At 63.4% G+C, this 51,900-nt stretch carries 45 protein-coding genes and 1 tRNA gene (1 of these 46 cut by a window edge); 10 read left to right on the top strand and 36 right to left on the bottom strand.

Going from position 1 to position 51,900, the window contains the following annotated elements:
- On the top strand, positions 1-488 hold a 488-nt coding region (locus tag AC4CS3_RS17055; RefSeq protein WP_490784424.1), incomplete at its 5' end, for an LGFP repeat-containing protein.
- A 7-nt stretch (positions 489-495) separates the two neighbouring features.
- Here the strand turns inward: AC4CS3_RS17055 and AC4CS3_RS17050 are convergent.
- On the bottom strand, positions 496-1,623 hold the full coding sequence (locus AC4CS3_RS17050; protein ID WP_490784423.1) for an App1 family protein phosphatidate phosphatase: 1,128 nt from the start codon (positions 1,621-1,623) through the stop codon (positions 496-498).
- A 43-nt stretch (positions 1,624-1,666) separates the two neighbouring features.
- Positions 1,667-2,566: an aminoglycoside phosphotransferase family protein gene (locus AC4CS3_RS17045; RefSeq protein ID WP_490784431.1), complete on the bottom strand. Its 900-nt coding sequence runs from the start codon at positions 2,564-2,566 to the stop codon at positions 1,667-1,669.
- Positions 2,567-2,734: 168 nt separating this feature from the next.
- On the opposite strand from AC4CS3_RS17045, the gene AC4CS3_RS17040 reads away from it, so the two are divergent.
- Positions 2,735-3,175: a VOC family protein gene (locus AC4CS3_RS17040; protein WP_345449223.1), complete on the top strand. Its 441-nt coding sequence runs from the start codon at positions 2,735-2,737 to the stop codon at positions 3,173-3,175.
- Positions 3,176-3,361: 186 nt separating this feature from the next.
- Here the strand turns inward: AC4CS3_RS17040 and AC4CS3_RS17035 are convergent.
- The 5 genes from AC4CS3_RS17035 to galU form a co-directional block, all read right to left on the bottom strand.
- Positions 3,362-3,434, bottom strand: a tRNA-Ala gene (locus AC4CS3_RS17035).
- Between the two features lie 31 nt (positions 3,435-3,465).
- On the bottom strand, positions 3,466-4,263 hold the full coding sequence (locus AC4CS3_RS17030) for an SDR family oxidoreductase (protein ID WP_490784422.1): 798 nt from the start codon (positions 4,261-4,263) through the stop codon (positions 3,466-3,468).
- 6 nt (positions 4,264-4,269) lie between these two features.
- On the bottom strand, positions 4,270-4,995 hold the full coding sequence (locus AC4CS3_RS17025; protein WP_490784421.1) for a hypothetical protein: 726 nt from the start codon (positions 4,993-4,995) through the stop codon (positions 4,270-4,272).
- Between the two features lie 309 nt (positions 4,996-5,304).
- Positions 5,305-5,877, bottom strand: coding sequence for a GNAT family N-acetyltransferase (locus AC4CS3_RS17020; RefSeq protein ID WP_490784430.1), 573 nt, complete (start codon positions 5,875-5,877; stop codon positions 5,305-5,307).
- A gap of 54 nt (positions 5,878-5,931) precedes the next feature.
- Positions 5,932-6,837 (bottom strand): UTP--glucose-1-phosphate uridylyltransferase GalU, encoded by a 906-nt coding sequence (gene galU / locus AC4CS3_RS17015; RefSeq protein WP_490784420.1) that lies wholly within the window; start codon positions 6,835-6,837, stop codon positions 5,932-5,934.
- A 117-nt stretch (positions 6,838-6,954) separates the two neighbouring features.
- Between galU and AC4CS3_RS17010 the strand changes: the two genes are divergently transcribed.
- From AC4CS3_RS17010 to cpaB, 3 genes are all read left to right on the top strand, one after another.
- A complete protein-coding gene (locus AC4CS3_RS17010; RefSeq protein WP_490784419.1) occupies positions 6,955-7,560 on the top strand; it encodes a 5-formyltetrahydrofolate cyclo-ligase in 606 nt (201 codons plus the stop codon).
- A gap of 155 nt (positions 7,561-7,715) precedes the next feature.
- Positions 7,716-7,979 (top strand): FmdB family zinc ribbon protein, encoded by a 264-nt coding sequence (locus AC4CS3_RS17005; protein WP_437771001.1) that lies wholly within the window; start codon positions 7,716-7,718, stop codon positions 7,977-7,979.
- 100 nt (positions 7,980-8,079) lie between these two features.
- Positions 8,080-8,898, top strand: a complete 819-nt coding sequence (gene cpaB / locus AC4CS3_RS17000; protein WP_490784418.1) for a Flp pilus assembly protein CpaB — start codon at positions 8,080-8,082, stop codon at positions 8,896-8,898.
- Positions 8,899-8,903: 5 nt separating this feature from the next.
- Here cpaB and AC4CS3_RS16995 read toward each other — a convergent pair whose 3' ends face one another.
- From AC4CS3_RS16995 to AC4CS3_RS16935, 13 genes are all read right to left on the bottom strand, one after another.
- Positions 8,904-9,149: a hypothetical protein gene (locus AC4CS3_RS16995; protein ID WP_490784432.1), complete on the bottom strand. Its 246-nt coding sequence runs from the start codon at positions 9,147-9,149 to the stop codon at positions 8,904-8,906.
- 9 nt (positions 9,150-9,158) lie between these two features.
- Positions 9,159-13,055, bottom strand: a complete 3,897-nt coding sequence (locus AC4CS3_RS16990; RefSeq protein ID WP_490784417.1) for an AAA family ATPase — start codon at positions 13,053-13,055, stop codon at positions 9,159-9,161.
- A 128-nt stretch (positions 13,056-13,183) separates the two neighbouring features.
- The gene (gene guaA, locus AC4CS3_RS16985; protein ID WP_437771005.1) at positions 13,184-14,788 is read right to left on the bottom strand and encodes a glutamine-hydrolyzing GMP synthase; all 1,605 of its coding nucleotides are present in this window, start codon (positions 14,786-14,788) and stop codon (positions 13,184-13,186) included.
- A 119-nt stretch (positions 14,789-14,907) separates the two neighbouring features.
- On the bottom strand, positions 14,908-15,426 hold the full coding sequence (locus AC4CS3_RS16980) for a DUF3817 domain-containing protein (protein ID WP_441411939.1): 519 nt from the start codon (positions 15,424-15,426) through the stop codon (positions 14,908-14,910).
- A complete protein-coding gene (locus tag AC4CS3_RS16975; RefSeq protein WP_490784416.1) occupies positions 15,423-16,265 on the bottom strand; it encodes an SURF1 family protein in 843 nt (280 codons plus the stop codon). The genes AC4CS3_RS16980 and AC4CS3_RS16975 overlap by 4 nt, the downstream gene beginning before the upstream one ends.
- A 246-nt stretch (positions 16,266-16,511) precedes the next feature.
- The gene (locus tag AC4CS3_RS16970; RefSeq protein ID WP_236812181.1) at positions 16,512-17,000 is read right to left on the bottom strand and encodes a PTS sugar transporter subunit IIA; all 489 of its coding nucleotides are present in this window, start codon (positions 16,998-17,000) and stop codon (positions 16,512-16,514) included.
- A gap of 38 nt (positions 17,001-17,038) precedes the next feature.
- Positions 17,039-18,799: a glycerol-3-phosphate dehydrogenase/oxidase gene (locus tag AC4CS3_RS16965; RefSeq protein WP_490784415.1), complete on the bottom strand. Its 1,761-nt coding sequence runs from the start codon at positions 18,797-18,799 to the stop codon at positions 17,039-17,041.
- A gap of 101 nt (positions 18,800-18,900) precedes the next feature.
- Entirely contained in the window at positions 18,901-20,037 is a 1,137-nt protein-coding gene (locus AC4CS3_RS16960) for a GuaB3 family IMP dehydrogenase-related protein (RefSeq protein ID WP_490784414.1), read from the bottom strand.
- A 147-nt stretch (positions 20,038-20,184) separates the two neighbouring features.
- Positions 20,185-21,696 carry an IMP dehydrogenase gene (gene guaB / locus AC4CS3_RS16955; protein ID WP_236812187.1) on the bottom strand — a complete coding sequence of 504 codons (1,512 nt, stop codon included), beginning with the start codon at positions 21,694-21,696 and terminating at the stop codon, positions 20,185-20,187.
- 207 nt (positions 21,697-21,903) lie between these two features.
- Positions 21,904-23,997 (bottom strand): acyltransferase family protein, encoded by a 2,094-nt coding sequence (locus AC4CS3_RS16950; RefSeq protein ID WP_490784429.1) that lies wholly within the window; start codon positions 23,995-23,997, stop codon positions 21,904-21,906.
- A 203-nt stretch (positions 23,998-24,200) separates the two neighbouring features.
- Complete coding sequence (gene groL, locus AC4CS3_RS16945) at positions 24,201-25,811, bottom strand: chaperonin GroEL (RefSeq protein WP_284756252.1); 1,611 nt, start codon at positions 25,809-25,811, stop codon at positions 24,201-24,203.
- An 86-nt stretch (positions 25,812-25,897) separates the two neighbouring features.
- Positions 25,898-26,194 (bottom strand): co-chaperone GroES, encoded by a 297-nt coding sequence (groES, locus tag AC4CS3_RS16940; protein WP_028265041.1) that lies wholly within the window; start codon positions 26,192-26,194, stop codon positions 25,898-25,900.
- A gap of 222 nt (positions 26,195-26,416) precedes the next feature.
- Entirely contained in the window at positions 26,417-26,827 is a 411-nt protein-coding gene (locus AC4CS3_RS16935) for a hypothetical protein (RefSeq protein ID WP_441411935.1), read from the bottom strand.
- Between the two features lie 77 nt (positions 26,828-26,904).
- Between AC4CS3_RS16935 and AC4CS3_RS16930 the strand changes: the two genes are divergently transcribed.
- Positions 26,905-28,143, top strand: coding sequence for a THUMP-like domain-containing protein (locus AC4CS3_RS16930; protein WP_490784413.1), 1,239 nt, complete (start codon positions 26,905-26,907; stop codon positions 28,141-28,143).
- A 16-nt stretch (positions 28,144-28,159) separates the two neighbouring features.
- Here the strand turns inward: AC4CS3_RS16930 and AC4CS3_RS16925 are convergent, their stop codons facing one another.
- The 3 genes from AC4CS3_RS16925 to AC4CS3_RS16915 all read right to left on the bottom strand — a co-directional run bounded on the left by AC4CS3_RS16925 (position 28,160) and on the right by AC4CS3_RS16915 (position 30,384).
- Complete coding sequence (locus AC4CS3_RS16925) at positions 28,160-28,978, bottom strand: shikimate 5-dehydrogenase (protein WP_490784412.1); 819 nt, start codon at positions 28,976-28,978, stop codon at positions 28,160-28,162.
- Between the two features lie 50 nt (positions 28,979-29,028).
- Positions 29,029-29,151, bottom strand: a complete 123-nt coding sequence (ykgO, locus tag AC4CS3_RS16920; RefSeq protein ID WP_184740519.1) for a type B 50S ribosomal protein L36 — start codon at positions 29,149-29,151, stop codon at positions 29,029-29,031.
- A 66-nt stretch (positions 29,152-29,217) separates the two neighbouring features.
- Entirely contained in the window at positions 29,218-30,384 is a 1,167-nt protein-coding gene (locus tag AC4CS3_RS16915; RefSeq protein ID WP_490784411.1) for a GTP-binding protein, read from the bottom strand.
- Positions 30,385-30,558: 174 nt separating this feature from the next.
- Here AC4CS3_RS16915 and AC4CS3_RS16910 point away from each other — a divergent pair, with 174 nt between their 5' ends.
- Complete coding sequence (locus tag AC4CS3_RS16910; RefSeq protein ID WP_441411931.1) at positions 30,559-31,710, top strand: glutamate--cysteine ligase; 1,152 nt, start codon at positions 30,559-30,561, stop codon at positions 31,708-31,710.
- 36 nt (positions 31,711-31,746) lie between these two features.
- Here the strand turns inward: AC4CS3_RS16910 and tsaD are convergent, their stop codons facing one another.
- From tsaD to AC4CS3_RS16875, 7 genes are all read right to left on the bottom strand, one after another.
- Complete coding sequence (gene tsaD, locus AC4CS3_RS16905) at positions 31,747-32,856, bottom strand: tRNA (adenosine(37)-N6)-threonylcarbamoyltransferase complex transferase subunit TsaD (RefSeq protein ID WP_490784410.1); 1,110 nt, start codon at positions 32,854-32,856, stop codon at positions 31,747-31,749.
- Positions 32,853-33,293, bottom strand: coding sequence for a ribosomal protein S18-alanine N-acetyltransferase (rimI, locus tag AC4CS3_RS16900; RefSeq protein ID WP_490784428.1), 441 nt, complete (start codon positions 33,291-33,293; stop codon positions 32,853-32,855). The genes tsaD and rimI overlap by 4 nt, the downstream gene beginning before the upstream one ends.
- Positions 33,294-33,337: 44 nt before the next feature.
- A complete protein-coding gene (gene tsaB / locus AC4CS3_RS16895) occupies positions 33,338-34,009 on the bottom strand; it encodes a tRNA (adenosine(37)-N6)-threonylcarbamoyltransferase complex dimerization subunit type 1 TsaB (protein WP_490784409.1) in 672 nt (223 codons plus the stop codon).
- Positions 34,009-34,584 (bottom strand): tRNA (adenosine(37)-N6)-threonylcarbamoyltransferase complex ATPase subunit type 1 TsaE, encoded by a 576-nt coding sequence (tsaE, locus tag AC4CS3_RS16890; RefSeq protein ID WP_490784427.1) that lies wholly within the window; start codon positions 34,582-34,584, stop codon positions 34,009-34,011. Before tsaE ends, tsaB begins: the two co-directional genes overlap by 1 nt.
- A 26-nt stretch (positions 34,585-34,610) precedes the next feature.
- Positions 34,611-35,816 carry an alanine racemase gene (gene alr, locus AC4CS3_RS16885; RefSeq protein WP_490784408.1) on the bottom strand — a complete coding sequence of 402 codons (1,206 nt, stop codon included), beginning with the start codon at positions 35,814-35,816 and terminating at the stop codon, positions 34,611-34,613.
- A 72-nt stretch (positions 35,817-35,888) separates the two neighbouring features.
- On the bottom strand, positions 35,889-36,995 hold the full coding sequence (locus AC4CS3_RS16880) for a carbohydrate kinase family protein (protein ID WP_490784407.1): 1,107 nt from the start codon (positions 36,993-36,995) through the stop codon (positions 35,889-35,891).
- Between the two features lie 40 nt (positions 36,996-37,035).
- On the bottom strand, positions 37,036-37,566 hold the full coding sequence (locus AC4CS3_RS16875) for a GNAT family N-acetyltransferase (RefSeq protein ID WP_490784406.1): 531 nt from the start codon (positions 37,564-37,566) through the stop codon (positions 37,036-37,038).
- Between the two features lie 149 nt (positions 37,567-37,715).
- Here AC4CS3_RS16875 and mshA point away from each other — a divergent pair, with 149 nt between their 5' ends.
- The 3 genes from mshA to AC4CS3_RS16860 all read left to right on the top strand — a co-directional run bounded on the left by mshA (position 37,716) and on the right by AC4CS3_RS16860 (position 42,019).
- Positions 37,716-38,960: a D-inositol-3-phosphate glycosyltransferase gene (gene mshA / locus AC4CS3_RS16870; RefSeq protein WP_490784405.1), complete on the top strand. Its 1,245-nt coding sequence runs from the start codon at positions 37,716-37,718 to the stop codon at positions 38,958-38,960.
- A 234-nt stretch (positions 38,961-39,194) separates the two neighbouring features.
- Entirely contained in the window at positions 39,195-40,889 is a 1,695-nt protein-coding gene (locus tag AC4CS3_RS16865) for a formate--tetrahydrofolate ligase (protein ID WP_490784404.1), read from the top strand.
- A 170-nt stretch (positions 40,890-41,059) separates the two neighbouring features.
- A complete protein-coding gene (locus tag AC4CS3_RS16860; protein WP_490784403.1) occupies positions 41,060-42,019 on the top strand; it encodes a DUF559 domain-containing protein in 960 nt (319 codons plus the stop codon).
- 114 nt (positions 42,020-42,133) lie between these two features.
- Here the strand turns inward: AC4CS3_RS16860 and AC4CS3_RS16855 are convergent, their stop codons facing one another.
- From AC4CS3_RS16855 to glgX, 6 genes are all read right to left on the bottom strand, one after another.
- Positions 42,134-43,219: an inositol-3-phosphate synthase gene (locus AC4CS3_RS16855; protein ID WP_078108128.1), complete on the bottom strand. Its 1,086-nt coding sequence runs from the start codon at positions 43,217-43,219 to the stop codon at positions 42,134-42,136.
- A 164-nt stretch (positions 43,220-43,383) separates the two neighbouring features.
- The gene (gene mgrA / locus AC4CS3_RS16850; protein WP_490784402.1) at positions 43,384-44,421 is read right to left on the bottom strand and encodes an L-glyceraldehyde 3-phosphate reductase; all 1,038 of its coding nucleotides are present in this window, start codon (positions 44,419-44,421) and stop codon (positions 43,384-43,386) included.
- 60 nt (positions 44,422-44,481) lie between these two features.
- Entirely contained in the window at positions 44,482-45,837 is a 1,356-nt protein-coding gene (locus tag AC4CS3_RS16845) for a glycosyltransferase family 87 protein (RefSeq protein ID WP_490784401.1), read from the bottom strand.
- Positions 45,838-45,938: 101 nt separating this feature from the next.
- On the bottom strand, positions 45,939-47,696 hold the full coding sequence (treZ, locus tag AC4CS3_RS16840) for a malto-oligosyltrehalose trehalohydrolase (RefSeq protein ID WP_490784400.1): 1,758 nt from the start codon (positions 47,694-47,696) through the stop codon (positions 45,939-45,941).
- A gap of 58 nt (positions 47,697-47,754) precedes the next feature.
- Positions 47,755-50,088: a malto-oligosyltrehalose synthase gene (treY, locus tag AC4CS3_RS16835; RefSeq protein WP_490784399.1), complete on the bottom strand. Its 2,334-nt coding sequence runs from the start codon at positions 50,086-50,088 to the stop codon at positions 47,755-47,757.
- On the bottom strand, positions 50,085-51,900 hold the 3' portion of the coding sequence (gene glgX / locus AC4CS3_RS16830) for a glycogen debranching protein GlgX (RefSeq protein ID WP_490784398.1). The gene runs 545 nt beyond the window's last position; 1,816 of the gene's 2,361 nt are visible here — the last part of the coding sequence; its start codon lies off the right edge, out of view; the stop codon is at positions 50,085-50,087. Before glgX ends, treY begins: the two co-directional genes overlap by 4 nt.

Genomic DNA, 51,900 nt, shown 5'->3' with positions numbered 1-51,900 from the left:
AGGGCGCCATCGACGCCGCTTGGGCCGCTCAAAACTGGGAGAACGGCGCCCTCGGATACCCCACCAGCAATGAAATCGGCGGCCTCACCAACGGAGGCGCCTACCAGACCTTCCAGCACGGTGTCATCCACTGGTCACCGGCCACCGGCGCCCACATCACCAAGGGCGCCATCGACGCCGCCTGGGCCGGACTTAATTGGGAGAACGGCATCCTCGGATACCCCACCAGCGATGAAATCACCGGGCTCAAGAGCGGTGGCGTCTACCAGAACTTCCAGTTCGGTGTCATCTACTGGTCTGCCGGTTCAGGGGCCCATTCCAACGCCGGCGCTATCCGCGCAGCCTACGCATCCCAGGGCTGGGAGAACGGCCGCCTGGGCTACCCGACGACCAATGAGTTCGCCTTCGGCGCCGGTGTGGCGCAGGACTACCAAGGCGGACGAATCACCTGGTCAGGCGCGGCTGGCACAGCTATCAGCTACCAGTAGGGCCGACTCAGCCGACCGTGGCGGACCGGACGCTGCGCCGGATGATGCCCAACTGCTCTAGCTGGACCGACATCCCTGCACCGTCCGGAGAATAGATCCAAGGGATCCCCGGAGTGGGTTGAGCCGCAGACTTCGACCGCCCGCCAGCGAGTACCGCTTCACTGGCGGAGAGTTGGCGGATCGCGATAGCCCTGACGTTCTGCGGATGGCGTTGGGCGAACTCTGCGTAGATGGCCTCGTCGTGCTGTCCGTCGTCGCCAACCAGCAGCCATTTGATGCCCGGGAACTCCGCCGCGAGACGTTCCAGAGAGGTCCGCTTGTGCTCCTGGCCGCTGCGGAACCAGCGGTCTGGGGTAGGACCCCAGTCGGTCAGGAGCTTGGGACCGGCGGGATACAAATTTCGGGACAGGAAGCGCGACAGCGTCGGAGCGACGTTCCAAGCGCCCGTCGACAGGTACACCACCGGGGCCGAGGGCACCGTCCTTACGATCCGCTCGTACAGCACAGCCATGCCCGGCGTCGGGGTCCTCGCGTGTTCGTCGAGTACGAACGTGTTCCAGGCAGCTAGGAATGGACGAGGCAGCGCCGTGACCATCACGGTGTCGTCGATGTCGGAGACGACGCCGAAGTCTGTGTCGTCCGCGATGATTTGCACCGGGGCTTCCACGATCCTGGACCCGCCGGATTCAATGGTGATTGTATGCCAGCCGGCGTCGAGGGCTACGGGGATACGCGCGTCGACGACGCCTCCGCGGTCGGCTTCGACATCATGGACAGTGCCTGCGATGGTCACGCGCACGGCAGCGTGTGCCACGGGCGCACTCGTGAAATTGCGCCAGCCGCGCATGCCATCCTTCAGCGGTTTGAGCGCACCTGCCCGAGGACCGCTCCCCGTGTCCCGCGGTTCACTGCGGACAATGCGCGCCAACACCCGGACCCAGAAAGTGGTGCCGTAACCGGTGTAAGGGATGACCGTCTCCACCCGACCGCGCCGGATCGCGAGACGCGTCTGGAACCTGAGCCAACCGTCGTCGAGCCTAAGGGCGAGGTGGCGGCGCGCGGCGCTCGGCGGCGTCGGGCTCCCGCCGTCAACGCTGTCGGACAGAGCGCGCGGCTTCATAGGGAGGGGACACATGCGTCCAGTCTGACATGGCAGAAGATGACCGGCGGCATCCGTTCTACAACCTCAAGAGCGGATCCGTGAGCAGCCGATCAAGTGTGCTCCGTCCGAGTGCGCTCATTGTGGGATTCGACTCGGCGTAGTACCAGACGAGCCCGATCGCTTGTCCGTAGGCCCAGGCGGCACCCCGCCTCCACTCCAGGTCCCCGATCCCGAGATTGGTGCGGAGGGTATCCCGTCTCCCGAAGTCGAGCATGTGCCACGCGGCAACGAGGTCGAGCGCGGGATCGGCAGGACCGAAGCCACCGGTGTCGAGGATGCCCGCGAGGCGACCGTCCCTGAGGATCACATTTCCGGGAATGAGATCCTTGTGGGACATCACATCGTCGCCCTGACGAGGCAGCGATCTCAGCGACGCCCAGACCCGGCGGAGCCGATCCACCGGCAAGAGTCCATCGCTCTGTTGCAGGCACTGCGCGATCCACCCATCGTGCGCGGTCAACTCCCCGCCGCGGCCTTCGCCGGAGAATGAGCGACCCATTCTGTCCGCCCGCCGAAGGCTCGCGATGAGCGCCGCAAGGTCCACCGCGAAGGATGTCGACGACGCGACCGAGGCCGGGGTCGCAATCTCGCCGTCTATCCACGTTTGGACAGACCAAGGTAACGGGTACTCTCCGCTTGGCTCACCAATCGCAACAGGCAAAGGGGACGGCACGGTGCTCACTGCGGCGAACTCGCGCATTGCAGAGCGTTCCGCGAGAAGGACTTCGCGGACTTCGCGAGCGTCACCGCCTTGTATTGGGAACCTGGCGGCGCACCCTGTTCCCACCCGGTACAGGAAATTGACCGTTCCGGCACTCTCGACTGCGGTTACTTCCGGTTCTGAGACGGAAGGAAACAGGCCCCGCACCAGGCGCACGGCTTCAGTCCGGCCTAGGCTGAGCTGGTTCTCATGCATGGTCACTCCCCAAGCCTACGCACGGGCCGTACCAGCCAGCCGGCAGGCTTGCTGGGCACGCCGCCGGTCTGCCGTCCGGACGATGTCTTTCTCCCGACGTGAATCCGCCGTAAAGTCCCCGGTAGGCTCCGTCTTGGGCCGTGAAACGAACACTTGGAGGCTTTTCCCATGTCCCGAATCATGCGGTTCGACCACGTCGGTGTCACCGTTCAGGACCTCGACCAGGTAACGGCGTTCTTCGTTGGACTCGGGCTCGAGGTCGAGGGCCGGACCTTCGTGGAGGGCGAATTCATCGACACGGTCATAGCGATCCCTGATTCCCGCACGGAGATCGTCATGTTGCGGACACCTGACGGAGGAACAGGGGTTGAGCTATCCAGCTTCGTCAGGCCGGACCCCGAGCCGGGATCGCCTGCCGCCATGGCCAACGAACTAGGGCTGCGCAGCCTGTCCTTCGAAGTCGACGATCTTCAGGCCCACGTCGACCGGCTTGCCGCCGAGGGATACGGGTTGGTCGGCGGTATCGGCCAGTACGAAGGAGCCTGGCGCATGGCGTACGTGCGAGGTCCAGAGGGAATCATCGTGTCCCTCGCTGAGCGGATGACCTAAGGCTCGACAGGGGCTGCATCACGCCGAGCAGGTTTTCGGTGCCCTCAACGGACTGCGAGCCCGGGATTCCGGGGTTTCGGAGGAGTCCGGGCGCCAAAAAGGTGCGTGGCGTGACGCAGTTCCAAGAATGAGGAACGAGAAAGACCCTCCAACCCAGCGTTTCCGCAGGTCAAAGGGCCTTCACTGTGGAGCTAAGGAGATTCGAACTCCTGACCTCTTCGATGCGAACGAAGCGCTCTACCAACTGAGCTATAGCCCCTAGTCAACCGTGCGTTGCCAGTGTCCCTAGGCTACAAACTATCTTCGCGCTTTGCCAACCAAGACTCGAACGTGTCTGTTCCCGTCCGCTGGCTTGGCACCAAATTCAGTCCGCTCCGAAGATATTTGCCCATCGCTCCTGGCAATGGCACCTCCACGATCCGCCCATGTCCGGTAGTTTTTCGCCAGATCTCAGCGAGTTCACGCATGGTCCGGATGTCCGGTCCGCCGATGGTTCGTGTCCGGTGCCGCTCTGTTGAAGGCTCCCCCACGGCTTCGGCAAGCAACTCGAACGCCACATCCGCCGGCGAAATCGTTTGAAAGCGTGCGCCTTTGAAGACCGGGATGAGGCGGACTTTCGCCCCGGCCTGGAAAACCGCCGTCACGAGGCTGTGGAACTGGGTGGCCCGCACAACAACCGTCTCAAGCGCCGAATTGGCGTAGACCCGTTCTTTGTCTGCTTTGGAGACGTAAAACGCCGCGTTGCTTTGGTCGCAGTTAATGATGGAGAGGAGAACCGCTTTACGGACACCGGCACCGGCGGCCGCGGCGAGCAGGTGCGCGCCGCCGTCGGCGAAATTCTTGCGGGCCTTCCCGATCTGCCCTTCCAAGCAATCGATCACGACGTCGGCCCCATGCAGGGCTTCCGGCAGCCCGGCGCCTGTGGTGACGTCAGCCTGAAAGTAGCGGGCGCCGTCGTGATGGACCGATGACGTGCCCGACGGCGGGCGGCGGCTCAGCACCGTCACGCCTAGTCCGGAGTCGAGCGCCAAACGGACGACTTCACGCCCCACCTGTCCGGTGCCACCTGCGACGCAGACAGTAGTCAAGGGAGGCTATGCCCGGCGGCGCTGCAAAACGTCGTCGAGGTTGCTGAGCGCGCTCTGAGGCTTGCCGTGCTGCGCCTGGACCGACGGGGCCGCGGACGGCGCGCTGGCCGGCTTCAACGTCGGCTTACCGAGGGGCTTGGGAGCTTCAGGCAAGTCGAGGGGTTCTGGTGCCGGCCGGGGTGCCTTGGCTGCGTCGACGTATGTTGGTTTGGGAACGTCCACCGGCTGCCATTCGGATTCCTTGGATTCCGCCGTAAACCGGACTGTGTTGTCGCCGGCGGCGACGGCAACGTTGAGGGCGGCCTGACGAAGTTCGACGGCGGTCAGGCGGGTCGCTTCTCGGGCATGGGCTTCGGCGTCGAAGATCTTGGTAGCCGGGCGGTCGGAGGTCGGACGACCGACGCGGGGACTCTCAACCGTGGGACCCATTGCATTGCGGAATGCCCTGTTCATCTTCGCCCTGCGGTCCCTGATGGCCAGCCGGCGAAGCAGGAAGACGGTACCGACCACGCCGACGATGGATACCAATGGCACCCAGCCCGAAACGAGGCCAAGAATGCGCAGCACGCCGGAAACGGCCGCCGTGAGTAACAGGAGGAGCCCGGCGAGAGCAAGGGCGCAGCGCCCGTATCTGACTTTGAAGACCGCCGCGTCCGATGCAGCATCACGCCGTTCGCCGACGCCAGCCGGTACCTCGGGCAATGCGGTTGCGGTGCTCTGCATGGTTTCCATTGCTTTCTCCTGCCGAGGGGTGATTGACAGAACCACCCCGGCTTGCAGTTCATGAGCGTCTTCGTCGATCACATCTGCTGGGATGTCACCGGCCACTTGGACGTGGTTGTGACGATTCCGCAGTATGTATGGCGCAACCCAAACAATCCACAGCGCGACAGCAATGACCAATATCACCGAGCTGCTGAGAGGGAAGTCCACAATCAAAACCGTAGAAGCAAATACGCGGAGGCTACCGCATTGCCCACGGTGTGTCGCCGGAGAGTCGGCAAATCAACGGATTTACCGACTCTCATACACCCCAGCGGACTAGTTGGCCCCGCGTCTCAGCCAAGCAGCCAGCAAACCCCCAGGGACCTCCTCCGAGGTCAATGCAAAGCTTCGATGGTCAGCCCATTCGCCGTTTATGTGAAGAAAGCGCTCACGGCGGCCTTCGTCACGGAATCCCAGCTTCTCAACGACCCGCAGGCTCGGCCCGTTCTCGGGCCTGATGTTGATCTCCATCCGGTGAAGGCCAAGGGACTCAAAGCAATGATCGGTCGCCATGGCAACCGCAGTGGGCGCTATTCCGCGACCGGCCCGGGCCTGGTCGACCCAATAGCCAAGGGTGGCAGTCATCGCCGATCCCCACATAATCGAGGAGACCGTCAGCTGCCCGACGATCCTGGGCTCCGGGAACCCGGGAATCCGCTCCGTGATCACAAACGGAAGGGCACTGGCTTGCCGAGCCTGCGCGTTAAGGGAAGCCACCATCTGCCGGTAGTTCGGCAGGCGACCGCCAAGGGCCGGGTTGGATGCTTCCCAAGGCGCCAGCCACTCACTATTGCGTGAGCGGACCTCGGTCCACTCCTTCTTGTCCCGGAAATGAATGGGACGCAACATGAGGTCGCCGCTCTCCAGCGTCACCGGCCAAATGGCCGACCCCCACACGGGCAGCTACTTGCTGAGGCCGGCGGTAAAGCCCGGCAGCCACTCACGCAAGCCAGGCCCGAGGTCTTCACTGTCGCACGCAAGCTGGACGCAAGCTTTGAGGTAGCTGAGCTTGTCCCCGGTATCGTACCGACGGCCGCGGAAGACGACTCCGTAGACGCCGCTACCTTCGCCGTCGCCCGCAGCGAGTACTTGAAGCGCGTCCGTCAGCTGGATCTCTCCCCCACGGCCCGGTTCGGTTTTCTCGAGAACGTCGAAAACCGAGGGGTGAAGCACGTAGCGGCCGATCACGGCCAAGTTGGACGGAGCTTCATCGACAGCAGGCTTTTCCACAAGTTGCTTGATGCGGACGTAGCCGTCCTCGCCGATATCTTCGATGTCCGCGCAACCGTAGGCGCTGATCTGGGAGGGCTCCACTTCGATGAGGGCCACAACGGAGCCACCGGTTTTGTGCTGGACCTCGATCATGTCGCTCAGGAGTGTGTCCCGGGCGTCGATAAGGTCGTCACCGAGAAGAACGGCAAAAGGTTCGTACCCGACGTGCTGCTTTGCACGCAACACCGCGTGTCCCAGCCCCTTGGGGTCACCCTGACGGACGTAGTGAATGTCGCCGAGGTTACTGGTAGCCTGCACCGCGTCCAGCTTGGTGGTGTCACCCTTGGCCTCGAGGGTCGCTTCCAAAGCCGGTACCCGGTCGAAGTGGTCCTCCAACGCACGTTTGTTGCGGCCTGTGATCATGAGGACGTCGTTGAGTCCCACGCTCACGGCTTCTTCGACGACATATTGGATGGCCGGCTTGTCGACTACCGGGAGCATCTCTTTGGGCATGGCTTTTGTAGCAGGCAGGAACCTGGTGCCGAGTCCGGCAACGGGGATAACGGCCTTGCGGACGGTGCAGTTGTTGGAAGTCACCGGACTAATCTAACGGAAGGAGCTGGACATTGGGCAAAAGGAACCTGTGCGGATAGAAGGGACTCCACTGTTTCTTCCCCGTCCTCAAGCCGCAAAGCAGCGTGAACTGGAGCAAAAATGACCTTGAAAGACGATATCCGCCGGGACCACCGCAAGCGCCGGCTGACATTGACCAGGCAACAGCGCGCTGACGCTGGAACGGGGATTGCCCTCGGTGGCCTCTCATGGGCGGATTCCGTTGCCCGGGGGAAACCGTCGACTTTTGCGGCCTATGTCGGAGTGGCCGCCGAGCCGCCGACAATGCCCTTGCTTGCGGCGCTCCACGCCGCCGGCCACAGGATCCTTCTTCCCGTCTGTGAACCGGAACGGCTTCTGAGCTGGGTCTATTGGACACCGGATACGGCCTTTGTCCGCTCAAAGTACGCACCGATTGACGAGCCGGTGGGCGAACGATTCGACAGCGACGTCATCGGGGATGCCACTGGAATCTTCCTCCCGGCCACCGCCGTCGATGAAGACGGAAACCGTATCGGCCAAGGGGGCGGTTACTACGATCGGCTCCTCGACAAGCTCGACGCCGACGGGCGGCGTCCGCCGACTGTCGCCGTCGTATATGACCACGAAGTGCTGGCCGCGGGGACGATCCCGGCCGAACCGTTCGACAAGCCCGTGGCGGAGGCACTTACCCCCTACCGGATCGTCCGGCTGGTTCCGGCCGGTTGATCGGGGCTTCCGACCTGTCTTCTCCGCCACATTTTGTGGTAGCGGCCCCCACTCCGGATGATAGAATTGGCACTCAGGCCCTAGGACTGCTAATGGACGGAACAACCCGCCTTGGCAGCACAGGACCTGTAGTTCGTCCCGGAGGAGGATCACCAGTGCCCACATATGCCTATGCCTGCAAAGACTGCGGACATGCCTTTGACATCGTTCAGTCGTTCACGGACAGCTCCCTGTCCGACTGCCCTGAATGCCAAGGGTCGTTGCGTAAGAAGTTCAACAGCGTGGGCGTCGTCTTCAAGGGATCGGGCTTCTACCGCACCGACTCCCGGGACTCCAAGGGAAGCACCGTTTCGGCCGCTCCCGCCGCACCAGCTGCGCCTCCGGCTCCAGCGTCGGTTCCGGCGGCTGCCGCGAGCTGATTGCGGTTTCCAGCTGCTCCCGGTTTTCCACATAGCTCAACGTTCCACATAGCTCAATAAAGCCCTGCCGCGGGCCTGCGTGCCCGGTTAGCGTGGCACCATGCCCGCAATCCCGAACGTACCCCCGGACCCCATGTCCGCCGGATCATTGTCGCTTCCGCGCGATAGACTCCTCGCACCGATCAACAAGGCCCGCACCCGCCGTCTTCAGGCTCTTCCCTTCAGGGCTGGCGGGCGCCGGGGCGCTACCGCGGGACCATCCAAACACCGCAGCTTCGGTAGCTGGTTAAACCGCAACCGCCGCCTCGTCGTGGCCCTCTTGCTATGCGTGGCCGCCGGGATCGCAGTCCATCAGCTGACTCCCGCTTCGGAGCGACGAGCCACGGTCCTGGCGGCCGCACGGGATCTTCCCGCTGGGTCCACTTTGACGGATACCGACCTCAAACCCCTCGATGTCCTTCCTGATGGAATTCCAGCCGGGGCACTCACCCCGAGAACCGGATACGGCGGAAAGCAGCTTGCCTCGCCGCTGCAGAAGGGGCAGATCCCCACGGACGCCCAACTCCTGGGACCGGGCCTGCTGACCGGGACCGCACCCGCGACGGCGGCCGTTCCACTTCGCATGGCCGATCCCGCTTCAATTCAGCTCATCTCGCCCGGCCAGTTGGTCAACGTTGTGCTCACCGCAGCAGATGGACTTGAAGAGCCTGGCAAGAAATCCGAACTCTTGGCATCGGCGGTCCCGGTTTTGTGGACATCCGCGCAAGGAGGCAAAGCGAACCACTGGTTGGGCACGAACGAGGCGGACGGCCTTGTGGTTGTCGCCGCCAGTCCACAACAGGCCGAAATCCTCGCCGGAGCTTCCACTCGCGGGAAACTGTTCTTTGTCCTCGTCAATCCCTCTGACAACCGGCCATGAAATATTCAGCCCCAGTGCGGGGGCCTTTGTTCCTTCAGCCAGGCGTCGTGGTCGTAGCCAGGCTCATCACCCCAGCGGCGCGGATCGTCCTCGGAGGCTTTCTTGGGCAGAATGCTTTCTCCCGCATGCTTCCGCTCGGGCGCGGGCTTCACTTTTGTTTTCTCCTGATCGTCCAACTCGATATCAGCGCCTACCGCATCGGCACTGGCGTCCGCAGGGTGCTTGGATTGAGTGCTTTTGCTTTCCGCCATTGCGCTTCCTTAGGGGATCGCCGGTCCCGAGCCAGGGCCTTCCGTACTGCCAGGTCCGGCCGCGGCCGACTCCGCCTGACTGTTCAGTTCCAATTGTTCAACATCAATGTCCAGGAATCCATCCTGGACGGCACCGTACGAGGGTGCTACCGGCTTCTCCAGTCCCAAGTAGGACCCGATGCGGTCAGCGCAGGACGAAGGATCAGTGAATACTTCAATGGTCCACAAGGACATGTAACGCCAGCCAAGTCGTTCCAGCAATTGGGGCCGCAGCCGGCTGCGCTCCCTGACGCTCATGCGGCGGTATCGTTCCGTGCCATCCGATTCAATGGCCACCGGGGTGGGCATTTCGGTGTCATCACGGCCTATGGTGTGCACGGGGTCGGCTGCCGCGGCAATGTCCAAGGCTCCGTCATAGTGGTGCCACACCCGGGCTCCACGGGCACGGAGTCGCTCACCCAGATCCGCCACCAACGGATCCTCACCGAGCGCTTGCTCGCTGGCAGCAGCCCTGGTGGCAGGTGTCCCCAGTTCCGAATTCCCGGACAGTTCACGGTCAAGGAGTTCATGGAAATCAACGGCGCCGTGAGCCAGCCGGTCCAGATCGAGGTCCTCCGGACGGAAGCAGCTCAGGACGTGCATCGATCTCCGGGAACGGGTCATTGCCAAGGCAAATTTGTTTCGCCCGCCTTCGACGGACAGGGGCCCGAAACTGTGCAGCGCCCGGCCGTGCGGAGTGCGCCCGAAGCCCAAGGAGAAGATGATGTGGTCGCGGACCAGTCCCTGTGCGCGCTCCAAATCCACCACGCGGAAAGACTCCGCACCGGCGTTGAAGAAACCCGACAAAAGCGGATAGTTAGGAAGCTGGAGCCTGATGGCTTCGCCGATCCTTGCCGCATGGCGAAGGCTTGCGGTGACCACGGCGAGCGAGGTCCGCGGCCGAAGGCTGGCATGTTGAAACACCAGGTCAACAACGCGGTTCACTTCGGCGGCGACCGATTCAACACCTTCGTGATCCGCCCCCGGCAAGCCGGTGCCATCCGGGATGTATTCAACTACTACCGAGCGGTCCAGCCCCGTCACGGATTGCCCGTCCGGCAGCCGACGCAGACCGCCGTTGTAGTAGTTCTTGCTCAACTGGAGTACCAGATCTTCGTCAACCGCCCGATACACCCAGTTCAACTGCCACGTGGGCAGGACCCGGGCCAAAGCACTGAATGCACTGTCCACTGTGTCCTGGCTTGCGGCACCGGCCATGGGTGGCTCCACCGCAACGCTGAAAGTGCGGGCATTGGCGATCTTCGCGTCGCCAAAGGCAACCACTTGCTGGGCTCGGGCGATGGCCGGCAGCACGGCCTGCAAGGATGTGCTCTCGGCGTCGAGAATCACCACCGCATCGAATTTCTGCTCTGCGGGCAAGAGGCTGGTCAGCAGGTACGGACTGATGGACCACACGGGAACCAAGCGGGAGACAAGGGCAGGCGCCTGGGCGCTGAGCGCCGAGAGGGTAACGCGGCCATCCTTGATCAGGTTCCGGAGGAGTTCCGATTGGCGGGGATGTTCAGCAATTCCAGCCCGCCACATTTCGGCGAGTTTCCACCGGAGACGGGCAGCTCCGCTGGCGATGTGCGCGTGGTCAGCCAGACGGTACTCCGCTTCGAGGCGGCGGAGGGAATCGCCGTCGGACATCGCGAGATAGTCGTCACCGCTGATCATCGCTTCCAGGGCAGACTGCCACCAGGCGAGGTCAAGTTCCGCGGCAACGGATTCGGCAGGCACTTCGCGTTCAGCCAGGTCAGCAAGAAGCTCGGCGAGTCCGTGCTCGCGCATATTCTCGACCAAAAGCGTGCGCTCCGGGAGCGTCTCAAGGGTTCCCGTGTCCGCCACAAGGCGCTCAAGACGGTCCATGAGATCTTCGTAACGGGTCGCGTGGAGGTCGCCGCCACCGGCCGTGTGTTTGAGGCAATCGCCCAGACGGCGCAGATCCCGGTCCAGTTCACGGTAGCTGGCGCCGAGGTCCGCAAGTCCGGACGGCACTGCCGGATGGCGCTGGCTGGTCGCGTACTGGGCCCACAGTGCCCGCTGTTCCTGAACGAGCGCCAAGGAGCTGTGCAGATCCGCAATGTGGACACCGGGGCGGACATATTCCTTCGCCACGCGACGCAAGCGGGAGCGCTGCATCGAGGGCATCTCGACTCCCCGCTCTCGGCGCCAAGCGGAGGTAGCGGTAGCCGAAATCAGATCGTGGACTGGCCGGTCAAAAATATCAGGGGTGAATTTGTCCAGGCTTTCCCGCACCGCCATCAGGAGCTCAAGCTGCGCGCCCCATTCGGCGAAGTTCGCCCCAAGCCGGATTTCGGAGTGCTCCGCAACCTGGTTCATCCGATCCCGCAGCCGGGGAAGTTGTTCGGCGGCACTACTGGCCAGTTGCTGGGCTTCCTCGGTCTCCTTGCGCGTGACCAGACGCGCGCCGTACCAGGGGCTAGACGTCGATGCACGGCTGAAGCTGCCAAGCTCGGCAGCGCGTCGCAATCGTTCAGCCAGCTCAGCCCGGTCTTTGATATTGTCCAGCACGCTGCGCTTCAAGCGGACCGTCGTGGCGGGGGCCGGGTGGATGGAGGTCAGTTCCGCGAGGGACTGCATTGCCTGGTAGGGAGAGCATCCCCAGCGCTGGCGCACGTTGTGCAAAGACGCGACATGGTCCATGAGCGCATGGCGGTGCTCGGTCAGGGTCTTGTGGAGATTCGCAAGTTGCGGTTCCAGCGACTTTTCGTTGCGGATGATCGCGCTGACCAGCTGGCCTTTGAGCTGCTGGGGCGTGGCACCGTTGCCCGGCCTGAACAGCATCGATTCAAGGCCCAGGGCTTCAAAATGAGCCGCCAGGCCGTTGAGGCTCGCCCGCCGGTCACCCACCACAAGCACCGATTTCCCCTCGTTGACGAGGGCACCGATCGCGTTGATGGCCGTCTGTGTCTGGCCACTGCCTGGCGGGGTGCTCACGACCAGCGAATCCCCTGCCCGGACGGCATCCACGACGTATTGCTGATCCGAGTCCGCATCCAGGAGGAGCGATTCTTCGGCGGGGTCGCGCTCGTCGAGGTTCGGGAACCGTCCGGATTTGATGGGTTCGGGTTCCACTTCGCCGCCGTTGGCGGCTTCAAACAGGGAGGCAACGACGCTGCTGTTCTCGTTGATCCAGGGGTCGTCCAAGTTCCCGGACAGATCCGCCAACGTCGTGATGAGGAGATTGGGGGTTACTTCCGCACCGTGGATCGGTTGCACCAGTGTGGCAAGACGGTCGAGGACCGGCAGGGGGTCAAGGCGCGCGGTGTTGTAGGCCATGCGGCTCACGGCGTTGACGTCAAAGACGATTCCATGGACGTTCTTCAAGTGCCGGACCAACGCCGGGTTGATGCCCGCTTGTTCGGTCAGTTGCAGCTCGTAGTCATCTTCGCCCGGCCGCGCCGTGAGTGAGATTGCGGCCAACATGACAGGGGCGGAGACTCGCTGGGGCTTTCCGCCGACAGCCGAGGTCCACACGACCGTGCCGCAGGACAGATAACCGGCGTCGATCCCCCGGTCGTTTCCCAATTCGAAGATCTTCGAGCGAAGGTTCCTGGCGGCACGCGCGGCAACAAGATACTGCTGGCGATCGCGGATCAGGGTGGAAAGCCGGGTCCGACGCCCGGCAAGGAGCTGTGCCAGGCCTGAAGGGTGGCCATTGCTGAGGTCTATCGACCCTTCCGGCGTCTTGACGAAGCGCAGCATGGTGTCCGCGCCAGTCACGGGCTTGAGCCCTGACAGCCATTTCCGGAGCTCTACAGAACCCTCTTCGTGGCTTTGACCTACTGACACCGCTGCCTTCTTTTCTGTTATAGCTCGAGACGACTTGGACCAAATCGGCATACTTTCGAGGGTAGCGGGAATCGACCGGCAGTCCGCACCGCAACACTGACGCAAAGGCAAATTAGCCCTGATTTCAGGGGAAATACAAAGTGACCGGCCCCTGAAACAGGGGCCGGTCACTCAGAATGCTATTCCCACTCGATGGTTCCCGGCGGCTTGCTGGTGACATCAAGTACGACGCGGTTGACCCCGTCAACCTCGTTGGTGATCCTGTTGGAGATCCTGGCGAGGAGGTCATACGGAAGCCTCGACCAGTCGGCAGTCATGGCGTCCTCGGAGGAAACAGGACGCAGCACGATCGGGTGTCCGTAGGTGCGGCCATCGCCCTGCACGCCAACGCTGCGGACGTCGGCCAGCAGTACGACAGGCATTTGCCAGACGTCGTTGTCGAGTCCAGCCGCTGTGAGTTCGGCCCGCGCGATGGCGTCCGCCTTGCGAAGGAGGTCGAGCCGTTCCTTGGTCACGTCGCCCACAATGCGGATGCCCAAGCCGGGTCCGGGGAACGGCTGGCGTCCGACGATTTCCTGCGGCAAGCCGAGCTGCGCGCCCACGGCGCGAACCTCGTCCTTGAACAGGGCGCGGAGCGGTTCAACGAGTTCGAACTGCAGGTCCTCGGGAAGGCCGCCCACGTTGTGGTGGCTCTTGATATTCGCGGCACCTTCGCCGCCGCCGGATTCGACGACGTCCGGGTACAGGGTGCCCTGAACAAGGAATTTGATGCTCTCGCCCTCGGACGCAGCCTCGGCGATAATGGCCCGCTCTGCTTCCTCGAACGCACGAATGAACTCGCGGCCGATGATCTTGCGCTTGGTCTCGGGATCGCTGACCCCGGCCAGGGCGGACAGGAATCGCTCCTGCTCGTTGGCGACATAGAGTTTGACGCCGGTTGCGGCGACGAAGTCGCGCTCGACCTGTTCGGCTTCGCCTTCGCGCAGCAAGCCGTGGTCCACGAATACACAAGTCAGTTGATCGCCCACGGCGCGCTGCACGAGCGCTGCGGCTACGGCCGAGTCGACGCCGCCGGAGAGGCCGCAGATGACTTTGGAGTCGCCGATCTGCCGGCGGATCCGGTCCACTTGCTCTTCGAGGATGTTGCCGGTGGTCCAGTTCGGCTTCAGTCCGGCTCCGTTGAACAGGAAGTTCTCCAGAACCTGCTGGCCGTGGACAGAGTGTTTTACCTCCGGGTGCCACTGCACGCCGTAAAGATGCTTCTCTTCGTTCGCAAAAGCAGCCACAGGTGCGCCCGCAGTGGTCGCCAGGACCTCGAAGCCGTCAGGAGCCTCGTGAACGGAGTCTCCGTGGCTCATCCAGGTGTTCTGGGAGTCCGGAACACCCGCAAGGATGGAGCGGGCTTCGCCAACGGTCGTGGCCTCGGTGGCGCCGTACTCCCGCAAACCGGTCTGTGCGACCTTGCCGCCGAGCGCGTTCGCCATCGCCTGGAAGCCGTAGCAAATACCGAAGACCGGGACGCCGGCCTCGAATAGGTCCGCGCCAACCCTCGGGGCACCCTCGGCATAAACGCTTGAAGGTCCGCCGGAGAGGATGATCGCTGCCGGGTTCTTGGCCAGAAGCTGCTCGGTGGTGAACGTGTGCGGAACAATTTCCGAGTACACATTCGCTTCACGGACGCGGCGGGCAATCAGCTGCGCGTACTGGGCACCGTAGTCAACAACCAGCACCGGCTTCTGGGAAGTCTGAGCTTCAGAACTGAAGGGTGCGGTGGGAGTAGTCACCGTAACAGCCTACTTTGCCGGGATGCCCCGGTGCACCTTGAAACCGGTCGTGAAGCGCGGAATCAGCTCCGAAAACAGTCCGACGTTAGCGATCTCACAATGTCGCCGGACCAGGCCCGTCAGTAGCGCTTGGACGCCTGCGGATTCGCGGCGAGCTCCATCTCTACCTCCGAGTGGAACTTCTTCTCCACGATGAAGGACATGAGAGGGACAACGCCGCCCAAGGCGAGCAGGATGAGCTTCGTGAACGGCCAGCGCATGAGCGACCACAAGCGGAAGTCCGAGATGAGGTACAGCACGTACATCCAGCCATGGACAATCAGCACGGCGATGGAGACGTTGACGCCGCCCAGGACCGCCTTGGACTCGGCGTCGGCGAATCCGAAACCGAAGGGCTGGCCGGTGATTGCGTTGGTCCCGCCGGCAAAGAGGTACACACCGAACACATAGCGTGCAACGAGCTCGGCGCACAGGAGCAGCAGCATGGTGCCGGTGAGGTAGGCCATGACTTTGTAGAACTTCAGGGCCGAGCGGATCTGGGCCGTCGTTCCACCGAAGCGGCGTTTCTTGGCCGCGCTTGGCTTCGCGGCGGATTCTCCGGACTGTTCGGGCTGGATGGCCGGTTTGGGCTCAATCATGGCTTTACCTGTTCTGGCTTGGTAATTGCTGGCAAATCGTCTGATGGGGATTCGTCGTCGGGCTCGTCCTCGTCTTCTTCGAGGGTGCGCCGGTAGTCATCGGCCACCATCCGCCACCAGATGTAGAGGGCGAATCCTGCAAAGACCACCCATTCCACGGAGTAGAAGAGGTTGAGCCAATTGATCTGTTGGTTGGGTGGTTGGGCCGGGATATTCAAGGGTTTCAGCTGCGCCGGAAGTGCGAGGGCCTTGCCCGCCGACACTTCGGACGTCGCGGCGACGAAGCCGGGATAGCTTGAGACTTCCCAAGTGTTGATGAGTTCGGCGACCGAAACCGCAGAGGCGCGACCCGCTCCGGCGTCGACGTTTGGCACCGGTGCCTCGGACGGCAGGAGCCGTCCGGTCAGTTCAATAGTGCCCGACGGCGGCGGCCCGGCTTGGGCGGGATCGGCTACCCAGCCGCGGGCCACGGGGATCCAGGTCTTCGCGGTTGCGCCGACGCCGTGGAGTGCAGGGGCGCCGTCGACCGCAAACGCGGTCACTACCCAGTACCCTTTTTGCCCGGCGAGCAGCCGGCCCTCCACAAGGACCTGCTTGGCGGGGTCGTAACTACCCTTGGCGCTGACCATTTGGTCTGACGCCGAACCCGGGAAGAACGTTCCGGGCTGCAATTCCCCGGTAAGCGGCTTGACTTGCTCAACAGCGGGGTCGTCAACCGGGACATCGCTCTGGGTGGATCTGCCGAACTGCCACTGGCTGAGCAGCACAAACACCCCGGAGAGCAGGAGCGCGAAGACGAGTCCTGCGATCCAGCGGGGCTTCAGAGCGGTTTTCAACACCCCTTAACCGTACTTCGCCAAGCTGTAGAACAGCTAAACGGGAGGGCCTGCCCCTCCTAGAGTGGGGCAGCAGGGTCCCTGCGTGGCGCGGAACGCGACACGAAAGGGCCTGCCCCTCCTAGAGTGGGGCAGCAGGGTCCCTGCGTGGCGCGGAACGCGACACGAAAGGGCCTGCCCCTCCTAGAGTGGGGCAGGGCAGGGTCCCTGCGTGGCGCGGAACGCGACACGAAAGGGCCTGCCCCAATCTCAGTGGTCGAAGAACACCAGGCTGGAGTTGATCAGTTCGGCGATGACTTCGGGGTCGTGGGCGCGCCTCAGGGATTCCCTGAATGATTCCTTGGAAAGGGAGCGGGCCAAGGTCGCGAGGACTTCCAAGTGGTCCGAGAATGAACTGGCGGGCGTAGCGATGAGCAGGACCAGCGTGGCCGGTCCGTCGCTGGCGCCGAAGTCCAATGAGTGACCGAACTTCGTGACACCGACGGCAATGGAGACCCGGGAAACAAACTCGCTGCGGGCATGCGGAAGGCCAATGCCGCCCGGCAGCCCTGTGGCAAGTTGGTGTTCGCGCGAGTTGACGACTTCGAGGAAGCCCTCAAGGTCCGTGATGCGCCCGGCGGCGTAGAGCCTTTCCGCGAGCTGCCCCGCGGCATCTGTTTTGTCGACCGCTTCCATCTCCAGGATGACGGTCTCCGGCGTTGTCAGTTCGGCATCATACGGGTCCAGTGGTTCCGCCAAGTCGTTTCCCTCCAGTGTGGCCAGCCAACCCGGGCCGCTCAGCGGAGGGGAACGATGTCATCGACACCCATGCGCGCAGCATCGGCCGATTCGTCGTCGGGCTGCTGTTGGCTAAGCCGTTCAGCTTCCACCCGGGCCAGGTAGTGCTTGATTTCGCTTTCCCGCTGCGCGTCGCTCCAGCCAAGAATTTCTCCCATCAGCTTAGCGACAACAGGGACAGCGGAAACACCTCTGTCCCACGACTCGATCGAGATACGGGTGCGTCGGGTCAGGACATCATGGACATGGCGGGCACCCTCATGGGTCGCGGCATAGACGACCTCCGCCGCCAAATAGTCGTCTGCCCCCGGCAGCGGCTCGGCCATGGCCGGGTTGTCCTTGATGATCGCCAGGACTTCCGGGGTCATGGAGCCATAGCGGTTGAGCAAATGTTCCACCCTTGCGACGTGGACCCCGGCCTCATCAGCGGTTCTCGCCCGCCGGTTCCATGCGGCTTTGAAGCCTTCAGCGCCCAGGAGCGGGATGGTGTCGGTGCAGCTCGCGGGTACGCGCTCGTCCATGGCCCGCGTCGCTTCGTCCACCGCGTCCTTCGCCATGACCCGGTACGTGGTGAACTTTCCGCCCGCAACGACCACCAGGCCTGGAACGGGGTGCGCCACCACGTGTTCGCGTGAAAGTTTGGCCGTGGAGTCGCTCTCCCCCGCCAGCAGCGGACGGAGGCCCGCGTACACGCCCTCAACATCCTCACGGGTCAGTGGACGCTTCAAGACACGATTGACATGTTCAAGAACGTAGTCGATGTCCTTCGTGGACGCGGCAGGATGCGCCTTATCGAGCTTCCAGTCGGTGTCCGTTGTGCCGATGATCCAGTGCCGCCCCCAGGGGATGACGAACAGCACCGACTTTTCGGTCCTCAGGATCAATCCCACCGTCGACTGGAAGCGGTCGCGCGGGACCACAAGGTGGATGCCTTTGGAGGCGCGCACCTTGAGCTGGCCGCGATCCGTCACCATGGCCTGGGTCTCGTCCGTCCAGACTCCCGTTGCATTGACCACTTGCTTGGCGCGGACTTCGATGACGCTGCCGTCTTCCTGGTTTTCCACCTTGGCGCCCACGACGCGTTCGCCCTCGCGCACGAACGACACCACGCGCATCCTGTTCACGGCATGCGCACCGTAATGCGCCGCAGTCCGGACGACATTGACCACCAGTCTGGCATCGTCAACCTGTGCATCGTAGTAGCGAATGGAGCCGACGAAGGCATCGTTCTTGAGGCTGGGTGCGGCCCTCAGTGTGCCGCGCCGGAAGAGGTGTTTGTGCATGGGCACACCGCGGCTGTGGCCGGAGGTGAGGCCAAGAGTGTCGTAGAGGAAAATCCCGGCACCAACGTAAGGCCGCTCCCAAAAACGCCGGGTGAGCGGGTACAGGAACGGAACCGGCCGGACGAGGTGCGGTGCGATCAGTTGGATCAGCAATCCGCGTTCCTGGAGGGCTTCCTGGACGAGCGCGAAGTCCAGCATCTCCAGGTATCGCAACCCGCCGTGAATCAGCTTCGAGGACCTTGACGACGTGCCCGAAGCCCAGTCCCGGGCCTCGACAATACCCACGGACAAGCCGCGGGTCACCGCGTCCAAAGCCGCACCGGCCCCGACCACGCCTCCCCCGACAATCAGGATGTCGAGTTCCTTGCCGGGTTCGGTGGTGCCCTTGAGAACTTCGATGGATCTGGCCCGCGCCTGCGGACTCAATGCACCCGTTGATGCATCAATCCTTTGCGAACCATCTGCAGCACTGCTCATTGGACGCCTCCCATCGCACAAACCCGTAGTTCCCCACACTACTTCTTGTCCAGCGGCTTGGGCAGGGTTTCGCGCGAGCGCTACAGCGGCCCGAGCGGGAGCTACCCGCCGGAGTAAGGCGAGACGACGACGTCGACCCGCTGGAACTCCTTCAGGTCCGAATAGCCCGTGGTCGCCATGGAACGGCGAAGCGCGCCAATCAGGTTGGAGGTGCCGTTGGTGTGGTGGCCCGGCCCGAAGAGCACTTCTTCGAGGGGACCCACGGTGCCGACATTGACCCTGTCGCCGCGGGGCAGCTCAAGGTGGTGGGCTTCCTGGCCCCAGTGCCAGCCCTTGCCCGGGGCTTCTTCTGCACGGGCCAAAGCGCTGCCGAGCATGACGGCGTCGGCGCCCATGGCGATGGCTTTGACGATGTCACCCGAAGAACCCATGCCGCCGTCGGCGATCACGTGCACGTACCGACCACCGGACTCATCCATGTAGTCGCGGCGGGCAGCAGCGACGTCGGAAATGGCGGAAGCCATCGGCGAATGGATACCGAGCGCACGGCGCGTAGTGGTCGTTGCGCCGCCGCCGAAGCCCACCAGGACGCCGGCCGCTCCGGTACGCATGAGGTGCAGGGCCGGGGTGTAGCCGGCGGCCCCGCCGACGATCACAGGGACGTCGAGCTCGTAGATGAACTGCTTGAGGTTCAGGGGCTCATGGTTCTTGGAGACGTGTTCGGCCGAGACGGTGGTGCCGCGAATGACGAAAATGTCTACGCCGGCGGCCACCACGGTCTTGTAGTGCTCCTGGGTGCGCTGCGGTGTCAGCGAGCCGGCCACCGTCACCCCCGAAGCTCGGATTTCCGCAAGCCTCGTGGTGATCAGTTCGGGCTGAATGGGCGCTTTGTAGAGCTCCTGCATGCGCCGGGTGACCGTCGGGCTGGCCGTTTCATCCGCAAGGGCAGAGATCTCGTCCAGCACGGACTGGGGATCCTCGTACCGAGTCCACAAGCCCTCAAGGTCCAGGACGCCCAGGCCGCCCAGCCGGCCAAGGGCGATGGCCGATTCAGGCGACATCGCGGAGTCCATGGGTGCGGCGATCACTGGCATCTCAAACTTGTAGGCATCAATCTGCCAGGAGACGGAAACGTCCTTGGGGTCGCGCGTCCGGCGGTTGGGGACGATCGCGATGTCATCCAGGGAGTAGGCACGACGCCCACGCTTGCCACGGCCAATCTCAATCTCGTAAGTCACTGCTCTAGGTTATCCCAGTGCGGCACGATGTACCGGCAGGGTGACGTACAGCGTGACGACGGGCGATGCCCCGTAAATAAGCGAGCCCGCCACCTCCATCTGGGAGGTGGCGGGCTCGCTTGAAACTGCCTGTGACAGGAATTACGCCTAGCGGGAACCGTAGTTCGGGGCCTCGACGGTCATCTGGATGTCGTGCGGGTGGGACTCCTTGAGCCCGGCCGCAGTGATGCGGACGAACTTACCGCGTGCTTTGAGTTCGGCGATGGTCGGAGCACCCGTGTAGAACATGGTCTGGCGCAGGCCGCCGACCAGCTGGTATGCCACCGAGGAGAGCGGCCCGCGATATGCGACGCGGCCTTCGATGCCTTCCGGGATGAGCTTGTCATCACCGGAAACATCCGCCTGGAAATAGCGGTCCTTCGAGTAGGACGTGTTCTTGCCACGGGACTGCATGGCACCCAGGGAACCCATGCCGCGGTAGCTCTTGAACTGCTTGCCGTTCACAAAGATCAGCTCACCGGGCGACTCGTCGCAGCCAGCCAGCAAAGAGCCGAGCATGACGGTGTCGGCACCGGCCACGAGGGCCTTGCCGATATCGCCCGAGTACTGCAGGCCGCCGTCGGCGATCAGCGGAACACCGGCAGGGATGGCGGCCTTCGAGGACTCGTAGATGGCCGTGATCTGGGGGACGCCCACACCGGCAACAACGCGGGTGGTGCAAATGGAGCCCGGGCCCACGCCCACCTTGATGCCATCGGCACCGGCGTCGATCAGTGCCTGGGCCCCTTCACGGGTGGCAGCCTGGCCACCGATGATGTCAACGTGCGCGGCAACTGGGTCGGACTTCAGGCGCGTGATCAGGTCCAGGACACCCTGCGAGTGGCCGTTGGCGGTGTCCACGAACAGTGCGTCGACACCGGCGTCGATCAGGGTCATGGCCCGTTCCCAGCCATCGCCGAAGAACCCGATGGCGGCGCCGACGCGGAGACGGCCTTCCTCGTCCTTTGTCGCGAGCGGGTACTGCTCCGCTTTGGTGAAGTCCTTGGTGGTGATAAGGCCCTTGAGGCGTCCCTGCTCGTCAACGAGGGGCAGTTTCTCGATCTTGTTGGTGGCCAGCTTGTGCGAGGCCTCTTCGCGGCTGATGCCTACGTGGCCCGTGATGAGCGGCATCTTGGTCATGACGTCGCTGACCAGCCGCAGCGGGAAGTCGGACTCCGGCACGAAGCGTGTGTCGCGGTTGGTGACAATACCCAGCAGCCGGCCATCGGGGTCGATGACAGGCAGGCCGGAAACCCGGTAACGCGAACACAATTCGTCCAGTTCCTGAAGGGTGGCTTCCGGGTGGATGGTCAGGGGGTTGGTGATCATCCCGGACTCGGAGCGCTTGACGCGGTCGACGTGGTCGGCCTGGTCTTCGATGGACAAGTTGCGGTGGATGACGCCAAGGCCGCCCTGCCGGGCCATAGCGATTGCCATACGGGACTCGGTGACGGTGTCCATGGCGGCCGACAGCAGCGGCGTCTGGACCGAAATTCGCTTGGAGATCCGGGAGGAAGTGTCAGCCTCGGAAGGAATGACGTTGGTGTGGCCCGGCAGCAGCAGGACGTCGTCGTAGGTCAGGCCAACAAAGCCAAAGGGATCGTGTTCGGGCTGGGTCATGAGTGCGCCTCTTACCTTGGTTCTTGGGGGTTGCTCTGGTAGGGGTTGCAGCTGATGACCAGCCCGTCATTACGGGACTGGCCTGTGCAGAAAGGTTCTGAATAAATAGTAGAACCTCGCCGCCGATCCCCATATTCCGCCAGGGCAATGTGAGCAACAGCACCCCGCACCAGCCGTCGAGCCGCTCGACAGCCTAGCTCGGGCCGGCTAGCTCCATCCGGTCGCGGCCAGCCACCGGTCCCTGAACATGGGCGCCATGCTCGCCACATAGGTCTTGGAGAGGTGGTTGTTGTCCAAGTAGACAAAGGTGTTACCTACAACGCCAGGGCATTCGCCGCCGTTACAAATCAGATCGGTCATGTCCAGTATGGACAAGCCGACGTACTTGCCTTGAAGTGATGCGAGTGGGTTTTGCGGCGCAAGCAGCTGGGCCTCGCCGGGATTGCAGTCGGGGCTGTGCTGTCCTTTGGTCACGACGCAGTCTGCCATGTTGAAGTCGAATCTCGGGTTGTCACGAACGGCAATGACGGATATGCCTTTGTCTGTGAGCATCTTCACGGTGTCTTCAAACCCGACGGTCAATTTTTCATCGGGTGACGATGGAACGGCTGCAGTTCCCACGAGGAACACGGCGCTCGGCGGGTGCTCGTCGATTTGCTGGTGAACGGCGTCATCAAAATCCTTGCACTCCGAGCTCAGCCCCGAGGTGTCCACCGTGAACGGACAGCCGCCGAGCAGCAGGTTGTACAGGCGCCATTGCTCTTGTTCTGCCAAAGGAGCCAATGCCGCCAACCACTGCTGCGCATGCGAGTCACCCAGCGCCAGGATGGTGCGGTCCGATCCAGCGGGTTGACTGTTTTGATTACACCCCGGCTGGAGGATGTTCGAGGCAGGCTTCAGATCCCCGCTGCAGTGGTCGGACAGGCCCGCCCAGTCCTGTGGCAATTTTTCCGGGGTAGGAAGGAGAGCTGCTTTCGGGCTGACTTCGTTAACATAGCCGGGCACCAAGGCAGCAGCGCCCGGGTTGTCCTTTTCCGCCTGGGCCATCGCAATTTTGGCGCTCACGTACTGCTGCACATTGAATGCGAGCAAAGGAACAACGGCAACAGCCAAGCAGGCGACCATCGCAATGGCGGCACGCCGCCGGTTCACTTCCGGCCATTTCCACTCCCGCAACGGCTTCTCCACGAACTTTGTGGTGAGGAAAGCCAAAACCAGGGCGGCCGCAATGATCACAGTCCCCGAGAGCCACCCGGCCTGGTCTTTGCCGGTCCAGATGAGAGAGATGACCAGCAGCGGCCAATGCCACAGATACAACGCGTAGGAGTTGTCGCCCAGGCGTACGAGAGGCTTGGAGCTCAGGATCCGGTCAACACCGAAACGGCTGCCCGTCTGGCCGGCAACAATAACGCAGGCCGCCGCCAGGGTGGGCCAGAGGGCCACGAAGCCAGGGAAAGCCGTCTGGACCTGGAGCACGATCCCACAGCTCAACATTGCCAGAATGCCCACCCAGCCCATCATCACGCGGACGGGCTTCGAGAACCTCAACGCCGGCAGGCTGAGGGCAACCAGCGTTCCTATGGCGAACTCCCACAGCCTGGCAAACGTGTCGAAATAGGCAGTCGTCTGGTCGGTTGCGGTCGCAATGACTGAATAGGTGAGCGAGACCGCGAAGAGCAGGCCAAATACGTACAACAATGCGACACGATACCGAAGGCGGTACTTTTTACAAGCCACGGCGACGAGCGCGAAAATAACCGGCCACAGGATGAAGACCTGGGCTTGGATCGATAGCGACCAGAAATGCTGGAGCGGACTCGCCTGGCTATGATCAGCGGCGTAGTAGTTGACTGCCTCCCGCTGAAGTAGCCAGTTCTGGACGTAGAAAAGCGATGCCCAGACCTGGTCAACCAAAGCCGCCCAACGGGTCTTGGGGAGCACCACGAAAATTGCGGCCAATGTACCCAGCAGAACGACCACAGTGGCCGGAAGCAGCCTGCGGAACAGGTGAAGCCAGTGCCTCAGCAGGTCCATGGGGCGGCCCTGCTCATAACGGCTTGTGAACTGCAGTGTCATCAAGAAAGCAGAGACCAAGAGGAAAACATCGACGCCGCCGGAAACGCGGCCGAACCACACGTGGTAGGACACCACCATGAGCACAGCAAGCGAGCGCAGGCCTTGAATTTCGGGGCGGAACTTTGACTTTCGGCTGGTGATACTGGAACGACTCTGCCCCTTGATAGAAGCTGCCGTTTGCACAGTTGACACCACAATGCCCCTCAATGACCTAGATCGAACCATAAATCTTACTGATTCGTAATGTTCAATGCCAATCGAAAATTCATCCGAAGAGCACCCATCCTTCAATTGAGCCATACCTAGCTGGGCGTTCACAGGGTGATTGCCCGGTACCAACTGTGGGCCCGTCTGCGCCGAAACGGCGGGCCAAATGCAGGAGGCCCGGCCCCAAAGGGGACCGGGCCTCGCGCATCAAACAACCAGGATTAGTGGCTGTGACCTGCGTGCTCGTCTTCCTCGGCCGGCTTCTCGACAACCAGGGTCTCGGTGGTGAGAACCAGGGCTGCGATGGATGCGGCGTTCTGAAGCGCGGAGCGGGTGACCTTGACGGGGTCAATCACGCCGGCGGCGATCAGGTCCTCGTACACACCGGACTTCGCGTTGAAGCCGTGGTTGTCTTCCAGCTCGGCAACCTTGGCGACGACGACGTAGCCGTCGAAGCCGGCGTTCTGGGCGATCCAGCGAAGCGGCTGGGTCAGGGCCCGGCGGACGATGCCGACGGCGGCAGCCGCGTCGCCTTCCAGTGCCTTGACGGCAGCGTCCTCGTCCAGTGCCTTGAGGGCGTGGATGAGGGCGGAGCCACCACCGGAGACGATGCCTTCTTCAAGGGCAGCACGCGTGGACGACACTGCGTCCTCGATACGGTGCTTCTTTTCCTTGAGCTCGACCTCGGTGGCTGCGCCGACCTTGATCACGCCGATGCCGCCTGCCAGCTTTGCAAGCCTTTCCTGCAGCTTTTCCCGGTCCCAATCGGAGTCGGTGCGGGTCAGCTCTGCACGGATCTGGGCGACGCGGGCTGCGACGTCCTCGGGAGTGCCGGCGCCGTCAACGATGGTGGTGTTGTCCTTGGTGACGGTGATCCGGCGGGCGCTGCCGAGGACCTCGAGGCCAACCTGGTCGAGGGACAGGCCGAGCTCCGGGGAGACAACCTGTGCGCCGGTCAGTGTGGCAATGTCCTGCAGCATGGCCTTGCGGCGGTCACCGAAGCCCGGAGCCTTGACGGCAACGACGTTCAGGGTGCCACGGATACGGTTCACGATCAGCGTGGACAGTGCCTCGCCGTCGATGTCCTCGGCAATGATGAAGAGCGGCTTGGCAGCCTGCAGGGCCTTCTCGAGAAGCGGTAGGAATTCCTGCAGCGAGGAGATCTTGCCCTGGTTGATAAGGATGAGCGCGTCTTCCAGAACAGCTTCCTGGCGTTCCGCGTCAGTGACGAAGTACGGGGACAGGTAACCCTTGTCGAACTGCATGCCCTCGGTGAGGACCAGTTCGGTCTGCGTGGTGGAGGACTCTTCGATGGTGATGACACCATCCTTGCCGACCTTGCCGAAAGCCTCGGCAAGGAGCTCGCCAACCTCATCGCTCTGGGCGGAGATCGCGGCAACGCTGGCAACCTGGGTGCCTTCTACTTCGCGGGCGTTCTCAAGAAGGCGGGCAGCCACGGCCTGGACCGAAACCTCGATGCCGCGCTTGATTTCGCCAGGGGCGGCTCCGGCGGCAACGTTGCGCAGGCCTTCCTTGACGAGTGCCTGTGCCAGTACGGTGGCCGTGGTGGTGCCGTCGCCTGCGACGTCATTGGTCTTGGTGGCGACTTCCTTGGCCAGCTGCGCACCAAGGTTCTCATACGGGTCGTCGAGTTCGACTTCGCGGGCGATCGTCACGCCGTCGTTGGTGATGGTGGGAGCTCCCCACTTCTTGTCCAGAACGACGTTGCGGCCACGCGGGCCAAGGGTGACCTTGACGGTGTTGGCGAGCTTGTCAATGCCTGCTTCGAGCGAGCGACGGGCAGCGTCGTTAAACGCAAGCTGCTTTGCCATGGTTGTGTCCTTTCAAGACGGAAAACCCGCACCGCTGATTCGACCGGAAGAAGTCCGACTTGATCTGCGATGCGGGATCCAGGGAATTACTTAACGACGATCGCCAGAACGTCGCGGGCGGACAGAACGAGGTATTCGTTGCCGCCGGTCTTGACTTCAGTTCCGCCGTACTTGGAGTAGATGACGACGTCGCCAACGGTTACGTCGACGGGCACGCGGTTGCCGTTGTCATCGAAGCGGCCGGGGCCAACTGCAACAACTTCGCCTTCCTGCGGCTTTTCCTGTGCAGTGTCCGGGATGACCAGGCCGGAAGCCGTGGTCTGCTCTGCTTCGAGCGGGCGGACAACAATGCGATCCTCGAGAGGCTTAATGGAGACCGACACTCGGATCTCTCCTTTACGTGAGGTAGTACATGGACTATCAAACCAGGGGTGCCGTGGCGGGCTTACCGTCGTCGCGGTGCCGGTAAGTGCCTGGCGGCATGATTAGCACCCGCCTAGGGAGAGTGCTAATCAAGACTCTATGTAAGCATTAGCACTCGGTCAAGGCGAGTGCCAGAATTCCGTCACGGGTGAACGTCCGATGGCGGCTTCCGGCTCACACGCTTATTGCCCGGCGAGGTCGTCGAAGTCAACGTCCTCGCCGTCGTCGTACTCTTCCGTCTGCGCGGTTCCGCGGTTCAGATAGAGCACTACGCCGCTCGCGAGCGCGACGACGCCGAACACCACCAGCCCGACGATCGCTCCGATGCGGGCACCGGTGTAGGTGTCACGGATGTCCCGGGCCTCATCCGTGGCGTCCTGGACGCTCTTTCCGGTCATGGAGTAGGTGGCCGCGTTGAAGGAGTCTAGGAAGAAAATAATGATCAACAGCGCGATGCAGACAATGGCAATCAGGGCACCCACGATGAGCGCAGGACGGGCATACTTGGAGAGATTTCCGGCGAAGGGACGTTTATCGGGGACAGAGGGAGATCCATTGGCGTCGTCAGGCTGGCGTACTGGGTTGTCTTCCATGGCATCAACCCTATCCGCCCGAGCGCTCCCGGATCCCTCCCGACCCCGTATGACGAGCGAGCACTAGGCTAGTTCCCATGGCTGACACACCCCAGGAACAGATCGCCCCCTTGCTGACAACGGAAGGTTGGGAACTGCTGGCGTCCTTGGGACCGTACCGCGATGACGAAGCCTTCGCCCTGAATGCCCGCCTGCGCAAAGACGGCCACTCCCCTGCGCTCGTTGCCGCCGTCCTCACCCAATCCAGGCTCCGCACCCGGGCCGAGGCCAAGTTCGGCGAATTCGCCCGGCAGATGCTCTTCACCCAGGCCGGCCTGGAGCAGGCCACCCGGCTCAATGTTGCGGCCAGGCATGCCGAACGCTTCGCCAACGCCGGCACGCAGCACGTCGCGGACCTCGGCTGCGGGCTTGGAGCAGATTCCATGGCCATGGCCTCCATGGACATCAAGGTCACCGCCGTGGAGCTCGACGAGACCACCGCAGCCTGCGCCACCATCAACCTCATTCCGTTCCCGCACGCGACGGTAGTGCACTCCGACGCAACCTCGGTGCCCCTCGACGGGGTCGACGGCGTGTGGCTCGATCCGGCGCGACGCACGACGTCGTCGTCGGGAACCAAAAGGATCTGGGACCCCGAGGCGTTCTCGCCGCCGTTGTCCTTCGTTGAATCATTGGCCGCCACGGGCAAGTCCGTCGGGGTCAAGATGGGTCCGGGAATGCCGCACGAATCGGTTCCAACCGGCTGCGAGGCACAGTGGATCTCGGTGGGAGGGGACGTCACGGAAGTCACGCTGTGGTTCAACGACGTCGCCCGTCCCGGCATCCGCCGCGCTGCCCTGGTGCTTGGGCCACAGGGCGCCGCCGAGATCACCAGCGGCGAAGATTTCGACGGCGGCCCGGTGCCCGACGTCGGGCCCGTGGAGGGATACCTTTACGAACCGGATGGCGCGGTGATCCGCGCGGGCCTGGTGGCCGACGTCGCGCTCCGGCTCGGTGGCCACCTGGTGGATCTACACATTGCCTACATTTGCGCTCCGGAACTGGTGGAGACCCCGTTCGCCCGCGCCTACAAAGTTTTGGAAGTCATGCCGCTGAACGTCAAGGCACTCAAAGCCTGGGTGAAGGCCAACGGCGTCGGCGTCCTGGACATCAAGAAACGCGGCACCTCCGTTACCCCCGAAGAGCTGCGGAAACAATTGCTGCCGGCCGGAAAGAACTCGGCTAAAGCCCGCGGCAACAAAACAGCCACCTTGGTCCTCACCAGGATCGGCGAGGAAAAGGTTGCTGTTGTGGTGGAACCGGTAACGGCTGCCTGAACCGGCCTGCGGCGCCCTATTGGGCGCGCGTGAACTCCTCGGCTGCGGCCACTTGCTCCGGCGTCGGCGTGATGCCCGTGTAGAGCACGAACTGTTCAAGGGCCTGGATGGTGGCTACCTCGGCGCCGCTGATCACGGTCTTTCCTGCCGCGCGGCCGGCCTTGATGAGCGGCGTCTCTGCAGGGAGGGCGACGACGTCGAACACCACCTGCGCGGCCGACACCGCTGCTTCGGGGAAGGACAGCGAGCCGGACTCGGGACCGCCCGCCATGCCGATCGGTGTGACGTTGACGAGCACGTCCGCCGTCGACTCCCCTACTTCTGCCTGCCAGCCGAAGCCATAGAGCCCCGCGAGGGCTTGTCCGGGCTTTTCATTCCGGGCAACCACCGTGACGCGGGAGAAACCGGCGTCGCGGAAGGCAGCCGCAGTGGCCTTGGCCATGCCGCCGGAACCCCGGAGCAGCACGGACGACGCCGGGTCGATCGCGTTGCGCTCGATCAACTGGGCGATCGCAGTGTAGTCCGTGTTGTAGGCCGTGAGTACGCCGGTGTCGTTCACGATCGTGTTGACCGAGTCGATAGCGGCGGCTGAAGCGTCCATGCGGTCGACAAGGGCGATGACGTCTTCCTTGTAGGGCATCGAGACGGCGCAGCCGCGGATGCCCAGGCCGCGCACGCCGGCGATCGCGTTCGGAAGGTCGGTGGGAGCGAAGGCCTTGTAGATCCAGTTCAGGCCAAGCGCCTCATAGAGGAAGTTGTGGAAACGCGTTCCGTTGTTGCTCGGCCGGGCAGAGAGAGAAATACAGAGCGTCATGTCTTTATTGAGGATCGGCATAACGGGGCTTCCTTCGCGTAGCGGGTTCTCTGCCCAGCCTAGACGGGGAGCTAGCCTTGGCGCGCCTTGAAGCGCGGATTCAGCTTGTTGATGACAAAGGTGCGGCCGCGCCGGCGGACCACTTGCGCGCCGGGGATCTTCTTGAGGGCACGCAGCGAATTCCTGACTTTCATGGGGTTCTCCTTCTGGGGTTTTGACTTGTTTGATTGCGGTTTTGTTCCACCGAGGCTGAAGCCCGGCTAAAGGGTGGATTCGAGTTCAAAAGGGTCCTCGAGTCCGGCGAAGCCGATCCGCATCTCCGCTTCGCTCAGCGCGCATCCGTCCAGGAGTGCCCGGATTTCGGCGGCGTCGAGGTCCTCCCCTCGTCCAGTCACGGCCAGCACCGTGCCCCGGTCGCCGAAGCGGGGATGCCAGTCAAGGACGGCGTCGACGTCGGGGAGTCCCTTTCCGTGCTGCGGGCCCTCGCCGTCGAGGACAGTGCCGGTGCCGGTGCCGGCGTCCGCGAGCCACTCGCCTGTGCTCTCGAGCCAGACGCGCGGCCCGATTCCCTGCACCGCGATCCGGACCTTGGCCGCCGAGGCAATCCACAATCGGCCCCGCATCCAGTGGGATCCCTCGGCCAACTTGGGCAGTGCTTCCTGGAAGCGACCTGGATGAAGGGGACGCTCCACTTTGTGGAGCACGGTCCGGAAACTCCCCGACCCTTCCTCGAGCGGCACTCTCACGGAACCACGACGAACCCTCGCAAAAGCCTCGGCGCCGTCGTAGCAGCCGGGCCGGAAGTCGTCGTCGCTCGCGGAAACGGCGGCGTGCGGAGCAAGCTGCCCGAGCAGTTCCAACCCCTGGGCCCAGGCCTCGCTTGAGTCCGGGCGCAAGCCTGCCAGCTCCGCCCCAAGACCGGCGTGCACCATGACAGTGTCCGCGTGCCCCAGTTCCCCGATAAGGAATTCTCCGCTGGTGCGCTCATCCTCGGGCATGGCAGTGAAGCCGGATTCATACAGCGTGTGCTTGTCCCAGATGTGGTCTTCCAGTCCGGAGGGATCGATCGCCAACACGGCGTTGTCGATGACGGCGGGCCGTCCCAGGCCGCGCTTGAGTTCCGCCACCGCCATGTCCACCGAGACACCGGGCGGCAGGCCCAGGACGATGTGGTCATGGCCGGAGGACGCGAGGCGTTCCGCCGTCGGGACAACATCCAGGCGGACCGTGCAGCTGAGGCAACCGTGTTCCAAAGGGGTTTGCGCCTGCTCCAGGAGCTCGCCGTTGCGGAAGATCCTTCGCAAGACGATGGAGCCATCCAGGAGGTCGTGCAGGACCACCACCGAATCGCGGTGGGTCCGCCCAAGCCTGGCGGTGGCTGCTTCGCGGCATTGGCTGTCCAGTGAGCTGACAACAGAAAGATGCATGCCTCATCTTAGATGCAAATCATTCTCATTAGCAAATGAGTTTGTTTTCCTTTTTACCTCGCGGTACCCATCATGCGGTACCGTACCGCCCCTGCATTAGACTTGAGCCAACCGCTGACGGCCCCACGGCGGGCATTGCTCAGGGCGTTTTTGGCAAATACCGAGGGGACCCACGTGCAGATTGATTTCGCTTCATCCAGGCAGTCGACCCTGGGGGTGGAATGGGAGCTCGCGCTCGTCAACGCACGCACGGGCGAATTGGTCTCGGTGGCGAATGAGGTCCTGCGGGGCGTGGCATCGCGGCACCCCGACTTGAACGAAGACGACGAGCATCCGCACATCAAGCGGGAATTGCTCCTGAACACCGTGGAACTTGTCACTGGCGTGTGCAACACCGTCAAGGAAGCCAAGGAAGACCTGGCCCGCTCGCTTCAGGCCGTCAGGGAAGTCACCGACCCCATGGGTGTCGAGCTTTTCTGCGCCGGAAGCCATCCTTTCAGCCCGCCGCAGCTTCAGCCCGTCTCGGACAAAGAACGCTATGCCAAGCTCATCGACCGCACCCAATGGTGGGGACGGCAAATGGTCATCTACGGAGTCCACGTCCACGTCGGCCTGGACCGCCGGGACAAGGCGCTCCCCATCCTCGATGGGCTCGTCAACTACTTCCCGCATTTCCAGGCATTGTCCGCCTCGAGCCCGTTCTGGGGCGGGGAAGACACTGGCTATGCGTCACAACGCGCCCTCATGTTCCAGCAACTGCCCACGGCCGGACTGCCTTTCCAGTTCCCCAGCTGGGCCGAATACGAGTCCTATGTCCAGGACATGTTCACTACTGGAGTGATCGACACCCTGTCTGAAATCCGCTGGGATATCCGTCCCGTACCGAACTTGGGCACCATCGAGATGCGCATTTGCGACGGCCTGGCCACCCTCGAAGAAGTCGGCGCTGTTGCAGCCCTGACCCAATGCCTGGTGGACGAGTTCTCCACGATCCTGGACAACGGCGGCAGCATTCCGACCATGCCGCCGTGGCATATCCAGGAAAACAAGTGGCGCGCCGCCCGTTACGGCATGGAAGCGATCATCATCCTCGACGCCGAGGGCAATGAGCAGCTCGTCACTGAGCACCTCAAGGAAACGCTGCTGCGCCTGGCGCCTGTCGCGGAAAAGCTGGGTTGCTCGGCGGAACTGGCCGACGTCGAAAAGATCATCGCCCGTGGAGCAGGCTACCAGCGCCAGCGCCGCGTCGCCGCCCAGCACGACGGCGATCTTCACGCGGTCGTCCAGGATCTCGTGCAGCAAATGCGGTCCGTTCCGACCGCCTAGCCTCCGGCCGTATAGCCGGCCGCCGGGTTCCCGCGCCTACACCGAAACGGTGGTCACCGGCAGGGAGGAATCCGGAGCGAACGTGACGCCGCTGGGAGCGATTCCCGCCATGATGAGCTGCGAGCCCAAGGCCGCCACCATGGCACCATTGTCGGTGCACAGTGATAGCGGCGGAACATACAGGGTGATCCCCGCAGCGGCGCAGCGTTGCCCTGTCAGCTCACGGAGCCGGGAGTTGGCTGCAACCCCGCCGCCCAGCAGGAGATCCGTGATGCCGTTCTCCCTGCAGGCCAACACTGCCTTGGACGTGATGACGTCCACTACCGCCTCCTGGAACGCGGCGGCGATATCGGCGACCGGAACATCCTCGCCCCGGGCTTCGAATTGTTCAACGCAGCGCGCGACGGCAGTCTTGAGGCCGCTGAAGGACCAATCGTAGCGATGGGGTCCGGGTTCCTCCGCGGTTCCCATGTACTTGGGTTGCGAAAGTCCGCGCGGGAAGCGGATGGCCTTGGCGTTGCCCTGCTTGGCGAGTTTGTCGATGGCCGGTCCGCCCGGGTAGCCAAGGCCCAGGAGCCTCGCCACTTTGTCGTAGGCCTCCCCTGCGGCGTCGTCGATCGTGGAGCCGAGCATCTCGACGTCGTCGGTGATGCTGCGGATGCGCAGGATTTCCGTATGCCCGCCGGAAACGAGCAACGCACCGAGGTTTTCCGGCAGCCGTCCGCCCGGACCGGGTCCCCCAGTGCCGCCGGCGGCGCCGTCAAGGAGCCCGACGCCGACATGGGCCACCAAGTGGTTGATCGCGTAGAGCGGCTTGCCCGTGGCAACAGAGAGGGCCTTGGCGGCGCAGACACCCACCATGAGCGCGCCGGCCAAGCCAGGCCCGGAGGTCACGGCGATGGCGTCGATATCGTCGAGCGTCACCCCTGCCTCGTGCAAGGCCTCCTGCAGCGTGGGTACGAAGGCGTCCAGGTGCGCACGGGAGGCGATCTCCGGAATGACGCCGCCAAAACGGACATGCTCATCCATCGAAGAGGACACCGTATTGGTCAGCAGCGTGGTGCCCCGGACAATGCCGACGCCGGTTTCGTCGCAGGAGGACTCGATCCCCAACACGATCGGCTGGATGGTGGCGGGGTGGTTCATGCCGGTGTTCCTTCAGTCAATGTCAGCCTCATGATGAGGGCGTCCGTGCCGTCCCGGTAGTAGCGCCGACGGACGTGGATCTGCTCGAAACCGAAGCGCACGTAAAGTGCCTGAGCTCGTGGATTGTCGGCACGGACCTCCAGGAGCACTTCCAGCGCGCCGCGCCGTCGGGACTCTTCGATCAGTTCCGTGAGGATGGCGGAGCCAATTCCCCTGCCTTCGAATTCGGGCACGACGGCGATCGTCTGCACGTCCGCGATCGGTTCGATGCACATGAGCCCGGCGTAGGCCACAATCTGCCCATCGGCCTCGGCCACGACATAACGGCGGGTATCAACCTGGGCAAGTTCGTCGAAGAACATCTGCATCGGCCACGCGTCCACCGGGAAGAGCCGGCGCTCCAAGACCTCGACCGCGGTGACATCGTCGGCAGTCATGTCGCGTAAGGTCACGCCGTCGAGCTTGAACTGGTACGAGGGGTTCACAGGGCACGCTTTCTAGGGCCCGGCACTTGCGCGTCGGATTCCCGCAAATACAAGGGTGTGGAATCCGGCAGTTCCGCTCCGGCCGCCAGGAGGGCCATGGCGAACTGACCCAACGAGGCGGCGTCGGGCTGGGTGGTGCTGAATTCCTCGTTCGCGTTGACCACGTCCGCGTAGATGCCGCCGCCGGCACCGAAGACGGGAAGATCGGGCAACTCCGAGGCGAAACCGACGTGCGGACCGTCCACGAGTTGCGGGAGCTGGCCATCGTTGAGCGTGTAGCGCGCCCAGTAGACCTCTTTGCGACGCGCATCCGTGGCCACCAGGAACTCGGCCTGCGCCTCCGTTGACTCGGCCACTTCCAATGCGATCGCATCCAGACTCATGAGACCGAAAAGGGGTTTGTTCCAGGCAAATGCCAAAGTGCGGGCGGTTGCAATCCCTGACCGGAGGCCCGTGAACGGCCCAGGGCCGACGCCGGTGACGATGAGGTCGATGTCCGCGCCGCTTACACCGGCGTCTGCCAAGAGCTTCTCAATGCCGGGCGCCAGGACCTCGGCGTGGCTGCGGGTGTCCTCGGTGGCGAAAGATTCCAGCACGCCTTCCATGGCATCGTCACAGATGAGTGCCGCACTCGCCACGGCTGAAGTATCAATGGCCAAGATCAGCATCAGGCGTTCTCCTCCAGTATTTCGGGCACGGCGCTCCAACGAGGGCCAAAGCCGCGGAAAACGATGGTGCGCGGTTCGTCGTCGTCCTCCGGGTCGAAGTCCAGCACGGCGTCCTGGCCTGCTTCATGGCGCGTTGCCGCCCTCTCCGTGCCGCCCACCGTCCGGTGCATTTCGATGTCCAGGCGACTATCCGAAAGGTGTTCCACGCGCTCGCGCCCCCACTCGACCACTGTCACGGAGTTGTCCATGGTGTTTTCGAGGTCGATGTCGTCGATTTCCGCGGCGGATGCCAACCGGTAAGCATCAACGTGGACCAGATCGGGGCCGCCGGGCCGGGGTCCGTCCGGCAGGTTGGGGTGGATGCGCACCAGGACAAACGTGGGCGAGATGACGCCTGCACGGACACCCAGTCCCTCGCCGAGTCCCTGCGTGAAGGTGGTCTTGCCGGCACCGAGTTCGCCTGTCAGAACCAGCAGGTCACCGGGTTCAAGGACCCCGGCGAGCGCCGAGCCCAAAGCGTGTGTCTGCTCCGCCGTCGCGACCTTGACGGTCCGTTCCCACAACGCATCACTCAACGGGGTCTGGTCAATCGAGGCCCCGCTCACCGGACATCCGCCCCCGGAGTCTCATTGATGTAAATCCGCGGCACGCGTGGGCTGATGCGGGTGACAATCTCATAGTTGTTGGTTCCCGCGGCGGCTGCCCAGTCGTCCGCCGTCGGGCCGCCGTCGGCGCCGTCACCGAACATGACAGCTTCGGCGCCCAGCCAGCCGGCTTCGTCCGTCACCGCGTTCCCAAGGTCGATGACCATCTGGTCCATGGCGATCCGACCCACAACGGGATAGTTGACTCCGTTGACCCGCACCGGTCCGCCGGTGGCGACGCGCGGCACGCCGTCGGCATAACCGAGCGGGATCAGGCCCAAGGCACTCTCGCTGGACGTCCGGTAATTGAGTCCGTATGACACCCCCTGGCCCTCCGGCACCCGCTTGCAATTGGAAACGAGGGTGCGCACTGTCATGGCCGGGCGGAGACCAAGTTCCGCGGAGTTTTGCCCTTCGAAAGGGGACAGCCCGTAAAGCCCGAGCCCCACGCGGACGAGGTCGAAGTGGGCATCCGGGCGCGAAAGCGTGGCGGGAGTGTTGGCCAGATGCCGGACTTCGGTGTCCACTCCGGCGTCCTCGGCCACGGCAATTGCTTCCCGGAAGGCTGCCAACTGCTCATCGGTCTCGGGACGGTGCGGTTCATCTGCCACGGCCAAGTGCGAGAAGATGCCCACCACGCGCAGGAGGCCCTCGTCCTGGTACTCCATGGCCTGGCCCACCAATTTGTCCCATTGGGCGATGGTGGAGCCGTTGCGGCCCAGGCCGGTGTCCACCTTGAGGTGGATGCGGGCCGGTCGTTCCTGTTCCCGTGCCGCAGCGACCACCGCGTCCAGCTCCCAGCCGGATATCCCGACGTCGACGCCGGCCGCGACTGCCGCCTGGAAGTTGCTTTGGGTGGTGTGCAGCCAGGCGAGCATGGGGGCGTCAATTCCAGCAGCGCGCAGCGCCAAAGCTTCCGAAATATGGGCAACACCGAGCCATCGGGCGCCGGCCTCAAGGGCTGCCCGCGCCACCTGCACCGCCCCGTGCCCATAGGCGTCGGCCTTGACCACGGCCATGACGTTTGCGGGCGAGGCGATAGCCACGAATTGGCGTACGTTGTGCCGGATGGCGTCCAAGTCGATGACGGCTGATCGTTCGAGGACCGTTGCCGAACCCGATTTCGTCGAGGGCTCGAAACTGGCAGCTGCTTCGTAAGTCACCCTCACGATTCTAGTGCCGCGACGACGTGTGGGTTGACTGGGGGTGAGCGAGCTGACCGGGGTGAACGCCGCTCAGGCGTCCGAGTTGTGGGCGATCGTGGCTGTCGCACGACGTTGGGCCCCGGGCGGGACATCCGCCACAATGTCCTCAAGGAAAGCGAACCGTTTGAGCCACTGGCTGGACTGCCGCTCCCTCCGGGCGTTCGCTCGCTGCCACCAGTCGGCGATGTCACCCCAACCAGGCGCAGCGAGCGAGCCGCCCACTTCCTGCACCGCCAGCGAGGCGCAAAGGTTGGCAAAACGGAGCCGGTCTCCCAAAGGCCATCCGGCCAGGCAGCCCACAATAAACGCCGCGCCGAAGCAGTCGCCCGCTCCGGTGGGGTCGTACGCCGTCACGGGGAGGGACGGCACCCACTCCTCCTCGCCGGTTTCGGAATCCACGGCCATGGCTCCTTGCGCTCCCAGCGTCACTACAGCCACCGGAACGCGGTCGGCGAGGGTGTAGAGCGCGGACCAGGGGTTGTCTTTGCCGGTGAAGGCCATTGCTTCCCGTTGGTTCGGCATGAAGGCGTGGAAATTGCTGAGCTGGTCCAGCCGCCTTGAAGACCACTCTCCCGTCGGATCCCATCCGGCGTCGCCGAAGAATTTGACGCCGGCTTTCGTCGCCGCCAGCATCCAGGGCTCTGGCTCCTCGCCGAGATCCGCGACGGCGGCGAGCGCATTGGGCGGCTCGCCAATCAGTTCCGAAGCGCTCATGGGCGAGGGATGGCCGTGGGTGACCATGGAACGATCCTGATCGACGCACAAGGAGACGGTGACCGGAGAATGCCAGCCCTTGAACCGCCTGGACAGGGAGAGGTCCACGTGCTCTTGGCTTTCCAGGATTCGCCAGTTGAAGTCCCCGTATCCGTCATCCCCGAAGGCCGCGGCGAGGCTGGTCCGCAACCCAAGCCGGGCAGCCGCGATGGCTTGGTTGGCCACGCCGCCGGGGCAGGTCCCCATGCCTTGGCTCCACACTTCAGTCCCCGGTTCCGGGCTGCGGTCCAGTCCGGTAAAGATAATGTCTTGGAACACGGTGCCTGTCAGCAGGAGATCGCAGCCTGAAGGGGCCCCGTCCTCCCGCGCATCCCCGCGGACAGCGGCGAGGGGATCGAATCCAGTCCTGGGCGTTGCGTCCATGCACGGCAGACTACGCCGCGGCCACGATTGTGCAAAGCTTTTAGAGCTCCTGGTACATGACGTGCAGCCCCACGTAGCCGAGGGTCGGATGATGGAAGGCCTCGGGGATGGTCGCAAGGATGCGGAACCCCATGGACTGCCATAGTCCCACTGCGCGGACGTTGCTTTCGACGACGGCGTTGAACTGCATCGCCTTGAACCCGGCGTCCCGGGCGGCAACCAAGGAATAGGCACAAAGTGCCCGGGCGATTCCTTGCCCGCCGTGATCGGCATGGACCATGTAGCCGGCGTTGGCCACGTGGCTTCCGCCGCCACCTTGGTTGGCGTGCAGTTCACCGGTACCCAGCACGTCGCCGTCGCGCACTGCCACAAAGGTCAGGCCGGGCGCTTCCTTGAACCACTTGCCCCGGGCAGTTTCTTCTGTAGTATCGCGGTCCCAGGTGAAGGTCTCGCCTGCACGGATCACGGGTTCCAGGACAGCCCAGATCCCGGGCCAGTCCCTTGCCTGGGCTGGCCGGATCTCGTAGCTAACGGCCGCCGGCGCTCCTGCTTCGCTGATTGATTGGCTCACGTCCGTTACGGTATCAGCCCGCCCTACGATGCTGGCGCTGGTGGGCCGGCTGCAATGCCGGGGAGCTCAGGAGTAGTGTTTTCGCTGGGACGCAGAGGATTTATCGCTTTGCGGAGCTTGTTGAATTGCGTTGGATACAGGAGGTAGCGGTGTCGTTGATCCGTCGCGTGGCCTTCCTGTCCCTCCATACTTCGCCCATGGAGCAGCCGGGTTCGGGCGATGCGGGCGGCATGAATGTCTACGTCCGGGCGCTGGCCATGGCGTTGGCTGATCTCGGCGTGGAGGTAGAGATCTTCACGCGTTCGACGTCCGCCGGGCAGCCCGCCGTCGAACATCCCGGGCCCGGGGTCTGCGTCCACAACGTCCTGGCAGGCCCGCCCCGGAAATTGCCCAAGGAGGAACTTCCCGACCTCCTCCACGCCATGGTTGCCGAGGTCGAGAGGATCCGGCAGCGGCAACCGCACGGCCGTTACGACGCCATCCATTCGCACTACTGGGTGTCCGGTGTGGCCGGCCTCGAACTCTCCGCACTGTGGAACGTGCCGCTGATCCACACGATGCACACGATGGCGAAGGTCAAGAACCTGGTGCTCGAATCCGGCGAGCGGCCGGAGCCGCGCCTGCGTGAAGACGGCGAACAGCGGATCGTGGACGGAGCCACGCGCCTCGTGGCCAACACTCCTGCCGAAGCCCAGGAGCTTGTATCGCACTACGACGCCGATTTCGACCACATCGACATCGCTCCCCCGGGCGTTGACCTCACCGTGTTCACTCCCGCGTTCCGGGCCCGGTCCCGCGCCGAGCTTGGAGTCCGGCCCGGCAGTTTCCACTTGCTCTTCGCCGGACGCATCCAGCGGCTCAAGGGCCCGCAAGTATTCATCGAGGCTGCAGGCATCCTCCGCAAGCGGCGGCCCGACATCGACCTCGAACTGACCATCCTGGGCGCCTTGAGCGGCGCCAAGGACTTCAATCTGCAGTCCTTCATCACGGCCGCTGGGCTCGACGACGTCGTAACGCACCGCGCGCCGGTCAAGGCGCCGAAGCTGGCGGGCTGGTTCCGTTCAGCCGACGTCGTGGTGATGCCTTCCTACAGCGAATCGTTCGGGCTTGTTGCCCTGGAGGCGCAGGCCTGCGGCACTCCGGTGGTCGCTACCAACGTGGGCGGCCTGTCCCGTGCCGTTGCCGACGGGCGGACGGGTATTTTGGTCAACGGCCACGATCCTTCCCGCTGGGCCGACGTCATCGAAGCCCTGTACGACGATCCCCGGACCCGCGAAGACATGGGCCGTGCCGCTGCAGTTCATGCGGAGGCCTTCGGCTGGCAGAGGACGGCAGCCATCGCGCTCGAGAGCTACCACGCAGCCATCGGCGCTGTCCTCGTCCGCCCAAGCTAGACCCGCGCTCACAAACAAGCCCCCTCCCGGCGACGCCCGCTCACCTATCAGGGCAATTCCCCAAACGCTCGCTCACCTATCAGGGCAATTCCCCAAACGCTCGCTCACCTATCAGTGCAATTCCCCAAACGCTCGCTCACCTATCAGGGCAATTCCGACGACGCCCGCTCACCTACGGGTGGCACGACTGATAGATTGTCGCGGATAGTGTTCCGCACAGAGTTGAGGACAAGGATGTCTGAAGACAAGATCTTGAGCGACCTCGAAATTGCCCAGAATGCAGCGATACGTCCCATCGAGGAGATCGCGGAGCGTGCCGGGATCAACATCGATGCGTTGGAACTGTATGGCCGGTTCAAGGCGAAAATCGATCCGGCCAAGCTCCTTCTCCCGGACGCCAAACGCGCGGGCAAGATAGTCCTCGTCTCGGCTATGTCCCCGACCCCGGCGGGTGAGGGGAAGTCGACAACCACGGTAGGCCTCGCCGATTCCTTGGCGCGGGCCGGGCACCGCGTGATGATCGCGCTACGCGAACCGTCCCTTGGACCGATCCTCGGGATGAAGGGAGGCGCGACCGGGGGCGGCTACTCCCAAGTTCTTCCCATGGACGAGATCAACCTGCATTTCACCGGCGACTTCCACGCGATCACCTCGGCCAATAATGCCCTGATGGCCCTCGTGGACAACCACATATTCCAAGGCAACGAGCTCAACATTGATCCGCGGCGTATGACGTTCAAACGGGTCCTCGATATGAACGACCGCTCGCTTCGCGAGGTCATCATCGGCCTGGGCGGGCCCGCTCAAGGCGTACCCCGACAGGACGGTTTCGACATCACCGTGGCCTCCGAAATCATGGCCGTCTTCTGCCTCGCAACGGACTTGGATGATCTCCGCGAGCGCCTCGGCCGCATCACTTTCGGATACAGCTATGACCGGCGGCCGGTCACCGTGGCCGATCTCGGTGTCCAGGGTGCGCTGACCATGCTGTTGAAGGACGCCATCAAACCGAATCTCGTGCAGACGATCGCAGGAACCCCGGCTCTGGTGCATGGCGGCCCGTTCGCCAATATCGCGCACGGCTGCAACTCGCTCATCGCCACGCGAACGGCCCAACAGCTCGCCGACATTGTGGTCACGGAGGCCGGATTCGGCGCCGACCTTGGTGCCGAAAAGTACATGGACATCAAGTCGCGCATCGCAGACGTGGCACCGTCGGCCGTCGTCGTGGTCGCGACGATTAGGGCTCTGAAGATGCAGGGCGGCGTCCCGAAGGAGCTTCTCAAGGAGCCCAACGTCGAGGCGCTTGCGGCCGGCGTCGAGAACTTGAAACGGCATGTGCACAATGTCGAGAAGTTTGGCGTCACCCCCGTTGTTGCAATCAACAAATTCGCGACGGACACAACAGAAGAGCTCGAATGGCTGCTGGCTTGGTGCGCCCAGGAGGGAGTCCAGGCGGCGGTGGCGGACGTCTGGGGCAGAGGTGGCGGGGGCGACGGCGGTGATGAGCTAGCGGCGAAGGTCGCCGCGGCGGTAGCGGCAGCAGCGCCGTCGGACTTCCGGCACTTGTACCCTCTGAGCCTGTCAGTGGAGGACAAAATCCGCACGATCGTACAGGAAATCTACGGCGCCGACGGCGTTGAGTTCTCGGTCCCTGCGCTCAGGCGCCTGGCGGACATCCGGAAAAACGGCTGGGGCGGAATGCCCGTTTGCATGGCAAAGACACAGTATTCATTCACCGACAACGCCTCTCAGTTGGGCGCCCCCAAAGGGTTCACGGTGCACGTGCGCGAGCTGATTCCCAAGACCGGAGCGGGCTTCATTGTCGCACTGACAGGTGCAGTTATGACCATGCCCGGTTTGCCGAAGGAGCCCGCCGCGATGCGGATGGACGTCGATGAGCACGGAAATCCGGTGGGCCTCTTCTGACCCTCGCTCACATGTGTGGCACTTTCGACGAACGCTCGCTCACCTATAGGGCACTTTTCGGGAAGCCCTCGCTCACCTACAGGCCCACGAGGACGACAGGTTCTACAGCCGAATCCCGGACCTGTGGATAACTTCTGCGGGCACCGGTCGGTTTGCGGCACAATGCGGGTATGCGAAACGAGTTTGCCCTTCCCGCTGAACTGCTTTCAGGTCCGTTCACGCTCACCCAGGCCCAAGCCCAAGGTGTCCCGCGCAGCCGCCTGCTTCGCGCCGACGTCGAACGCGTCAGCCGCAGCCTCTACCGTCCGATCGACTGGGACTTCGATCTTGAGTCCGCCGCCCGTGCGCTGTCGGCCGCTACCCCAGGGGCCTGGATCTCCCATGTGACGGCAGCGCGCCTTCGCTGTTCCTGCCTTCCGCCGTGGCTTGCCGATTCGACGGAACTGCACCTCAGCAAGCCGCGATCGGTGCCTGGAGCGCGTCGGAAAGGCGTGATCGGGCATAGGGTGATCGCGGCCGAGGACGAGGTCGAATCCGTTGATGGAATACGCATAAGCACGCGCCCACGCACTTGGCTGGACATGGCGCGGCTGCTGCCTTTGAACGACCTCGTCTGTACGGGCGACGAGCTGATTCGCGTACCCCGCCAGGCGTTGGAAGGACGAGACACACCGTTCGCGACCCTTGAAGAACTGCACGCCTTGGTGGAGCGACATCCAAATTTGCAGGGCGTCGTGCGTGCCCGGCAGGCGCTCGAACTGATGCGCGTAGGCGCGGATTCGGCGCCAGAGTCCCTGCTTCGCTTGGCCATGCTGGACGCTGGAATTCCCGAACCCGAACTTCAACTCAAGTTGCGAAGTGACGATCCGTTCTCGCCGTCAGCCGATTTGGGGTTCCGTCAAAGGCGGGTCGCCATTCAGTACGACGGCGGCCATCACCTCGCGGAGGCGCAGACACTAAGTGATCGACGCCGGAACAAGGCCTTCGAAGCGGCCGGATGGACCGTCCTCGTGTTCCGCAGGGACGATTTGGCGGATGGTTTCGAGCTGGCTACCAAGAAGATCAAGAAGGCACTGCGATCGGCGTGGGTTGATCCCGCCGTCGCATCCGGCTTTGCCGGCGCCGTGTAGTGAGCCGGCGTTAAATGACAGACGCCCGCTCACGTATCAGTGAGCGAGCGTCCACCCAAAACCCGGCATACGTGAGCGAGCGTCCGGCCAAAAGCCGATATAGGTGAGCCGGGGTTAGCGCTCGACGTCGCCTCGGATGAAGGCCTCGACCTTTTCGCGGGCGAGGTCGTCGTTGAACTGCTCCGGCGGGGACTTCATGAAGTAGCTTGAAGCAGAGAGCAGCGGGCCGCCGATGCCACGGTCCAGGCCGATCTTGGCGGCGCGGATGGCGTCGATGATCACGCCGGCCGAGTTCGGGGAGTCCCAGACCTCAAGCTTGTACTCGAGCGACACCGGGGCATCGCCGAAGTTGCGGCCTTCGAGGCGGACGAACGCCCACTTGCGGTCATCGAGCCAGGCGACGTAGTCCGACGGGCCGATGTGGACGTCGTCGGCGTGCAGGACGGCCTCGACGTTGGAGGTCACGGCCTGGGTCTTGGAGATCTTCTTGGATTCCAGGCGGTCGCGCTCCAGCATGTTCTTGAAGTCCATATTGCCGCCGACGTTGAGCTGGTACGTGCGGTCCAGCGTGACGCCGCGGTCTTCGAAGAGCTTGGCCATGACGCGGTGGGTGATCGTGGCGCCGATCTGGCTCTTGATGTCATCGCCGACGATCGGCACGCCGGCGGCGGTGAACTTGTCGGCCCATTCCTTGGTGCCCGCGATGAAGACGGGCAAGGCGTTGACGAAGGCAACGCCGGCGTCGATGGCGCACTGGGCGTAGAAGTGCGCGGCGTCCTCGGAACCAACGGGCAGGTAGCAGACCATGACGTCGGCCTTGGCTTCGCGCAGTGCGGCGACGATGTCCACTGCCTCTTCCGGGGCCTCGACGATGGTCTCGCGGTAGTACTTGCCCAGGCCGTCCAGGGTGTGGCCGCGCTGCACGGTCACACCAGTGGAAGGCACGTCGGCGATCTTGATGGTGTTGTTCTCGCTGGCGCCGATGGCGTCAGCGAGGTCGAGGCCGACCTTCTTGCTGTCGACGTCGAAGGCAGCGACGAACTGGACGTCGTTGACGTGGTACTTGCCGAACTCAACATGCATCAGACCCGGAATCGTGGCCTGGGGGTCGGCATCGCGATAGTAGTGGACACCTTGGACCAGCGAAGCGGCGCAGTTACCTACGCCGACAATGGCGACACGAATCGGATGTGAAGACACGGAACTCCTTTGAGAACTAACCTCAGTGCCTAGCGCGTCAGTACCTGAATGTACGACGGCGTCTTAAAGGCACAGCGCCATTCGGCGCTCTTAGCATTGTAGCCAACCCAAACGGGGCCGGCTTTGTTCCCAGCCGGCCCCGCAAGTGTGTTAAGTTTCCGAATCTACTTCTGCGCCCACAGATTGATGTCGGATTCGACGGCGAACTCGTCAATCGCTGTCAGTTGCTCCGACGTGAAGTCGAGGTTGTTGATCGCGGACACGGTGTCCTCTAGCTGGGCCACGCTGGACGCCCCGACAAGCGCCGAGGTCACAGGCGAACCCTTGGGCTGAGCGCGCAGGATCCAGGCGATGGCCATCTGGGCGAGGGTCTGGCCGCGTCCTTCGGCAATGGCGTTCAAACCTCGCACCCGGCTCAGCTTTTCCTCGGTCAGCGCTGATTCGGACAGGAACCGTTCCTTGGCGGCGCGTGAATCCGCGGGGATTCCGTTCAGGTACCGGTTGGTGAGCATCCCCTGTGCCAGCGGGGAGAAGGCGATGGATCCAGCGCCAACCTGGTCCAGCGTTTCGTAAAGGTTGGGCGAACCGTTCTCGGTCCAGCGGTTGAGCATGGAATAGCTGGGCTGGTGGATGAGCAGCGGCGTGCCCATCTCCTTGAGAATCCGGGCTGCCTCGAGGGTCTGCTCCGGGGTGTAGGAGGAGATTCCGGCGTAGAGGGCCTTGCCGGAACGGACCGCGTGGTCCAAGGCACCCATGGTTTCTTCCAGCGGGGTTTCGGGATCGGGACGGTGGCTGTAGAAGATGTCCACGTAGTCCAGTCCCATGCGCTGAAGCGACTGGTCGAGGCTGGAGAGCAGGTACTTGCGGGAGCCCCATTCTCCGTAGGGGCCGGGCCACATGTAGTAACCGGCCTTGGTGGAAATGACGAGTTCGTCGCGGTACGGCTTGAAGTCGTCCTTCAGGTGGCGGCCGAAGTTCGTTTCAGCCGAACCGTCCGGCGGGCCATAGTTGTTGGCGAGGTCGAAGTGGTTGACTCCCAGATCGAACGCCCGGCGGAGGATGGCGCGCTGCTCTTCGAAACGCTTGTCGTCGCCGAAGTTGTGCCATAGTCCCAACGAGATCGCGGGAAGTTTGAGGCCGCTGCGTCCGACGCGGCGGTAGGGCATGGTTTCATAGCGGTTTTCCGCAGCCGAATAAGTCATACCTACCATCCTGCCACCGCCTTCGAGGCTCGAAGTGCGATGTCCGTCATGTGGGCGCGGTCACTTACCAGGGTCCAAATTCACCATCGCTGATTGTGGGGACGGGCTGCGCCGGGTCAGTACCTCCTTTAGCGATTCGACCCAGAGGGCGGTTAAGGGTAACGACGCCCAAGGGGCACTTACAGCCGCAAAGGGCCAAGGCACCGATAAGGACAGCACGTGCAGCGCCGGAGCCAGCCACATCAGCACGAATGCTGCCACCAACATCACACGGATAAAAGCAGACGGGCGCCGTTCCAAGAGAAAGAGCGCGACGGGGACGAGCAGGATAGCGTCGTAGATCATTAGATGGGGCGAGAAAACGACGGTGGTTGCCAGCGTGGCCACCCAGACGGCTTGGGTGTCCACAGTGGTAGTACTGGCTGCCCGGATTCTTTGGAGGAGAAAAACAAAACCGATGGCGATGAATGCCCACCCCACGTATGTGGCGAGCCAAGCACTCCATCCCGGCGGCAGAATGGCGATGATGAACGCCGGAAGGCTCACCATCTTCCAGGCTTGGCCTTGCTGGACCTGTTCGGTGTAGACCGAACTAGTGATTGCGGCCGCCCAATGTTGGATTCCGTCGATTCCAATGAGTAGTACCGATACCCCAGACAGTCCCGCCACAACCGCCACGAAGGCTGCGAGTGCCCTGTATTTTCGAGTGAAAAGCAGGACGAATGGGACTAGAACTACCAGCTGGGGTTTCAAGAACCCAAGACCAATAGCCGCCCCCGCGAGGCCTTGACGGCGCGTTGCCATGAGGCGCAGCCCGACGAGCCAAACGGCGAGTACGAACGCAGAATCCTGCCCGCCACCCACTAATTCAAGAACCGGTGCGGAAGCGAATATTGCCAGGAACACATATTTGCGCCGTCGTCGCATGAGGTTCGGGGCGAGGAAGCCAAGGCTATGAACACACCAGATCAACATCGAAGCGCTCAAGACTACCCAGCATGCCGCGCTCACGTTGTAGTTCAAAACTGAAAGGGGTGCGTACAGGGCCGCGACGAGTGGAGGAGAAACAAACCATGCCAAGTAGGCGGTCGGACCCAAGGCTGTAACCTGATGCCCCAACTGGATTGCGGGGTCGTACAGCCCTTCACGCTCACCAGATAGAAGGAGTCCGCCTCCCGTCCAATGTGCGAGATAGTCAGGGAGAAATGCCCCCCGCGCTCCGGGATCAATTACTCGCTGCGCGGACGAAACGACCGTCATGAGCGCACCCAGGACTATGAAAATCATCGGATAGTTCCGCAGGCGCTCCGCAGTAATCAGCCTGTCGAGCGCTTGAACCAAATTTCGGAGGAAACGTTCGCAAGATCGCGGAATTCGACGAAATCCCCAGTTTTGTTTTCGACCGCGCAGCAGCATGTTGCGGAGCCTACCTCAAACACATTTACCGGGCCATCCCCCATGGAGTCTGCGGTGAGGTGCCGGGGAGCCGGAGCTCACTATTCGGGGCGGCCACCGCCTTACTTAAGGCGCACGACGGCGGCGCTCTCGCCCGGGAGGGTCAGCTTTCGGTTCCCGACGGCGGCCGTGGAGTCCGTGGCGAGCAGGACTTCGCCATCCATCGCCTTCGTCAGGGTCCGGTCCCCGAAGTTGCAGGCAACCCTTACGGCGCCCCTGCTAAGAACCAGCCATTTGTCCTCTTCGCTGAAGTCGACGTGTGTGTCAGTGAATCCGCCGCCCGCAAGCTCCGGAGTCGAGCGCCTGAGGTTCGCCAGCGCCCGGTAAAGGTCCAGCAATCGGGCGTGATCGCCGTCGTGTGCTTCCTCCCACTTGAGCTTGGAACGTTCAAACGTCTCCGGATCCTGGGGGTTGGGCACCAACGCAGGGTCCCAGCCCATCCGTTCGAATTCCTTGAGCCGGCCCTGTGCCGTCGCCTCAGCCAGCCATTCCTCAGGATGCGAGGTGAAAAACTGCCAAGGCGTGGACGCACCGAATTCTTCGCCCATGAAGAGCATCGGAGTGAACGGCGACGTCATAGTCAGCACGGCGGCCAGCGCGAGCCTGCCGTAGGACAGGCTCGAGCTCAGGCGATCACCGGCCGCGCGGTTGCCGATTTGATCGTGGTTTTGGTTGCAGACCACCAACGCGGCAGGATGAACGAGCCCCGGGCGGATGGGGCGGCCATGATGCCTGCCGCGAAAGCTCGAGTAGCTCCCGTCGTGGAAGAAACCGTGTTCAAGCACCTTCGCCAGTGCGCCCAAGGAATCGAAATCCGCATAGTAGCCAGCTGTCTCCCCAGTGAGGTTCACATGCACGGCGTGGTGGAAGTCGTCGCTCCACTGCCCTTCCAGCCCGTAGCCATTGGTATCCCGGCGGTAGATCAGGCGCGGATTGTTCAGGTCCGATTCCGCGATCAAGGTCTTGGGGACGCCTGTTTCCGCTTCGATGCCATCCGCGAGGCTGGCTAGGTCTTCCAGGATATGGACGGCCCGCTCATCGCGCAGGGCGTGTACGGCGTCTAGGCGCAGCCCGTCCACGTGGAACTCGCTCAACCACATAGCGGCGTTGTCCAGGATGTGTTGACGGACTTCGTCAGAACCTGGACCGTCCAGATTCACTGAGTCGCCCCACGTGTTGCCTTCGCCGGACTTCAGGTATGGACCGAATTTCGGCAGGTAATTCCCGCTAGGCCCCAGATGGTTGTAGACCACATCCTGGATCACACCTAGTCCGGCAGCATGCGCGGCATCCACGAATCGCTGATAGGCCTCCGGTCCCCCGTAGGCCTCATGGACGGCGAACCACAGCACGCCGTCGTATCCCCAGTTGTGGGGGCCGTTGAAGGCGTTGACCGGCAGAAGCTCCACGAAGTCGATTCCAAATTCAACGAGGTAGTCCAGTTTTTCCGCGGCCGCGTCCAGCGTGCCTTCCGGGGTGAAGGTACCGAGGTGGAGCTCGTAGATGACTGCGCCACCGAGCCCGCGTCCCGCCCAATCCGAGTCGTTCCAGGCATAGGACGTGGCGTCGAAGGTGCGGGAAAGGGCATGGACCCCGTCCGGCTGGCGCTGCGACCTCGGATCGGGAAAGGGCCCCTCCCCGTTCACCAGATAGCCGTAGTCAGTTCCGGCCCGCCGGGGTACGTCTGCCGTCCACCAGCCCGCGGCGCCGTCGTCGTTCGACCGCATTTCGTGGTGCTGACCCTCCGCAAGCAAAGTGACAGATTCTGCAAACGGGGCCCACACGCTGAACTGTTTCCCCGCGCTGGTCTTCTCGGCCATCGCTTCCCCTCAATTGTCTCGTTCGGGCTTCGTTTGCCCGCCGTTGTTGGTGCTCTGGCTAGCCAATGGGCACAAGCAAGGCCACCGGGTATCTCTGCAGAAGCCTCCCGACGTGAACCTCGCCCGCAGGGTAACTGTTGCCTGTCAGTTCATCCTGGACTGCGCTCCCAAGACGAATGAACGTGTCCTGCCACCCGCCGTTCCGCTGAAGCTTCCGCGGGAGCCTGGTTGCCAAGGTGATGGCACCGCCACCGGCGGCAAGGGCGCCACGGTCAAAGACGATGAGATGTTCGGCCGCGGGACCCTCCGCATTGACAGCACTGTAGCCACCGAAAAGCTCCGGCCTGTCCCGGCGCAACCGCAGGGCCCGGGAAGTCAGCAGCAGTTTGGCCAGCTCGTCCCTCGCTTCAGTCTGGACACCGGCGTCGAGGGCTGCGAGAGCGGCCCTCCGCCGTTCGAAGTCGACCGCGCGCCGGTTGTCCGGGTCGGTAAGTGAACGATCCCAGAACTCCGTGCCTTGGTAGACGTCCGGTACCCCCGGCATGGTCAGCTGGACAATCTTTGCCGACAATGAGTTGGACGTCCCATACGGGTCCACGAGCGCAACGAACTCTTCCAGGGCGGTCGTCACCTCCGGCACGTCGAAGACGGCGTCGACGGCGGAAGCCAGCTTCGCTTCGAACTCTTCGTTCGGCTCGGTCCAGCTGGTGGAGTTGCCGGCTTCGCGTGCAGCCTTGACGACATAACCCTGGAGGCGTTCACGACTGGCCGGCCAGGCACCCGCGATGGCTTGCCATACGAGGACTGCGAGTGGCCCGTCGGGAATCGGATCCAGTTCCTGCATACGATCCACGAATGCTTCCCATTCGGCGACCGCCTCGGAGATAGCGGAGATCCTGGCCCGGGTGTCTTCGCTGCGTTTCGTGTCGTGGGTGGTCAGTGTGGTCATGGACAGCGGCAGCAGTGCCTGGCGACGTACCATCCGCTCGTGGAATCCGGTCCCGGACAAGGCGAATTCCGTGGGATCCGCTCCCACTTCGGTCAGCGTCCCAAGGCGCGTGTAGCGGAAGAACGCAGTGTCTTCCACGCCCTTGGCCATGACCATGCCGGAGGTCTGCTGGAAGCGGCGGCCCAGTTCGCTGCCGGCGTCGAGCAGCAGCGGAAGCAGCGCCTTGAGGACCTGTTCCAACTCCGGTCTGGTGCGGGCAGCCCGTTCAACGGCCTCAACCAAGGTGTCTTTGCCGTACGGGAGATAGCTCCGGTAGACATGAAACGAGGCGATGGTCTCGGCCAGGGCGTCTGCCACCTCCGGATTGGCTACCCCTGAATTGGGCGTCTCCGGAGAGTCCGGGACGAGCCGCGCGAGCCGGAGGATTTCCGAATGCAGGATGCCGTCCGTGATACGCCGCTTGGTTCCGTGGATCATGGCCTGGTAGTCGACGGGCGAGCCGGTGCCCCGGAGCCTGGCATCCAAGGCATCAAGCTGCACCTCGGCGTCGGGATCCACGAAAAGGCGGTCGACGTCGGCGAGGGCGTCGTAGCCTGTGGTCCCCTCACAGTTGAAGTTCTCCGGAAGTTCCTCCCCTGGCTCAAGGATCTTCTCGACGAGCAGATAGGAGCCGGCCGCGGTTTCCTTGAGGCGCTCCAGGTACCCGGCAGGGTCAGCGAGCCCGTCGGGGTGATCGATCCTCAACCCGTCAACAAGCCCGTCACGGAACCATCGGGCGATCTCCGAGTGGGCTTCATCGTAGACCCATGGGATCTCGACGCGGATCCCGGCCAAGGTGTTGACTGCGAAGAACCGGCGGTAATTCAGCTCGTCGTCCGCCCGGCGCCAGCCGACCAGCTCATAATGTTGGCGCGCATGGACGTCCCTGGCGCTGTCACCCGCGGCATAGCTGCCTTCGGCCAGCGGGAAGCGGTGGTCGAAGTAGCGTAATTCGCCGTCGACCACGTCCAGCTTGTCGACGTCGTCGTCGCTTCCGAGGACCGGGAGCCGGAGCTTTCCGCCGGCGAAGTCCCAATCGACGTCGAACGCTTCCGCATAGCGGGAGGCCTTGCCCTCTTTGAGGAGGGACCACCACCAAGCATTTTGCGGGGGCGACGCAACGCCCATGTGGTTCGGGACGATATCCACCAGGACCCCGAGGCCGGCCTCCCGTGCTGCCTTGGAGAGCGCGGCGAGCCCTTCGGCGCCGCCGCGCGAAGCATCAACGGTTGAGGGGTCGGTGACGTCGTAACCGTGGTCCGAGCCCTCCTCCGCCGTCAGGATGGGTGACACGTACACCCAATCCACCCCGAGCTCGCGCAGATAGCCCGTGAGGGCCGCCGCGTCCTGGAGCGTGAACGACGGCCTGATCTGGAGCCTGTAGGTGGAGACGGGTGTCCTCATGATCCCCCGTTCTTGTGGGCGCGTGGCTTTCTGGGCTTCTTTGGCGCAGCGGCAGGCTTGGTTTCGGGGTCAGCCTTCGGCTCCGGAGCATGGTGCTTTTTCGGTTCAGGGGCTGCTTCCGGTACAGCCTGGAGCGTCCGGGTGGAGCGTTCCGGCGTGGCTGGGGCAGTCAAGGAAGCCGTTTCGGTGGTGGTTGTCTGCGACAACGCGGCGAGGGACGCCGCCACGGAATGGTCCGGGTCCGTGTCCGGGACGCTGTGTGCCCTCAACACGACGAGCGATTTGGCCCCAACACCCAGGACCGCTTCCGCCTGCACGGGTTCGGTGTCGGCTCCGCCACCGGCGGTGTCGATGATGATGTCCCACGCAGGTGCGTATTCGTCCGAGGGCACCTTGAAGCCGACTTCGTCGTCGTGGGCGTTGAAGTAGAGCAGGAAGTTGACGTCCGTGATGCGCCGGCCTTGGTTGTCCCGGCCGCGGATCCCGTCGCCGTTGAGGAACACGCCCACGGAGCGGCCGAAGCCGCTGTCCCAGTCCGACGGCGTCATGGTGGTTCCGTCGACGTCGAGCCATACGATGTCCGGAAGCCTCTCGCCTTCGCCTCGCAGTACCGGGCGTCCGTCGAAGAATCGGCTGCGCCGGAAGGTGGGGTGCTTGGCGCGCAAAGCGCTGACCGCGGCCGTGAACTCCACCAAGGGCTGGTCCACGCTGTCCCAGTTGATCCAGGTCAGCTCGGAGTCCTGGCAGTAGCCGTTGTTGTTGCCCCGCTGCGTCCGGCCGAGCTCGTCACCGTGCAGCAGCATCGGGACTCCCTGGGACAGGAGCATGGAGGCGATGAAGTTCCGCTGCTGGCGGGCACGAAGGCCCAGGACCTTCGGGTCCTCCGTGGGCCCCTCGACGCCGCAGTTCCAGGAACGGTTGTGGGATTCGCCGTCGTTGTTGCCCTCGCCGTTCGCCTCGTTGTGCTTCTCGTTATAGGACACCAGGTCGGCCAAGGTGAAGCCGTCGTGGGCCGTGACGAAGTTGATGGAAGCCACCGGGCGGCGCCCGGAGTGCTCGTAAAGGTCCGCCGAACCGGTCAACCGGGAGGCGAACTCACCGAGGGTGGAGGGCTCGCCCCGCCAGAAGTCGCGGACCGTGTCCCGGTACTGGCCGTTCCATTCCGTCCATTGCGGCGGGAAGTTGCCCACCTGGTAGCCGCCGGGACCGACGTCCCACGGCTCGGCGATCAGCTTGACCTGCGAAACCACCGGATCCTGCTGGATAAGTTCGAAGAAAGTGGACAGCTTGTCCACGTCATAGAATTCGCGGGCCAGGGTGGATGCGAGGTCGAAGCGGAAACCGTCCACGTGCATTTCGGTGACCCAGTAGCGCAGGGAATCCATGAGCAACTGCAAGGAATGCGGGCTGCGCACGTTCAGCGAGTTGCCGGTGCCCGTGTAGTCCATGTAGTGCTTCTCGTCGCCCTCCATCAGACGGTAGTACGCGGAGTTGTCGATCCCCTTGAAGGACAGCGTGGGGCCCAGGTGGTTGCCTTCGGCCGTGTGGTTGTACACCACGTCGAGAATGACCTCAATGCCGGCCCGGTGGAGGGACCGGACCATGGCTTTGAAGTCCTGGACCTGCTGGCCGGTATCGCCCTTGGAGCTGTAGCTGTTGTGCGGGGCAAAGAACCCGATGGTGTTGTAGCCCCAGTAGTTGTTCAGCCCCTTGTCCTGCAGGATGCCGTCGTTCGTGAACTGGTGCACCGGCATGAGCTCGATCGCGGTGATGCCGAGCTTTTGCAAGTGGGAAATCACCGCCGGGTGGGCG

It is taken from the genome of Arthrobacter sp. SE2 (genome assembly GCF_058244265.1).
This window is presented reverse-complemented; position numbering and strand designations above follow the sequence as displayed.

Excerpts from the sequence above, each read along its gene's own strand:
- AC4CS3_RS17040 (WP_345449223.1), top strand. The coding sequence starts at position 2,735 with ATGTCCCGAATCATGCGGTTCGACCACGTCGGTGTCACCGTTCAGGAC.
- treZ (WP_490784400.1), bottom strand. The coding sequence starts at position 47,696 with ATGGCCGAGAAGACCAGCGCGGGGAAACAGTTCAGCGTGTGGGCCCCG.
- tsaD (WP_490784410.1), bottom strand. The coding sequence starts at position 32,856 with ATGAACCACCCCGCCACCATCCAGCCGATCGTGTTGGGGATCGAGTCC.
- AC4CS3_RS16865 (WP_490784404.1), top strand. The coding sequence starts at position 39,195 with ATGTCTGAAGACAAGATCTTGAGCGACCTCGAAATTGCCCAGAATGCA.
- AC4CS3_RS16880 (WP_490784407.1), bottom strand. The coding sequence starts at position 36,995 with ATGGACGCAACGCCCAGGACTGGATTCGATCCCCTCGCCGCTGTCCGC.
- mgrA (WP_490784402.1), bottom strand. The coding sequence starts at position 44,421 with ATGACTTATTCGGCTGCGGAAAACCGCTATGAAACCATGCCCTACCGC.
- AC4CS3_RS17050 (WP_490784423.1), bottom strand. The coding sequence starts at position 1,623 with ATGTGTCCCCTCCCTATGAAGCCGCGCGCTCTGTCCGACAGCGTTGAC.
- AC4CS3_RS16915 (WP_490784411.1), bottom strand. The coding sequence starts at position 30,384 with ATGCATCTTTCTGTTGTCAGCTCACTGGACAGCCAATGCCGCGAAGCA.
- AC4CS3_RS16845 (WP_490784401.1), bottom strand. The coding sequence starts at position 45,837 with ATGCTGCTGCGCGGTCGAAAACAAAACTGGGGATTTCGTCGAATTCCG.
- treY (WP_490784399.1), bottom strand. The coding sequence starts at position 50,088 with ATGAGGACACCCGTCTCCACCTACAGGCTCCAGATCAGGCCGTCGTTC.
- groL (WP_284756252.1), bottom strand. The coding sequence starts at position 25,811 with ATGGCAAAGCAGCTTGCGTTTAACGACGCTGCCCGTCGCTCGCTCGAA.
- guaB (WP_236812187.1), bottom strand. The coding sequence starts at position 21,696 with ATGACCCAGCCCGAACACGATCCCTTTGGCTTTGTTGGCCTGACCTAC.
- rimI (WP_490784428.1), bottom strand. The coding sequence starts at position 33,293 with ATGACTGCCGACGATGTCACCGCGGTCGAGGTCTTGGAGCGCCGGCTC.
- AC4CS3_RS17025 (WP_490784421.1), bottom strand. The coding sequence starts at position 4,995 with ATGGAAACCATGCAGAGCACCGCAACCGCATTGCCCGAGGTACCGGCT.
- AC4CS3_RS16930 (WP_490784413.1), top strand. The coding sequence starts at position 26,905 with ATGGCTGACACACCCCAGGAACAGATCGCCCCCTTGCTGACAACGGAA.
- AC4CS3_RS16935 (WP_441411935.1), bottom strand. The coding sequence starts at position 26,827 with ATGGAAGACAACCCAGTACGCCAGCCTGACGACGCCAATGGATCTCCC.
- AC4CS3_RS16925 (WP_490784412.1), bottom strand. The coding sequence starts at position 28,978 with ATGCCGATCCTCAATAAAGACATGACGCTCTGTATTTCTCTCTCTGCC.
- AC4CS3_RS16980 (WP_441411939.1), bottom strand. The coding sequence starts at position 15,426 with ATGATTGAGCCCAAACCGGCCATCCAGCCCGAACAGTCCGGAGAATCC.
- AC4CS3_RS17020 (WP_490784430.1), bottom strand. The coding sequence starts at position 5,877 with ATGTTGCGTCCCATTCATTTCCGGGACAAGAAGGAGTGGACCGAGGTC.
- AC4CS3_RS16860 (WP_490784403.1), top strand. The coding sequence starts at position 41,060 with ATGCGAAACGAGTTTGCCCTTCCCGCTGAACTGCTTTCAGGTCCGTTC.
- AC4CS3_RS17045 (WP_490784431.1), bottom strand. The coding sequence starts at position 2,566 with ATGCATGAGAACCAGCTCAGCCTAGGCCGGACTGAAGCCGTGCGCCTG.
- AC4CS3_RS17010 (WP_490784419.1), top strand. The coding sequence starts at position 6,955 with ATGACCTTGAAAGACGATATCCGCCGGGACCACCGCAAGCGCCGGCTG.
- ykgO (WP_184740519.1), bottom strand. The coding sequence starts at position 29,151 with ATGAAAGTCAGGAATTCGCTGCGTGCCCTCAAGAAGATCCCCGGCGCG.
- AC4CS3_RS16995 (WP_490784432.1), bottom strand. The coding sequence starts at position 9,149 with ATGGCGGAAAGCAAAAGCACTCAATCCAAGCACCCTGCGGACGCCAGT.
- AC4CS3_RS16950 (WP_490784429.1), bottom strand. The coding sequence starts at position 23,997 with ATGGTTCGATCTAGGTCATTGAGGGGCATTGTGGTGTCAACTGTGCAA.
- AC4CS3_RS16965 (WP_490784415.1), bottom strand. The coding sequence starts at position 18,799 with ATGAGCAGTGCTGCAGATGGTTCGCAAAGGATTGATGCATCAACGGGT.
- AC4CS3_RS16990 (WP_490784417.1), bottom strand. The coding sequence starts at position 13,055 with ATGCCGATTTGGTCCAAGTCGTCTCGAGCTATAACAGAAAAGAAGGCA.
- tsaB (WP_490784409.1), bottom strand. The coding sequence starts at position 34,009 with ATGCTGATCTTGGCCATTGATACTTCAGCCGTGGCGAGTGCGGCACTC.
- cpaB (WP_490784418.1), top strand. The coding sequence starts at position 8,080 with ATGCCCGCAATCCCGAACGTACCCCCGGACCCCATGTCCGCCGGATCA.